We start from the raw sequence: 56,849 nt of genomic DNA on the forward strand, positions 1-56,849 counted from the left end.
GGTAGGGGGTGAGGGGGCGCGCCGCGGCGGGGCACCAGGTGCACAGCGGGGGCCAGGGGCCCGGCAGCGGGGTGACCCTGCACGCCTCAGGCCCGCGGAGGCCGCGCAACCCCACCGGACGGAACGCGGCCGTGGCGGACCGCGTGCTGGCGGCCGCCGACCGGCGAGCTCTTCGTCCCTAGGCGCTCACCGCCTCCTCACCGGCGCCGACGATGTGGTCCACGAATCCGTAGGCGAGCGCCTCGTCGGCGTCGAACCAGCGGTCGCGGTCCGCGTCGGCCGTGATGCGTTCCACCGGCTGCCCCGTCTGGCGCGCCGTGATCTCCGCGAGGCGGCGCTTCATCCGCCCGAACACCTCCGCCTGGATCGCGATGTCCGTGGCCGCGCCGCCGATCCCGGCCGACGGCTGGTGCATCACCACCCGCGTGTTCGGCAGCAGATAGCGCTTTCCGGGCGTCCCGGAGGACAGCAGGAACTGGCCCATCGACGCCACGAACCCCAGTCCCCACGTGGAAACGTCCGGTTTGATCAGTCGCATCGTGTCGTAGATCGCCATTCCGGCGGTGACCGAACCGCCCGGCGAGTTGATGTAGAACGTGATGTCCTTGTGCGGATCCTCGGCCGCCAGCAGCAACAGCTGCGCGGTGATCCGGTTGGCGACCGCGTCGGTCACCTCCGTGCCGAGGAACACGATCCGGTCACGCAACAGCTGCCCGTACACCGAATCGTCCAAAGAGGCCGACGCGTTCGCCGACGGGAGCACTCGTAGAGTCATGCCCCGAACCTAGGCGGGACAAGGCAAGCACAACACCCGTGTTCGCCGTGAGCATGACGGTTTCGCCACCAGCGATCAACCCGCGTCGATCAACCCTCGCGAACAACGCCGCCTGCGTCCGCGACGGCAGCTGGAGCTTCGTCAGCACGTGGCTCACGTGCGTGCGCGGCGTGCGCTCGCTGATCGACAGCTTCGTCGCGATCTGCCGGTTGGACAACCCGCGCCCGACCAGCGCCAGGATCGTGCGTTCCCGCGCGGTGAGCGCCGCCAGGCCCATCGGCGGCGACACCAGCTGCCGCGTCAACCCGGCCGCCCCCGCCTGCAGCGCCGCGTGCACCCGCTCGGTCTCCCCGAAGCTCGTCAGCACCACCACCCGCACGCCCGGGTACTTCGCCGTGATCGCCTTCAAGGCGGTGATGCCGTTCAGCTCGGGCATCAGCACATCCATCAGCACCACCGGCGGCAGCGACCCCAGCGCGGCCAGCCGCGCCAGCTCGGCCAGCGCCCGGTCCCCGTCGACGGCCTCGCCGACCACCTCTATGCCCTCGGTGCTTTCCAGGTAGGCCGCGATCCCCCGCCGCACCACGGCGTGGTCGTCGGCCACCAGCACCCCGATCACCGCGGGCACGGCATCCGCATGCGGACCCGGCACCCGGTGGCCGTGTCGCCGAACTCCATCGTCCCGCTCGTACCAGCCGGTGCCCAGGCCGAGTTCGACGCGGCCGCCGCTCATCTCGTCGACGCCGGCGACGATGGTGGCGAGGATGCCGGGCTGCCGGAACGTGGCGGCGCCGACCAGCGCGCCGAGCCGCACCCGGCGGGTGTCGCGGGCCAGGCCGCCGAGGGTGGTCCAGCAGTCGGTGGGCCGGTAGCCGGCGTCGGCGGGGTCGACGCCGAGGAGGTGGTCGGAGCGGCCGGTGACCCCGGCGCCGAGTGCGGCGTTGACCGCGACCTGCCCGGCCTGCAGTCCCTTCGACATCCGCACGGCGCGGCCGAGGTCCCGCGTCCAGACGGAGGCGACCAGGCCGTAGCCGGTGCCGTTGGCCACCTCCAGAGCGTCCTCTTCGGACTCGACGGGGATGACCGACAGCACCGGGCCGAAGATCTCCTCCTGCGCGATGCGCATGTCCGGGGCGACGTGGTCGAACAGCGTGGGCTCGACAAAGAACCCGCGGTCGAACCCGTCCGGGACGCCGCCGCCGAGGACCAGTTCGGCGCCCTCCTCCCGGCCCACGCGCACGTAGTCGAGAACGCGGGCGTGCTGCTTGGCGTTGATGAGCGTGATACCCATCGCGATCGCCGGGATGGCGGTGTCCAGGTCGGCGTCGGCGAAGACGATCTGCGGGGACTTGCCGCCGAGTTCCAGGTGCAGCGGCACGAGGTTGCGCACGCAGGCGGCCATGACGAGCGAGCCGGTTTCCGGGGAGCCGGTGAAGCTCGTCCGCCGGATGCCGGGGTGCACGGGCAGGGCCGCGCCGGCTTCGCCGCCGTACCCGGTGACGACGTTGATCACGCCCGGCGGGATGCCCGCCTCGAGCGCGAGCCGGGCCAGCGCGAGCGGGGTGAGCGGCGCGTCCTCGGCCGGTTTGACGACGATGGTGTTGCCCGCGGCGATGGCGGCGCCGGCGTCGTTGACGAACATCGGGCCGGGCGCGTTCCACGGGATGATGCTGCCGACCACGCCGTAGGGCTCGCGCAGGGTCAGGCCGAGCACACCGGGACCGGCGGGCAGCGACACACCCTGGACCTTGTCGGCCTGGCCGGCGATGAAGGTGAGGATGCGCGCCAGCGGCGGCGGTCCCCAGTGCGGGCGGCCCACCTCGCGTGATTCGAGCCGGTCGATCTCGGTTTCGTGCTGCTCGATCAGCCGCACCCAGCGCAGGATCAGCGCGGCGCGCTCGGTGGCCGGGGTGTCGCGCCAGGCCGGGAAGGCTTCCGCCGCAGCGGTCACGGCGGCGTCGACGTCGGCGGGTCCGCCGCGCGGGACCCGGGCGAGGACATCCCCGGTGGACGGGTCGAGCACGTCGATGCTGTCCCCGCCGGCCGCGGGAACCCAGTCGCCGCCGACGAGGTGGGTGTTCTCCGTGACCAGGGCCCCGGGGCCCGGCAGAACAGTCGTCATAACCGCTCCTCGCTGTTGGTCCACCCGAGGATGCCGGGCCGCGGAAGAGCGGAGCGAGGCGTCTTTCGTGACGCGGAAAGGGTTCCCGGGCCGCCCGCCGTGGGCGGCCCGGGCCGGGTCAGAGCTTGCCGCTGGTCCGGGCGAGGACGCCGGCGAGCAGGTCGTAGTCGACGTCCTGCCCCTCGGTGAAGTCGGCGGCCTTGCGGTCGCCGTTGCCCAGGGATCTCAGCACGCCCTTGACGGGTTCGACGTCGCCGGCCTCGAACACCATGAACGACACCTTGTTCCGCGCCACGTGGATCACCGCGGCGTGCTTGCCGTTCTTGAGGAAGTGCGGTTTGCCGTACTGCAGCTGTTCCCCGGCGTCCGGGATGGTGGCGTGCACCATCTCGCGCAGCTTGGTGCAGATCTCGGCCTGCCAGGGCAGCGTCTTCGCGATGTAGCCGGTGACTTCGTCGTTCACGATCTTCTCCTCCGGTGCGGTTCAGGACGTGGCCGTGGCGGGCCGGTAGGTGTGGACGACGGCGCCGGTGGTGAACGTCGTCGTGCCGAGCAGGTCGAGGCTCATGGCGCTGTCCTCGCGGAACAGCGGCTCGCCCTGGCCCTTGATGACCGGGCACACCCAGATCCGGTACTCGTCGAGAAGGCCGGCCGCCGCGAGCGTGTCGGTGAGCCGGCCGGCGCCCCAGATCAGGATGTCGGCGCCGTCCTGCTCCTTCAGCGCCGCGACGCGGGAGACGACGTCGTCACCGGGGATGACGACGGTCGGGTTCCAGGCCGACGTGTCGACCGGCTGCGACGCGACGACGTACTTGGTGATGCCGTTGACGTGATCGGCGTAGGGGTTTCCGCCCATCTGCGGCCACGCTTGCGCCATGCCTTCGTAGGTGACGCGGCCCAGCAGTAGCGCGTCGGCGGCGGTGGTCATCGTGAAGGCGTAGGCCTGCGCTTCCTCGTTGGAGTACTGCAGGGACCACTCGTGCGGGTTGTCGATGAAGCCGTCGAGGGTGGCGTAGGTGGAGTTGATGACCTTGCGCACGGGTTGTCTCCTCATCGGTCGGCCCGGCGGAAGTCCCGCCAGACGGTGCTGTCCACGAAGTGGTTGTCGTAGCGGTCCTGCGCATCGAGGACGTGCGCCGGTTCGGCGTCGCCCCGGCGGACCCGGTCGAGGAGCCGGAAGTACCCGAACCGCTCGACACCGGGGGTGAACACGATCAGCAGGTCGGCGCCGGATCCCGGGGCCGCGCCGAACGCGTGGACGGTGCCCGGCGGCACGAACAGCAGGTCGCCTTCCCGCGCCGTGACGATCTCCTCGCCGACCAGGACCTCCAGGACACCGCCGAGGACGAAGAACGTCTCCGCCGAGGTGCGGTGGTAGTGGGGCGCGGCCCCGTCCTGTCCCTCGTCCAGCGTCGTGCGCGTGGCGCTCAGGAACCCTGCGGTCGAGGGCACGTCGGCAAGCAGCGAGACCGTGGCCGGCCCCGCGCCCAGGACTTCCGCCTCGTCTCGCCGTACCAGGAGTGGCGGAGCCTCCTGGTCGGTCAGTGGTGGTGTGCTCATGGCCTTATAGTCACACGGCTGATAGTAAGCTGTCAAACTATCTCGCGCCGAATAAGACGGCGCCGAATAGCACGGCGTCGAATAGGACGGCGTCGGATAGTCTCGTCATCGAATAGACTGGGAGCCGTGAGTGAGACGAACGAACAGCCGGCCGACGCCGTCGACGCCGTGATCGAGGCGTGGCAGCGGGAACGACCGGACCTGGACCTCGACGCCATCGCCGTCGCCGGGCGGCTGGGCCGCGTGGGGCTCCTGCTGGGCCCGGCGCAGGAGACGGTCTTCACCTCGTTCGGGCTGCAGAGGGGCGAGTTCGACGTCCTCGCGGCGCTCCGGCGCTCCGGCGCTCCGTACACGCTGACGCCGTCGCAGTTGTCCGCGACCCTGATGCTGACCCGCGCGGGCATGACCAACCGGCTGGACCGGCTGGAGGCGGCCGGGCTCGTCGAGCGCACCCTCGACCCCGCGGACCGCCGCAGCTTCCGCGTCCGGCTCACCGACCAGGGCTACGCCACCGTGGACGACGCGATGACGGCACACACCGCCAACGTCACCCGGCTGCTGTCGGCGCTGGACCAGGAGCAGCTCGGCACCCTCGACGGGCTCCTGCGAATCCTGCTGCGCGCTCTCGAACTCTGAGGCCGGCACTCCCCGGGCGCGACCGGTCGATGCGACATCCGTCGCGGGCCGGGCGCGGCAACAGGCCGACGACGCGCGCGGGCGGTGCTCCTTTACTGGAGGCACCCGGTTCCGACGTCGAAGGTGGGTGCTCCCGTGGCAGGCACTCCACCCACCAGGGCCTCGATCCTGCTGGCCAGTTGCGTCGGGACGTCGATCAAGTGGTACGACTCCTACGTCTTCGGCAGCGCCTCGGCTCTGGTGTTCGGATCGCTGTTCTTCCCGTCGTTCTCCCCGCTGGCCGGGACGCTCGCCGCGTTCGGCACGTTCGCGGTGGGGTTCATCGCGCGGCCGCTCGGCGGTGCAGTGATCGGGCACTTCGGCGACCGGATCGGGCGCAAGTCGATGCTGGTGCTGACGCTCATGCTGGCCGGGCTCGCCACGTTCCTGATCGGCCTGCTGCCGACCTACGCCGCGATCGGGGTCGCGGCGCCGATCCTGCTGGTGTTCCTGCGGCTGGTGCAGGCGTTCGGCGTCGGCGGCGAGTGGGGTGGCGCGGTGCTGGTCGCCACCGAGCACGCCACGCCGCGGCAGCGCGCGGTGTACGGCAGCTTCGCGCAGTTCGGCGTGCCGATCGGGGTGCTGGCCTCGAACCTGGTGTTCCTGCTGGTGGTGGAGACCACCGGGGACGGGTTCGCCACCTGGGGCTGGCGGATCCCGTTCCTGGTCAGCGTCGCGCTGCTGGTAGTCGGGATGCTGGTGCGGCGCACGCTCACCGAGCCCCGAGTTCCAGAGGGTCCGCCAGCAGCGGCAGGTCAGCCGGGTGCCGGCGGCGACGCTGATCCGCGAGCGCCCGGGGACGCTGGTGCTGGCGAGCCTCGCCGCGATCGCGCCGCCCGCGGTGGGCTACACGGTGATGGTCCACATGCTCAGCTACGGCACCCAGGCCGCCGGGTTCGGGCGCAGCACGCTGCTGACGCTGATCCTCGCCTCCACGGTGCCGTGGATCGCCGGATCTACGTGGCGGCGCGGTGCGCGGACCGGTGGGGCAGCAAACGGGTGTACGCGCTGGGGCGCGGCCGCGGCGGTCGCGTGGGCGTTCCCGTTGTTCCTGCTCGTCGACACCGGCAGCGTGGGCGCGGCGCTGCTGTCGTTCCTGGTCGCCGGGATCGTGCAGGCGATCATGGCCGGGGCGCAGGGCGCGTTGTTCACCGAGATCTTCCCGGTGCGGATGCGGTTCAGCGGCGCGTCGATCGCCTACCAGATGGGCGGCCTGGTGGGCGGCGCGGTGACACCCGGCCGCGACGGGCCTCTACGGCGCCTACCACTCCCCGCCGCCGATCGCGCTCTACCTGGGACTGTTGTGCGCGGTGAGCCTGGTGGCGGTGCTGGTGCTGCCGGTGCCGGGCCGCGTCGCGGCGCCCGCGCCGGTCGGGAGCGCGAGATGACCACCGCGGCGGGCCGGGTGCTGGCCGTGCTGTCCGCGTTCGGGCCGCGGCACCGGTCGCTGTCGCTGGGCGACATCGCGCGCCGGGCCGGGCTGACCTTGCCGACGGCACACCGGCTGGCGGGCGAGCTGGTGTCGTGGGGCGGTCTGGAACGGGACCCGGCGGGCCGGTACTCGGTGGGACTGCGGTTGCTGGAACTGGCCGCGCTGGCCCCGCGCGAGCTGCAACTGCGGGAAGCGGCGTTCCCGTTCCTGGACGACCTGCACTCCCTGACTCGCGGGAACGTGCACCTGGCCGTGCGGGACGGGCGCGAGGTGGTCTACGTGGAGACCCTGCGGGCGCGGGCCGCCGCGACCAACAGCCGGGTGGGCGACCGGTGGCCGATGCACGCCACCGGCACCGGGCTGGTGCGGCTGGCCCACGCCGAGCCCGCGTTCCAGGCCGAAGGTGCTGCGGTCGCCGCTGGCGCGGTACACGCGGTACACGATCACCGATCCCGGGGAGCTGCGGCGGCAGCTGGCGTTCATCCGCCGGTCTGGGGTGGCCGTCGCGCGGGGCACGATCACGCCGGACGAGCTGGTGGTGGCCGCACCCGTGCGGGACCCGTCGGGCCGGGTCGCCGCGGCGATCAGCGCGGTGGTGCGGGTGGCCGGGGCGCGGCCGCGCGAGCTGGCGCGCCTGCTGTCGGCCACGTCGCGGTCGTTGTCGCAGCGGCTGGCGGGACCCGCGCGGGTGATGGCGGAATCCTCTGGCGCGCGACCGGCCCGCCGGGTTACACCGGCTGTGTGCACTTCCGGCCGCTGACGGAGCCCGCGCAGCACAGGCTGCGGGGGCACGGCCGAGCGCGGCCGCACGATCGTGGCGGTGGACGAGGGCGAGATCGTCGGCGGTGTGACAGTCGTGTCGCGGGAGCTGACGGTGCCCGGGGCGGTGGTGCCGGTCGCCGAGGTGGTGGCGGTCTCCCCCGCGCAGGACTGGCTGCTGGCGGAGTTGATGGGACGGCAGCTGACCGAGTTGTACGAGTCGGGCGAGACGATCGCGTCGGGCGCTGGGAGCTGCGCGCGGTTCGGGTTCGGGCCAGCGGCGCGAGCGGTGCGGCTGCACGCGCGCGGCGTGCTCCGGCCGGACGCGGACCTGGGGGCGGGCCGGATCCGGCTGCTGGACGGATCGTCGGCAGGGGCGTTGCTCGAACCGGTGTACGACGCGGTGCGGCCGAGGTCGGTGGGCTGGACTTCGCGGCCGCCGCGGTTCTGGGACACGCTGCTCACGTCGGCCGCGGTGCACGACTCGCCGGAGGGCGAGGTGACCGGCTACGCGCTCTACCGCAGGGGCGACGCGGGCGCGCTGCGGGTCGCCGAGGGTGGTCGCGACGACGGACCAGGCTCACGCGGCGCTGTGGCGGTTCCTGCTGGCGGGCCCTCGCCGGGTGTCGGCGCTGGTGCCGGTGGATTCACCGCTGCCGCGCGGGCAGCTCGCGCCGGTGGACAACCTGTGGGTGCGGCTGGTCGACGTGGAGCGCGCACTGGCCGTGCGCCGGTACGCCACGCCGCTGAACGTGGTGCTGTCCGTGTGCGACTCGTTCTGCCCGTGGAACTCCGGCCGGTACCGGCTGACCGCGGACGGCGCCCGGGTGACGTGCTCGCGGACCACGGCCCCGGCCGAGTTGTGCGTGCGCGCGACCGACCTCGGCGCGGCCTACCTGGGCGGCCCGTCTCTGGCGACGCTCGCCGAGACGAGCCGGGTGACCGAGCTACGGGCGGGCGCACTGGCCCGGACTTCGGCCGCGTTCCGCGGCGAGCACGAGCCGTTCCACCCCGCGGCCTCCTGAGCGGGCAGCACGTTCCGATGCGCAGGTGAGCGCGCTCCGTCCGGGGTGACCGGAACAGGTCACGGGCCACCGCGGCAGGACCACCACCCCCGAGACTGCTCACCACGGACGAGCGGCAGCGAGGGGGTCGGGAATGGCCGGGTCACCAGGAAGCGGCGGCGCTCCCCCGGCGGACTCCGGTGGAGCCGCGCCCGCGGCACCAGCGTCATCGGATCCGGCTCCGTCCGCGGACCAGCCCGCGAAGGGCTCACCGTCCGGGGAGCAGCCGTCCGGTGAGAACCGCGCGGGTGAAACGCAAGGGGAGGCCCCCGCCGACGAACGGTCCACATCGGACCGATCCCCCGATGGTGCGGGCCCGGAAGCGCGGCAGCAGGAGGACTCCGGACGGACAGCGGAGCGGGAGGCCACCGACGGCCGGCGCGATCCGAGCACGACGGAGCCGGCGCAGAGTGACTTCACGCGGGAAGTGGAGTCACTCGCACCGACCCCTGCCCGGCCGGACGGGATCCACGAGGCCGGCGAGGCGTGGAGCCGGGCCGGTGAGGACACCCAGCCCGCGCGGGACGAAGCGCACCGGTTCGCCGGCCACACCGGCCAGGAGTGGCGTGGCGAGCCGGCCGAGGCGGCGCGGGAACGCGCCCGGACGTCGGCCGCGGACGCGCAGGCGGCGGGCGACGACGCCCGGGCCCTCACCCGGTTCGCCACGGCGAGCGGCAACGAGATCTCCAGCGCCCGGCAGGACACGGCGGCCAACACCGCCCGCGCCGACGCCGACGACCAGCTCGGCAAAACCCTGCTGTCCCCGGAGGAAAGCGAAGTCGTCACCCGCAACCTCGTCGCCACGACCGCCGAGCAGAACCAGAACAGGTACGCCGTGGCGGCGGCGAACATCAAGACGATGGGCGACGACCTGAGGGGCGCCGAGGTCGCGAATCCGGGCAAGACGCCGAAGACGCCCGGCGCGCCGGGCTCGACCGGGAGCAAGGGTGACGTGCCGGAGGCGGAAAACCTTCGCGCGCTCGGCAACCTCGCGAGCTTGGCCGGACGGACACTGGACGATGTCGCCGAGACCGGTGTCGAGACCGCGGCCCGCGCCGTGGACGCCGCCTCGGAATGGCTCGCCAGCGTGACCGGCAACGACCAGCTGGAAGCAGTCGGCAAAGCGCTCACCCCGGACACCGTGGATTTCCTGGGCAACCACGCGGGCGACGCCGTGCTCAACGCGAGCTCGCAGGCGCGCAACGAGCTGCACCACACCGCCCAGGCCCTGGACGGCAAGAAATCGCCGGTCGAGGTGTACCTGGACCGGGACCGGCACAAGGACAGCCTGCAACACATCCGGGAGTCGCAGCGGGGCCAGATCTGGTCCGGCGACACCTACGTGATGGGCCGGTCCACCCCGGAGGTGCTCACGGTCGACAAGAACGCCGCCGAAAAGGAAGCCCGCCGGGACGAGGCGATGCAGGGTATCCCGTACGGCCGGGACGTCGGACTGCCGGGTCATGACCGGGACGAGTTCCCGCCCGCCATGAGCGTGGAGGGCGGCAGGCGTCACGACGACTGGGACCCGAGCGTCAAGCTCATCCCGTCCCGCGACAACCGCTCCGCCGGTGCCACCATGGGAGGCCAGACGAAGAACCTCGACCCCGGCGACACCTTCGTGATCAGGGAGACCGACTGACATGCGCACCCATCCCGCCTTCGACGAGCTGCTCCGGGCCGGCCGCCACCCCCTCGGCGCCGCGGTGCGCGCCGACCTCGGCGCCGCCCACGGGCCGGTGGGCGAACTCGCGGACCTGCTGAGCCGGGTCAACGGGTTCACGCTCGCCAACGCCGGTGCTCAGGTCTTCCGCGTCGGCCCGGAGGGGCTCGGCCCGGAGCTGATCCGGTGGAACGCACCGGAAACCTGGAAGGACACCTACTCCGGCCTCGCCGACGGCCTGCTGTGCTTCGGCCAGGACCTCTTCGGAGTGCAGTTCGCGATCGAGGACAACGCCCGGGTCGTCACCTTCGACCCGGAGACCGGGCACCGCGAGTTCCTCAGCGACACCCTGTCCGGCTGGACCGAATGGCTCGCCTCCGACGCCGACGCACACGCCGCGCGCGCCTTCGCCACCCGCTGGCAGCGCGTCCACGGCGCCCTCGACTACGACGAACGGCTGATCCCGCTGCGGTTCTTCGTACTCGGCGGCGAGTACGACGACGACAACCTCGTCGCCAAGGACGCGGTCACCTGCATGCGCATCCGCGGACCGATCGCGCGGCAGCTGCATGACGTGCCCGACGGGACCCCGGTCCGCCTGAGCTCCGGCTGACACCGTCCACCCGTGCCGTGCCGGTCAGCCGGCCGCCGGATCGTGCCAGAAGGCCTCGCTCAGCCGGTCGATCGTGTTCTGCATCTGGTTCAGCGCCTCGGGGATCTGCGCGCGGCCGAACCGGGTGCGCGGGCCGTTCAGCGTGAGGATCGCCACCAGGGTTCCGCTCGCGTCGCGGATGGGGCGGGACAACGACAGCAGCTCGGGTTCCAGCTCGTTGTCGATGATGGCGAAGCCCTGTTCGCGGACCTGTTCCAGCTCCCGCAACAGGACCGCCCGGTCGGTGATGGTGTGCGGCGTGTAGGCCTCGAGCTTCTCCGGCAGCAGCGCCGGCAAACGCTCGGGTGGCTGCTCGGCCAGCAGCACCTTGCCGGTCGAGCTGGCGTGCAGCGGATAACGCTGCCCGATCATGTTGCGGCCGAGGACACCCAGCACGTGCGAGCCGGCGGCCTCCGCCACCAGGTCCAGCCCGCCCTCGGCGTTCGGCACCGACAGGGTCACCGACTCGTTGAACTTGTCCGCCAGCTCCTGCAGCAACGGCTGGGCCCGCGCCACCAGGCCGGCGTGCGGGTCGGCGCGGCGGCCGAGCCGGGCCAGCTCCCAGCCGAGGATGTAGTTGTTGTCGATCCGGTCGACGAGCCCCTCCTGCTCCAGGCTGAGCAGCAGACGGAACGCGGTGGGCCTGCTCAGGCCGGCGGCTTTCGCGAGCACGGTGGCGGTGGCACCGGTGCGCGGTTGAGCCGCCAGTTCGCGCAGCAGGCGCACCGCCTTCGCGACCGACTTGTTGGTCAGCTCCGTCTGCTCGTCCCCCATCGCCCCTCCTCGTCACGCGTTCAGAGAACACCCAGGGTGTTCAGTATACGAACGCGCGCGGACGAGGTTACGGGCGGTGCGGCGCCGAGGTCTCGCTCAACGGCCTGCCCATCGTCTCCGGCGCGAGGACCTGGGAGACCACCGCGCCGACGACGCAGACCCCGGCCGCGATGAGCATGGTCGGCCCGGCCCCCAGGTTGTGCATCGACCACGGGAGCAGGAACGTGCCGACGCCGGCGCCGATCCGGCTGAACGCGGTCGCGAACCCGGTGCCGACACCGCGGATCTCGGTGGGGAAGATCTCGCCCGGGTAGACGCCGGTCAGCGCCGTGCACATGGCGTTGGCGAAGGCGAAGACCAGGAAGCAGACCAGCACCACACCGGCCGGCGCCCCGGGCCACGACCCGATGACCACCAGGACCACGGCGGCCACCCACTGCTGCGGGATCGTGAGCTTGCGCCGCCCGATCCGGTCGATCAGCAGCAGGGAGACCAAGACGCCGAGCAGGGCGAGCCCGTTGACGCCGAGTGCGCCGACCAGCCCGTCGCCGAGACCGTAGTCGGCCAGCACGCTGGCGGCGAAGGTCGCGATGGCGAAGTACGGCGCGACGGCGCAGAACCAGAACACCGAGATGAAGGTCGTCGCGCGCCAGTAGTCGCGGGAGAACAGCATCCCGAGCGCACCGCGGCGGGGCCGCCCGTCACCCGGGTCGAGCGCGTCCTCCGGCTCCTCCAGGTAGGTGTGCGCGATCCGGTGGGCCTCCTCCACACGGCCCTGGTTCATCAGCCAGCGGGGCGATTCGGGCAGCCCGAACCGGACCACGAACAGGATCACGGCGGGCACGGTGCTGGTGCCCAGCACGATCCGCCAGTCCACGGAGAACACCGCGACCAGGACGTAGGCCACGGCGGAGGCCAGCATGAACCCGACGTACCAGAACACCTCGGACAGCGACATCAGCCTGCCCCGCAAGCGGGCGGGCGCGAACTCCGCGAGCAGCGGCCAGCCCACCGAGTACTCGGCGCCGATCGCGACGCCCATCAGCAGCCGCACGAAGAACAGCTGCCAGGCCGAGTCGACGAAGAACTGCAGCACCGAGCCGATGATGAACAGGGCCAGGTCCAGGGTGAACATGGGCTTGCGCCCGAGCTTGTCGGCGAGCCACCCGCCGAGCGGCCCGCCGAAGAAGATGCCGATCAGGGCGGCCGCGCCGGTGAGGCCCTCCATGAACAGCGACATACCGAGCTCGTCGTTGACCGCGCCGATGGCGTTGCCGACGATGCCCAGGATGTAGCCGTCGATGAACATGCCGCCGACCGTGGCTGCGGTCAGCTTGGCGAGGAAGCGTCGTTTGGCGGTCCGGGTCTTCTCGGTTTCCCCGACGTCACCGGGGTTGTGGGTCGTGGTCATCGTTGATCACTTCCTTGCGGTGGGGGTTACGCGACGTCGAACTCGACGGTTCCGAGGCCGTCGAAGGTGCCCGACCAGTGGCCGGCCTCGCGCATCGGCACGGCTTCCAGACAGCTTCCGGGGAGGATCACCTCCCCCGGGGCGAACGCGACATCGTAGGCGGCGAGCCGGTTGCACAGCCAGGCGGTCGCGGCCAGCGGGTTGCCCAGGATGTTGCCCGTGTTCCCGGACATGACCGGGCGGCCGGCGAAGTGCAGCACGCCCGGTGTGTCGCGCAAGGTCAGGTCGGTCAGGCACCGCGGTGTGCCGCCGAGGACGACCGCGCCGGTGGATCCGTTGTCCGCCAGGGTGTCCGGCAGGTCGATGGCCCAGTTCTCGACGCGGGAGTCGATGATCTCGATCGCGGGCAGGACGTAATCGACCGCGGTGATGACCTCGGCGACGGTGGCGTTGGGCCCGCGCAGGTGGCCCTTGAGGACGAACGCCGGTTCCAGCTCCACGAACGGCGCGATGAACCGGCTCCGGTCGATCGTGGTGCCCTCGCAGGCGAAGGTGCTCGCCAGCAGGTGGCCGTAGTCGGGCTGATCGAGGCCGAACGCGTCCTGCATGGCCTTGGCGATGTTGCCCAGCTTGTAGCCCACCACGCGGTCCCCTTCGGCGACCGCGGCTTCGGCGCCCATGCGCTGGACGGCGAAGGCGCTGTCGGCGTCGAGGTCCGGCCAGGTCTTCGTCGGCGCCGGGATCGCTTCGCGGTTGTTCCGCGCGGTGCGCAGGGCGATGGCGACGTCGCGGAGTTCGGAGGTCTGCATCAGTGGCTCAGCTCCAGCGTGCGTGCCCGGTGGGCGAAGGCGTGCCCGGGGTGGTCGTCGCGGAGCCGGACGGTACCGGGCCCGTAGAGCTTCTCCCGCAGGGTGCTGCCTTCGTACTCGGTCCACATCGCACCGCGGCGCTGCAGTTCGGGGACGACGAGCTCGATGAAGTCGGCGATGTCGGCGTGTTTCACGGCGTGCCCGAGGTTGAACCCGTCGACGCCGGTTTCGTCCATCCAGCGGATCAGCTCGGCGGCCACGGTGGCCGGGGACCCGACGATGGTGGGGCCGGTGCCACCGATGCCGATGAACTCGGCGATGTCGCGCGGTGTCCACTCCTTGTCCGGGTCCATCTTGGAGAAGAGGTCGACCATGGTCTGCCCGGCGTTGGTCTTGACGTGCCGCAGCGGCACGTCGGGGTCGAACTGGGCCATGTCCAGGCCGGTCCAGCCGCTGTAGCGGGCCATCGCGCCGGAGTAGCTCACCAGGCGGCGGTAGGACTCGTACTTCTCCTGGGCGGCTTCGTCGGTGGGGGCGACCACGACGTTGAGCATCTGCAGCACCTTGACGCTGCCCGGATCCCGGCCGGTTTCGGCGGCTAGGCCCCGCACCGCGCCGACCTGCCGTGTGAGGGCGGGCATCGACACGGCGTTGACGAAGACCGCTTCCGCGTGCGCCGCGGCGAGCGCCCGTCCCTTGGACGAGCCGCCGGCCTGGAAGATGACCGGGGTGCGCTGGGGCGACGGTTCGCACAGCGCGATGCCGGGCACGGTGAAGTACTTGCCGTGGTGGCCGATCTCGTGCACGCGGGCGGGGTCGGCATAGACCCCGGTGGCCCGGTCGCGGACGACTGCGTCGTCCTGCCACGAGGCCTCCCACAGCTTGTAACAGACCTCCAGGTACTCGGCGGCCATGTCGTAGCGCTCGTCGTGCGGGACCTGCTGTCCGGTGCCCAGGTTGCGGGCGGCGCTGTCGGCGTAGGAGGTCACCAGGTTCCACCCGACGCGGCCGCGGGTGAGGTGGTCCAGCGTGGTGAACCGGCGCGCCAGCGCGTAGGGGTGCTCGTAGGAGGTCGAGCCGGTCAGGCCGAACCCGAGGTGCTCGGTCACGCTCGCCATCGCCGAGACCACGAGGAACGGGTCGTTGGCGGGGATCTGCGCGGCGTCGGCGAGAGCGGCGGCGACGCTGCCCTGGTACACGTCGTGGTATCCGACGTTGTCCGCGAAGAAGATCCCGTCGAACCGGCCCTCCTCCAGCAGCTTCGCGTAGTCCGTCCAGTAGCGCAGGTCCGTGTAGCCGGCGCTGCGATCCCGCTCGTGGCGCCACAGGCCCGCCGAGAGGTGCGCGGGGCCCTGGAAATCGAAGGCGAACAAGCGCATCCGCCGAGACGTCATCGTCGTGCTCCTTCTTCCGAGTGGTGAGATCAGGCGATCTGTTCGAGCCGGTGGCCCATGCGGTGCCGTTTGGCCGCGAGGTAAGCCGTGTTGTGCTCGTTCGCCGGGGCTTCGAGGGTGAGGCGCTCGTTGATGGTCACGCCGCAGCCGGTGAGCGCGCGGCACTTGTCCGGGTTGTTGGTCAACAGCCGGACCGAGGAGACGCCGAGGTCGGCGAGGATCCACGCGGCGGCGGTGTAGTCGCGGCTGTCGACCGGGAAGCCGAGCGCGACGTTCGCTTCCAGCGTGTCCAGTCCCTGGTACTGCTGCAGCTGGTAGGCGCGGAGCTTGTGCCCCAGCCCGATCCCCCGGCCTTCGTGCCCGCGCAGGTAGACGACGACGCCGCGCCCCTCGGTGGCGATCGCCTCCAGCGCCATGCGCAGCTGCGCCCCGCAGTCGCAGCGCAGCGAGCCGAGCAGGTCACCGGTGAGGCATTCGCTGTGCAGCCGGACGAGCACGTCCCCGCCGTCGAGGTCGCCCATCGTCAGCGCCACGTGCTCGACGTCGCCGGACCGGTAGGCGCGGACCTGGAAGGTGCCGAGGTCGGTGGGGATGGCGGCCTGCCCGGTGCGGCGCACCGCGGGATCGCCGCCGTCCAGCCAGCGGACCAGGTCCTCGATGGAGATCATCGGAATGCCGTGGCGCGCGGCGAACTCGGTCAGCTCCGGGCCGCGCATCATCCGCCGCCGGTCCGGGGTGACGATCTCGCACAGCAGGGCGGCTCCGCTCAGCCCGGCCCGCCGGCACAGCTCCACTCCCGCTTCGGTGTGCCCGCGCCGCTGCCGCACCCCACCGGGCTTGGCGAGCAACGGCATGACGTGACCAGGCCGGGCGTCGTCGACGGGCTGCAGGCCCGGATCGGCCAGGGCGCGGATCGTCTTCGCCCGGTCCTCCGCGCTGATCCCGGTGGTGGTTCCGTGCCGGTAGTCGACGCTGACCAGGAACGCGGTGCGCTGGCTCTCGGTGTTGTCCGCGACCATCAGGTCCAGCCCGAGGGCGTCCGCCCGGTCCTCGTCGATCGCGACGCACAGGAAACCCGAGGTGTGCTCCAGGAAGAACGCAACCTCGCCGGTGGTCGCGTGCTCGGCGGCCATGATCAGGTCGCCCTCGTTCTCCCGGTCCTCGTCATCGACCACGAGGACCTTCCCGCCTGCGGCGAGTGTGGCGAGGGCTTCGGCGACGTTCGACGAGGGCATGATCCACTCCTGCGTAGTGTTCACATATTGACCGTTATGTTCGAACAAGGTGACACGGGTCATCCTCGCCCGTCAACCCTCCGGCGGAAAAATTGCTTCTACGCTTGACGTTTCTCGGCTCTTGACGGTTCCCGGGACGAGAAGTCACAATGCTGCCGTGTTCATTTTATGAACATCTAGTTCAGGATTCCGACCACGACGGAGTGTCACAGTGCCTGAGGAAGTCGACGTCGCCGTGATCGGCGGCGGGATCGCCGGGTTGGTCGCCGCCCGTGAGCTGAGCGCCAAGGGCCTCCGGGTTCTCGTGCTGGAAGCCCGCGACCGGCTGGGCGGCCGCGTGTGGACCGACCACCGGCTGGGCCGCGACCTGGAGATGGGCGGCACCTGGCTGCACTGGGTGCAGCCGCACGTGTGGGCCGAGGTGACCCGCTACGGCCTCGCGGTGACCCGCGGTCCCCGCCCCGAGCAGGCGTACTGGCTGGCCGGCGACGAGGTCCGCACCGGCACGCTGGAGGAGTTCATGCAGCTCATCGACCCCGGCATGCGGCGCCTCCTGGCCGGCACCATGCGCTGGCTCCCCCGCCCCGCCGAGCCGCTCGCCGAGCCGGCACTGGCCGAGGTCGACGGGTTCAGCGTGCAGGACAAGCTCGACGAACTCGCCCTGCCGGCCGAGGAGTACCACGCCAACGAGGCGGCGTGGGTCGGGCACTTCAACGCTCCCCTCGCCGACGGCGCCTTCACCAGCGCGCTGCGCTGGACCGCCGCCACCGCAGGATCCTGGCACCTCATGCACGAGGCGTCGGCGGTCTTCCGGCTCGCCGGCGGCACCCGGTCCCTGGTCGACGCGATCGCCGCCGACGCCGGCGCCGAGATCCGCACCTCCACGGAAGTGCGCCGGATCGATCACGGGCCGGACCGCGCGGTGCTCACCACGGCCGCCGGTGAGCGGATTCGCGCGCGGCGGGTCGTGGTGACGCTGCCCCAGAACATCCTCGGCGACCTGGAGGTCTCCCCGCCGTTGTGCGCCGGGAAGCTCGCCGCGAGCAAGGAGAAGGCGGCATCGAAGGGCGTCAAGGTGTGGATCCGCGTGCGCGGGCCGATCGAGCCGTTCTTCGCCTATTCCCCGGCCGCCCATCCCCTGTCGGTCGTGCGCACCGAATACCTCGGGGACGACGACGCCGTCCTGGTCGCCTTCGGCGCGGACGCCGCCCGGATCTCGCCGGACGACTGCGACGCGGTGACCGCGGCGCTGCGGGTGTGGCGCGACGACCTCGACGTCCTGGACACGACCGGCCACGACTGGATGTCCGACCCCTATTCGCGGGAGACGTGGATGATGCACCGTCCGTACCAGGTCACCCGGTACCTGAACGCCCAGCAGCAACCGGAAGGCGTCCTGCACTTCGCCAGCAGCGACCACGCCGGCCTGTGGGCCGGCTTCATCGACGGCGCCATCGAAAGCGGGCTGCGGACCGCACGCGAACTCGCCACGCACCTCACCGGCGCACGCTGACCACCACCTGGTTGGAGGAACTCCCGTGATCACCTCACCTTCGACGATCGAACCCCGGCACTTCCGCGACGTGATGGGACACCTGCCCACCGGTGTCGTGGTCGTCGCCGGCCGCCGCCGGACCGGGGAGCCCGCGGGCCTCGTCGTCGGCACGTTCCAGTCCCTGTCCCTGGACCCGCCCCTGGTCAGCTTCAGCGTCGCGCTGACCTCCAGCAGCTGGCCGAAGATCCGCCCGGCAGGCCGGTTCAGCGCCAGCGTCCTCGCCGCCGGGCAGGAGGACGTGTGCCGGGCGCTGTCCAGCAAACGCGAGGACAAGTTCAGCGCGGTGGACTGGCACGAATCCCCGCACGGCACCCCGCGCATCTCCGGGGCGCACGCCTGGATCGACTGCGAAACCCGGCACGAGCTCGACGGCGGCGACCACGTCATCGTGATCGCCCGCGTCCGCCACCTGGAAGCGGGCGACGGCGACCCCCTCGTCTTCCACCGCGGGCGTCTCGGCGAAATCCGTTCCTGAAGCGATCGAAAGGAAGCTGGCATGACCACAGTGGACAGTGCGGAGCACGAGACACCGGCCGCGGAGGTCGACCGATGTCTGGACGCGGCGGCCACGGCGGCACCGGAGTGGGGGCAGTGGGCACCGCGCCCGCGCGCCGAGGCGCTCTCCGCGGTCGCCGACGCACTCGACGCCGCCACGGCAGACCTCGTCGCCGCCGCCGTGACGGAGACCGGCCTCCCCGAGGCCCGCCTCACCGGTGAGGTGAAGCGGACCACCGTGCAGCTGCGCATGTTCGCCGATCTGCTGCGCGACGGCTCCTGTCTCCGCATCGTCATCGACCGCAGCGACCCCGGATACGCCCTCGGCGCCCGGCCGGATCTGCGGCGCTGGCTGGTCCCGCTCGGCCCGGCGCTCGTCTTCGCCGCGAGTAACTTCCCGTTCGCCTTCTCGGTGGCCGGCGGAGACACCGCCTCCGCCCTCGCCGCAGGCTGCCCCGTACTCCTGAAGGCCCACCCCGGCCACCCCGCGACCTCGCGGCTCACCGCGGACCTCGTCCGCTCGGCACTGCTCGGTGCCGGGGCGCCGGAGGGCACCTTCGACCTGATCACCGGCCGGGACGCCGGCGTGCGGGCGCTGCGGGACCCGCGCGTCGCCGCGGCCGCGTTCACCGGATCGGTCGCGGGTGGCCGGGCCCTTTTCGACATCGCCGCCTCGCGGCCCTCGCCCATCCCGTTCTTCGGCGAGCTCGGGAGCATCAACCCCGCGATCGTCACCCCGGAAGCGGCACGCGAGCGCGGCGAGCAGATCGCCGAGGGCTTCGTCGGATCGTTCACCCTCGGCGCGGGTCAGTTCTGCACCAAGCCGGGCGTGCTCCTCCTCCCCCGGGGCACCGGCCTGCCGGAGCGCGTGGCCGAGCTCGCCGACGGCGTGCCGCCCGCCCGGATGCTCACGACCGGCATCGCGCGGCGGTACCACGAGCGGCTCGGCGAACTGGCGAACGTGGCCGGTGTCAAGGTTCTGACGAGCGGGCGGGAACACGCCGATCCGTCCGGCATTCCCGCGGTCAGCCCGGCCCTGTTCCACGCGGGGCCGGTGCAGAACCTGCACGAGCACCGCGACGTGCTCCTGGACGAGAACTTCGGCCCCTCCGCGGTGATCGCGGAGTACGAAGTGGACGATGCCCTGCCCGGACTCCTCGCCGCGGTGGCGGGAAGCCTGACGGTCACGGTGCAGACGTCGAACCGTCCGGACGGGGAGGAACGGGCACGCCTGGCCGCGCTGGTCGAGGTGGCGGCGCGATGCAGCGGTCGCGTGGTGTTCAACGAATGGCCGACCGGGGTGGCGGTCACCCCGGCCCAGCACCACGGCGGTCCCTACCCCGCCACCACCGCCGTGTCGCACACCTCGGTCGGCACGGCGGCCATCGAGCGTTTCCTGCGCCCGGTGACCTACCAGAACGCCCCGGACGCACTGCTTCCGCTCGCGCTGCGGGACGCGAACCCGCTGGGGCTGCCCCGCATCGTCAACGAGCCCGGCGACTCCGGCCGCTGGCGGTGAGCCCGGAGGGGGGGCACAGCGGCCGGCCAGTGACAGCTCGGCGTCGGCAGGTGGCGGGCCACCTGCCGACGCCGTACCCGACTCGTCACACGGACAGTTCGCGGCGCACGAAAGCCACCAGGACCTCCCGCATCACCGTCACCGTGATGCCCGGCGCTCCGGTCAGCACCTGGATCGCCAGGCCGTCGGTGAGGGCGCTCAGCCGCACGGCCACCTCGTCCGGGTCGACGTCGGCGGAGAAGGTGCCCTGCCGCTGGCCGCGGCGGACGATCCGGGCGATCGTGTCGTGCCAGCGCGCGTAGAAGGCGTTGTGCACCGGGCGCAGCTCCGGGTTGATCGTCGCCTCCGCCCAGAACTGCATCCACACCGACCACTCGTCGCGCACCACGCCGACCTTCGGCAGCTGCATCTCGATCAGCCGGAGCAGCCGCGCGTGCGCGTCGTCCAAGCGGCGCAGCTCCGCGCTCTGCCGTTCGAACGCGCGGTCCACCGCGCTACGCAGCGCCGCGGTGAGCACGTCGTTCTTGCCCGGGAAGTAGTAGTGCACCGCGCCGGTGCTGGTCCCCACCTCGCGCGCGATGTCGGCGACCCGCACGGCGTGGTAGCCGCGTTCGGCGATCAGCCGCGCGGCCGCGTCGAGGATCGCCGCGCGGCGGGCGTCCCGTTCCGGCTCGGCGGGCGGTGTGCTGGTGGCGCTCTCGGCCGCGGTGGGCACTCCTGGTCCTCCCTCTGCCGGTGTGCTGTCCCGGCCCCGATCTAACCACACCCCTCCAACTGACGCGTCAGTCAGACCACCGCGCGGAATCGGTCAAGGCCGGTCGACCCGGGCATATCCCCACTTTGACCAGCGTTCTTCTCACCCAGACCCCGACCGCACCTCTTGACAACCACCCACACCATGCCGCTAACTGACGCATCAGTCAGACCGGTTGGTGAAAGGTGGGGCTCGATGACACTCGACGGGCAGGGGCACGAGGGCGTGCTCCGGCCGGACGCGCTGGCGGGGCGGATCGCCCTGGTCACCGGCGGCGGCACCGGCATCGGCCGGGCGACCGCGCTGGCGCTGGCGCGGTGCGGCGCCGGGGTGGTGCTGGCCGGCCGCCGGGCCGAGCACCTGGAGAAGGTGCGCGGGGAGATCGCCGAACTCGGCGCCCGCGCGCTGGCCGTGCCCGCGGACATCCGCGACGAGGAGCAGGTGACACGGCTGGTGGACCGGGCGCTGGCGGAGTTCGGCCGGATCGACGTGCTGGTCAACAACGCCGGGGGCCAGTTCGCCGCGCCCGCCGAGGAGATCACCGCCAAGGGCTGGCGGGCCGTGCACCGGCTCGCGGTCGACGGCAGCTGGGCGGTCACCCGGGAGGTCGCGGTGCGCGCGATGATCCCCGCGCGCACCGGCGTGGTGTTCTTCCTCGCCTTCTCGCCGCGCCGCGGCATCCCCGGCATGGTGCACGCGACCGCCGCCCGCGCCGCGCTGGAGAACCTCGCCGCGGGGCTGGCGCTGGAGTGGAGCCGCTACGGCATCCGCTCGCTGTGCGTGGCGCCCGGCACGATCGAGACCGAGGGCCTGCGCGAGAACTACCCCGCCGCCGACCGGGCGCGCTGGGCGCAGGCGGTGCCGCTCGGGCGGCTGGGCACGCCCGAGGAGGTCGCCGACGTGGTGGCGTTCCTGGCCTCGCCGGGCGGCCGGTACGTCACCGGGACGACGATCACGGTCGACGGTGGCGCGGACGCGTGGGGCACCGGCCACCCGGCGCCGGAGCCGGTGCGATGACCGCCGTGCTCCCCCGCGCAGGGCGGGACGCAGACGTGTTGTTCGACCCGTCGTCGGTCGCGGTCGTGGGCGCCAGCGACGACGAGTCGAAGTACGGCAACTGGATCGCGGTGCAGGCGCTGCGCATGCTCGGCCGCCGCCCGGTGCACCTGGTCAACCGCCGCGGCGGGACCGTCCTCGGCCGCCCCGCGGCCCGCTCGCTGGCCGAGCTCGCCGAACCGGTCGAGCTGGTGGTGGTGGCGGTGCCGGCGGCCGGGTTCGAGGCGGCCGTGGACGACGCCCTGGCCGCGGGCGCCCGCGCCGTCGTGGGCATCACCGCGGGCTTCGCCGAGCTCGGCGCCGAGGGCCGCGCGCTGCAGCAGCGGGTCACCGAACGGGTGCGATCCGCCGGGGCCGTCCTGCTCGGGCCGAACTGCCTCGGCGTCGCGGACTCGACCACCGGGCTCACCCTGGCCTCCAACCCGCTGCCGTCCGGCACGGTCAGCCTGCTGTCGCAGAGCGGCAACATGGCGCTGGAGCTGAGCGGGTTCCTCACCGGCCACGGGCTCGGGTTCGCGCGCTTCGCCTCGCTCGGCAACCAGGCCGACGTGGGCGTGGCCGACCTGATCCGCTCGTGCACCCGGCACGCCGGCACCGAGCTGATCGCGGTGTACTGCGAGGACTTCGGCGACGGCCGCGAGTTCACCGACGCCGCCGCGCAGGCCCGGCGGGAGGGCAAACCCGTCGTGCTGCTCACCGTCGGCGGCAGCGCGGCGTCGGTGCGAGGCGCCGCGTCGCACACCGGTTCGCTCACCTCCGACAGCGACGTCATCGACGCCGCCTGCCGCGCGGCCGGGGTCTACCGCGTGGCCACGCCCCGGGAACTCGCCGACCTGGCCGCCACCCTGCGCCAGCAGGGACCGGTCGAGGTGCGCCGGGTGGCGGTCCTGGCCGACGGCGGCGGGCACGCCTCGGTCGCCGCGGACGTCACCGAAGCCGCCGGCCTGGCGGTGCCCGAGTTCTCCCCGCGGCTGTCGGACGCGTTGCGCCGCGAGCTGCCGCCGTCGGCGGGTGTGCGCAACCCGATCGACCTGGCCGGCGCGGGTGAGCAGGACATCACCTCGTTCACCCGGGTGCTCGAGGTCACCCTGGCCGAACCGGACACCGACGCGGTCCTGATGACCGGCTACTTCGGCGGCTACCGGGAGTACGGGGAGCGGCTGGGCGCCGGGGAGCTGGCCACCGCGCACCGCATCGCGGACCTGGTGCGCGGGCAGGGCAAGCCGGTGGTGGTGCACACCATGCGCGCGGACAGCCCGGCGGCGCGGGCGCTCGCCGAGCGCGGGGTGCCCGTGTTCGGTGCCGTCGAGCAGGCCGCCCGCGCCCTGGCGCTGCTCGGGTCCGCCCCCGCCCCGGAAGCCCCGGCCGCGGTGCCCGCACCGGCCGAACCGGTCACCGACGACGGCTACTGGTCGTCGCGGGCGCTGTTCGCCGCCGCCGGGGTGCCGTTCCCGGACGGCGCCCGCGTCACCACCGCCGCGGAGGCGGTGGCCGCGGCCGAGCGGATCGGCTACCCGGTCGTGCTCAAGGCCGAAGGGCTGCTGCACAAGTCCGACGCCGGCGGTGTCGCACTGGGACTGTCCACAGCGGACGAGCTGCGGGCGGCGCTGGCGGACATGCACGCCCGGCTGCGGGCGCCCGGCTACACCGTCGAGGCGATGGCCGACCTGCGCGACACCGTCGAGCTGATCGCCGGCGTCCGCCGGGACCCGCGGTTCGGGCCGGTCGTCATGGTCGGCCTCGGCGGGGTGTTCACCGAGGTGCTCGCCGACGTCGCCTTCGCACTCGCCCCGGTGGACCAGGCCGGTGCCGAGCAGCTGCTGCGCAGCCTGCGCGCCGCCGCGTTGCTGACCGGCGCCCGCGGCCGCCCGCCGGTCGACGTGCCCGCCGCCGCGCGGGTCGTCGCCACGATCAGCGCGCTCGCCGCCGCCCACCCCGAGATCGCCGAGCTGGAGATCAACCCCCTGCTGGCCGCGCCCGGCCGGGTCACCGCGCTCGACGCCCGCATCGTCCTCGCCGACGACTGACACCACGTTTCCCGACACCGGAAGGATCACGATGGATTTCGCCTACTCCCCCCGCCTGGCCGAGCTCAAGCAGCGGGCCGCCGACCTCACCGCCAAGATCATGCCGTACGAGGACCAGTGCGAGCGGGAGAACGGCCTGCCGCCCGAGGCGCACGCCGCGATCCGGCAGGAGGTCCTGGCCAGCGGCCTGCAGGCGATCAACACCCCGGTCGAGTGGGGCGGGGCCGGCCTGTCCGTGCTGGAGCAGGTCGTGGTGCAGGACGAGCTGGGCAAGCTGACCAACGCGCTGTGGGACACGGTGTGGCGGCCGGCGAACCCGCTGGTGCACGCCACCCCCGAGCAGCGCGAGCGCTACCTGGTGCCGGACGCGCGCGGCGACCGCCGGGACGCGGTGGCGATCACCGAGGCCGACGCCGGGTCCGACCCGTCCGGGATCGCCACCACGGCGGTCCGCGACGGCGACGGGTACCTGCTCAACGGCGAGAAGTGGTTCGTCACGGTCGGCGACGCGGCCGACTTCCTGCTGGTGCTGGCGAACGTGCCGGACGGCGGGCCGACGATGTTCCTGGTGGACACCGACACGCCGGGGGTGCGGATCAAGCGGGTGCCGCGCTACACGCACACCTTCGTCTACGAGCACCCCGAGTTCACCTTCACCGACGTGCGGCTGGGCGCGGACGCGGTGCTCGGCGGCGTCGGCCGGGGCTACGAGCTGACCCGGGACTGGTTCACCGAGGAACGGCTGATGATCGGCGCCCGCACGATCGGGGCGGCCGAGCGCGCGCTCACCCTCGCCACCGACTGGGCGCGGGAACGGGTGCAGGGCGGGGTGCCGCTGATCGAGCGGCAGCTGATCCAGGGCATGATCGCCGATTCGGTGGTGGACATCGCCACCAACCGGGCGCTGACCCACCAGGTGGCGTGGGAGTTCGACCAGGCCGACCTCGACGACCCGACGGTGCGCAAGACGTTGCACGCCAAGGCGGCCACGGTCAAGCTGGCCGCGTCCGAGGCGGCCAACCGCGTGGCCGACCGCTGCCAGCAGATCTTCGGCGGCCGCGGCTACATGCGCGAGTACCCGGTCGAGCGGCTGTGGCGGGAGCTGCGGGTGGACCGGATCTGGGAGGGCACCTCGGAGATCCAGCGCCTGGTGATCGCCAACCACGTCGCCAAGCGCGGCCTGGGCTCGCTGGTCACCTTCCCGGAGGCGGAGTGACCGGGCCGGACGCCGGCGCGGTCGGGGTGACGACGGCCGACGGCATCGCCGTCGTCACCCTGGACCGGGCCGCCAAGCGCAACGCCCTGTCCACCCACCTGGAGTCGCGGCTCGCCGAGGCGCTGCGGTCACCGTCCGTCGTGGACTCCCGCGCGGTGGTGATCACCGGCGGGGCGGAGGTGTTCTCCGCCGGCGCGGACGTCACCGAGCTGCGGGAGATGACGCCGGCCGCGATCGCCGCCTACTACCGCGCGTCCGGCGCGGTGTACGAGGCGGTCGCGAACCTGCCGCAGCCGACGGTCGCCGCGATCACCGGCTACTGCCTCGGCGGCGGGCTGGAACTCGCGCTGGCCTGTGACCTGCGGGTGGCCGACGAGCGGGCCGAGTTCGGCTTCCCCGAGATCGGGCTCGGCATCCTGCCCGGCTCCGGCGGCATCGCCCGGGTGGTGCGCGAGCTGGGCCCGGCCCGCACCCGCGACCTGGTGCTGCGCGGCCGCCGGTTCGGGCCCGCGGAGGCGGCGAGCTGGGGTCTGCTCACCGAGGTCGTGCCGGCCGGGGCGCATGTCGACCGCGCCCGCGCGCTCGCCGCCGAGCTCGCGGCCGCGCCACCCCAGGCACTGGCCTGGACCAAGCAGGTCATCGACGCCGCCGCCGAGTCCTCGCACCGCACCGCGCTGCTGCTGGAGCAGCTGGCCTACGCCGCGCTCAACCGCACCTGACCTTCACCCCACCGGAGGAGTCATGGACACCGTCGTCAACTCCCGGAACACCCCGCCACGCCCCGGCGGCCTGCGGGGCATCGAATCCCGCTCCATCGACTACGTGCCCCTGCGCGAACGGCACGGCAAGGCCTGGCACCTGTGGCCGGTGTGGTTCACCGGCGACGCGCACCTCGCCACCGTCGCCACCGGCGTGCTGGGGATTTCGATGGGGTCGAATCTGCTGTGGACCGGGATCGCCATCGTCGCCGGCTGCGCGTTCGGCACGTTCTTCATGGCGTTCCACTCCTCGCAGGGCCCGCAGCTCGGGCTGCCGCAGATGATCCAGTCCCGCCCGCAGTTCGGCTACCTCGGGGCGCTGCTGGTGTGGGTGGTCGCGCTGGTCACCTATCTCGGCTACAACGCGTTCAACCAGCTGCTCGCCGGGGAGGCGGCGCACCTGTTGTTCGGGGTCGACCCGACCGTGGCCTACCTGGTGTTCACGGTGCTCGCCGTGCTGCTGGCGGTGTTCGGCTACGACTGGATCCACAAGGCGCAGCGGTGGCTGGCGTACGGGTTGCTGCTGGTGCTGGGTGTGTTCAGCGTGGGCATCGGGTTCACCGGCGAGATCCCGTCCGGGCAGTTCTCCGCGTCCGGCTTCCACGCCGAGGCGTTCGCCATCCAGTTCTTCGTCGCCGCCGCCTACCAGCTCAGCTGGGCGATCTACGTGTCGGACTACTCGCGCTACCTGCCGCGCACGGTCGGGGTGCGGGCCACGTTCTGGTGGACCTACCTCGGCGCGCTGATCGGCGGCGCGTGGATGATGCTGGTCGGCGCGGTGGCGGCCTCGCTCAACGCCGGGCTGAACACCTCGGAGGCGATCCACCAGGCCGGGAACGCGATCTTCCCCGGGTTCGGGACGGTGCTGGTGGTGCTCGCGCTGCTCGGGCTGATCACCATCACCGGGCTGAACTTCTACGGCGCGTCGCTGACCCTGCTGTCCATTGCGGACTCGGTACGGCCGGTGCGGTCCAGCCGTGCCAAGCGGATCGTCACGCTGGTGGTCTGCGCGGTGCTGTCCACTTCGGTGGCGCTGTCGGCGTCGGCGAACTTCCTGCACGAGTTCGAGCACTTCCTCGGCATCCTGCTGCTGTTGTTCACGCCGTGGACCGCGATCAACCTGGTGGACTTCTTCTGGGTGCGGCACACGCACTACTCGATCCGGGAGATCTTCAACCCGCGCGGCATGTACGGCCGCTGGGGCTGGCGCGGTCTGCTGGCCTACACGATCGGGTTCGTGGCGATGCTGCCGTTCGTCAACTCCGCGGTCTACACCGGACCGGTGGCGCGGCTGCTCGGCGGCACCGACATCGCGATGCTGCCCGGACTGGTCGTGTCCGGCGCGGTGTACCTGCTGGTGTGCCGCAGCCTGGACACCGCGGCCGAGCGAGCGCTGATCGCCCGCGCGGACGCCGATCTGGAGACGGCGGAGGTCCGCTGATCCCGTCCGGCGGCGAGTACTTCCCGGTGCTCGCCGCCGGGCCGGGGTTCGCTCCGCGTCCGGGCTGCTCCGGCTCCGGGTGGAGTAGCCTCGGTCGCGGCAGCGGCGAGAAGGGATCCGGATGGCGCTCGACGCGGTGGACGAGCCCGGCCGAAGATCCGGCGAGGCCCTCGTCCGCGAGGTCACCGCCGTGGCGGCTCAGGCCACCATCCTGCGCCGGGTCCTCCTCGGCTGGGTCCGCGGCCGCGGGCTGCCGCCCGAGCTGGCCGCCGACCTCGAACTCGCCGCCTACGAGGCCATGGCCAACGTCGTGGACCACGCCTATCCCGACGGCACGCACGGCACCATGACCGTCACCGCCCGCCACGATCCCGGCGCGATCGTGGTCTGCGTCGCCGACACCGGGCGGTGGCGCGACGGGCTCAGCGACCCCCTGCGCGGCCGCGGGCTCCCCCTCATCCGCGCCCTCGCCCCCGAAGTCACCGTCACCAGCACCTCGACCGGGACCACCGTCACCATGACCTGGCCCTGGAAGGCCGCCTGACCGCACATCCCGGCTCGTCCCGCCGTCCTTCGAGCGAGTGAAAGGTGCCTCGGCTCCAAACCGAAGCCCGTCCAGCTCCGAATCCGCGCTCGTGACGCCTGTCACACCTGCCGGCGCGGTGCTACGCGCCGGCAGGGTCTTCGAACGGAGCACGATGTTCGGCAAAGACTACGTCGCCAAGATCATCCACCGGAGCGCGGAGACGCCCGCGGACCGGCGGCGCTTCCTCCGCAGCGCCGGCCTGGCCGGCCTCGGTGTCGTCGGTGCCGGCGCGCTCGGCTCGCCGGACTTCGCCTCGGCCGCCACCGCGGCACGCACCCGGCAGGACGCGCAGCAGCTCAGCGATGCGTCGGTCCTGAATTTCGCGTTGAACCCGGAGTACCTGGAAGCCCAGTTCTACCTGCATGCGGTGCGCGGAGAGGGCCTGCCCGAGACGTTGCGGACGGGACGCGGGAACCAGGGGCCGGTGACCGGCGGGCGCCGGGTGCGGTTCCGGTCCAAGCGCATCCGGCAGTACGCCGAGGAGATCGCGGGCGACGAGCTGGCGCACGTCCGGTTCCTGCGCAGCGCACTGGGCTCGGCGGCGGTCGCCCAGCCGGCCATCGACATCCAGACCAGCTTCACCGCGGCAGCACAGGCGGCCGGCATCGTCCGGCAGGGCCGCACGTTCGACCCCTCCGCCTCGGAGGAGAACTTCCTGCTGGCCGCGTTCCTCTTCGAGGACGTCGGCGTCACCGCCTACAAGGGCGCCGCACCGCTCATCCAGAACAAGACCTACCTCGAAGCGGCCGCCGGCATCCTCGCCGCCGAGGCCTACCACGCCGCCAACATCCGGACCTCGATCCTGGAAACCGGGGCGAACGTGTTCGGCGCGGGCGTGCTCAGCCGCAATCTCGACGACGCGGCGAACAAGCTCTCCGACGCGCGCGACAGCCTCGACGGAACCACCGATCTGGACCAGGGCGTCCGCGACGCCCGAGGCAACGCCAACATCGTGCCCACGGACCAGTTCGGCGTCACCTACAGCCGTAGCGCCGCCCAGGTGCTCAACATCGTCTACCTCACCCCCGGGCAAACCACCCGCGGCGGGTTCTTCCCCAGCGGTGTCAACGGCGAAATCAACACCAGCGCCGGCAACGCCTGATCGCCTCCCGCCAGGCCCGGCCGCGCCTCCGGGTGCGGCCGGGCCCCGCGGCATGCGCACTCGCGGAGGTCAGGCCGATGCCGTGAACGACACCGCGCCCGCGGCGAGCGCGCCGGTCTCCGCGGCGCGGCGCACCTGCGTGGCGGCGTGCCCGCGACCACCGGATTCCCCTTCGCGCAGCCCGAAACCCGAACCCACGAACACCAGCACGACGCCGCGCCCGGCCGCGACCTCCACCCAGTTCCCGGGAACATCGAGCACCGCATCCGCGAGCAGCGGCTGGAAATGCGGCCACTCGAGCGTCAGCTCACCCCGCCTGGTCACGTGCATACGCCACCCCGGCGCCGCGTGGAGGGGCAGATGGTCCAGATCCGTCGTCAGCCGCACCCCGCGCGCCAGGACGACCCGGAACAACGCATCTCGCACCACCGTCGCGCCGGACCGGGCACCCGCCTCACCCTCCATGAACAGCGCCGCGAACACCACGCCGCAGCGTCCCACAACGACGCCTGCACGTGCAGCCGGCTGACACTCATGATCCGGAAATCCCTGCTCGGCGAGGCGCGAACCGCCCTGCCGGTCAACCCTCGTTCGTCACGAACGCCAGTCGGGTTTGGTGGCCCCCGCCGGTCCGGGTCACCCCGTGCGCAGCTCGCCAAACCGGAGACGGCGCCACCACGAATACCCGGGTGAGCCAGGTACTGGCCGCTCCGCAGGAACAGGACACCACGATGGACGTCTCCACGATGCGTCAGCCCGCCGTGTGGCTGGCGGGCCGCTGTCCCACCGCCCCGAGCCGGGCCACCACCGTCCGGGACGACCAGGGACGCAGGTGGCACCTCGGCGGCGACCAGTGCTGGCACACCGACGACGACCGGCACCACACGACGTGGCGGGACCTGTCCGGCCGTACCGATCTCGTCGAAGTGCCGATCACCCCCGCACCGTGATCCGCCACGCCGCCGGCCCGCCACCGATGCGGGGACCGACCGGCACGGGCGGGTCGGACTGCCGGGCGGGCGTCGCCACACCCTCGTCGGTGTGGTTCGCCCAGGGGCCCAGGTCCAGCAGCAGCCGGATGTCGCCCAGCGCCGGGCCGTCAACCCGGCTGGGCACCGTCGTGGTCGCCGGGTGTCAGCCGCAGCTGGTCGGCCAGCAGCGCGGCCTGAACGCGGTTGTCCAGCCGCAGCTTCGCCAGGATGCGGGAAACGTAGGTCTTGACCGTGGACAGGCTCATGTAGAGGCGTTCGGCGATCTGGGTGTTGTCCAGGCCGAGCCCGACGTGGCCGAGTACCTCGCGTTCACGCTCGCTGAGCAGGTCGAGCCGCTCGGCGGCGTCCGGGAAGGCGGTCGCCGCGGCGGTGGTCCTGGCGGAGAGGCGCCGGAGGATCCGCTTGCCGAGTTCGATGTTCAGCACCGCGGCGCCTCCGTGCACCGCCCGGACCGCGCTGATCAGGTCCTTGGGCGTGAGCTGTTTGAGCAGGAAACCGTCCGCGCCCGCCGTCAGCGCCTCGATCATGAGCTGGTCGTCGTTGAAGGTGGTCAGCGCCAGTACCAGCGGTGGCCGCGGGTCCTTCTTCAGCTGCGCGGTGGCGGTCACCCCGTCCACCCGGGGCATGCGCAGGTCCATCAGCACCACGTCCGGCCGGTGCTCGCGGCAGGCCACGACCGCCTCGGCACCGTCCGCCGCCTCGCCGATCACCTCGATGTCCTCCGCGGACTCCAGGATCGCCCTGGTCCCGGCGCGGATCAGAGCCTGGTCGTCGACGACGAGCACCCTGATCACGATGTCGATCGTCCCATCGGCTCCCCGGCCTCGCGACCGCCCCGCGACAGCGGCAGGTCGGCCTCCAGCACGAACCGGGCGCCGTCGGCCGAGGAACCGGCGGTGAGGCTGCCGCCGGCCAGCGCCGCCTCCTCGGCGAGCAGGCGCAGGCCCCGGCCCGTTCCCGGAAAGGAGGGCCGGTCCTCCGGCGCGACCGGGCTGGACACCGTCAACCGCAACCGGCCCGCCGCCTGGGTGAGCCGGATGTCGGCTCGCGGCGCACCGGCGTGCCGCAGCACGTTGGTCAGCGCTTCCCGCACGATGCGATAGCACAGGTCCTCGCCGGTCGAGTCGCACACGGGCCCGGCCGCCGGCGAGTAGGCCACCTCGACACCGAGCGACCGGTAGTCCCGCACCAGGTACTCGATGTCTGCGATGCGGAACCCGTCGGCCACCCCGTCGATCTCCCCGATCGGGGTGGACAGCACGTCGAGCACCTCGCCGAGCTGCCCGATGGCCTTCTGGCCGACGCTCACGATCAGCTCGCTGCGCCGCCGGATGGGCTCGGTGACCGCGGCGTCGACGCTGATCGCGCCCGCCATGCTCACCATCACCGTGACGTGGTGGCCGACGCCGTCGTGCATCATCGACGCCAGCCGCGCCCGTTCGGTCAGGCTCCGCTCCCTGAGCGTGCTCTCCCGGAGCCGTCGCTGCCGTTCCGCCGACTGCGCGGCGTGCCGCTCGCGCTCGGTCAACGCCTCCTCGAGACTGTTCTTCGCCGCGCCCATCGCCAGCGGCGCCACCGCGGCGAGGGACCAGTAGACCAGCCCGTCGAGCCCGCTCGACGGCAGGCTGGTCTCGAACTCGAACAGCCGGCCGGGGCCGGTGACCGGCTCGAAGAACAGCTGGTGCGCGGGCCAGACCAGGAGCAACCCCATGCAGGTGACGGCGAGCGCCCAGCGCCGTCGCCGGGCCAGCGAGTAGGTCATCACGTAGTTCGCGTAGGGCAGGTTCGTCATCAGGAACGTGGCGCAGGCCACCACCGTGGCCGCCCAGTCGTACTCCCGCCGCCACCGCCCGACCACCACCGCGCACAACGCCGCGACCGCGGCGTAGACCGACAGCGACACGGGAGCGGTGCGGTGCAAGCCGGTCAGCAGCCCCACCGCCGCGGGACCGGCGATCACCAGCGCAGCCATCGCGTCACGCGGTCGCCGGGACCGGAACAGCTGCTGCCAACGCTCCATCACCTCCCCCATCGAAACAGCTCACCGCCGCCGGGGCGACTTCCACGGCCTCGATCGAGTGGCGCGTCGACCACTTCGTCAACCAGGGGCTACAAGACGGCGTGAGCCGTCACCCCAGGACGACGCGAACCTCCCCCCGGCTGAGCTGTGCTGGAGGAGACCAACCGCCCCTGACCTGGAGGAACCGATGACCGCGATCCTGCCGCAGACCGACCGACCGGCCACCCGGCGGCCTCCGCTCATCGCCGGCGCGGCACCGCGCTCCGGCGGCGTCGCACTGATCCTCGCGACGCGGCCGGAAATCTTCAAACTCGCCCCGGTCCTGTGCCGGCTCGGCCGGCGGGCCAGGGTGGTGCGGCCCGGGAACCACTCCCCCAGCGCACTGCCCAACCCGGAGTTCGGCGGCGGCACCGGGACCGGATCCCGGAGCTTCCGGGTCGCGGGGGCGCTGGAACAGCTGACCCGGCTCTTCGCCGCCGACCGCCCCGAGGTCGTGCTCGTGCACGGCGCGACCGACACCGCGCTCGCCGGCGCGCTCGCCGCTCATTCGCACGGCATCCCCCTGGTGCACGTCGAGGCCGGGTTGCGCAGCCACGATCTCGCGCTTCCCGAGGAGCGCAACCGGGTGCTCGCCGACCGGGTCTCCGACGTGCTCTGCGCGCCGACCCCGGTCGAGGTCGGCAACCTCGAAGCCGAGGGACTCGGGGGCCGGGACGTGCGGCTGACCGGCACCACCACCGCCGAGGCCGTGCACCACCGGCTCATGCCCGGGCCGGACCGGATCAACGTGCTGCGGAAGTGGGGACTCCAGCCGGACGGATACGTGCTGGCCACCCTCGACCGGCCGGAGAACACCGACGACGAGGAAGCGCTGTTCGCGATCGCGAACCAGCTCTCCGGAATCGCCGACGCCGGATACCCGGTCGTGCTGCCCGTCGACCCGCGAACCAGGGCCGCGGTGATCCGCGCCGGTGTCCTGGCGTCCGCGATGAACCTGCGCGTGGTGAACCGGCTCTGGCACTCCGAGTTCCTCGCGCTGGCCAAGCACGCCGCGCTGCTGGTCTCAGACTCGGGATCGGTGCAGGAGGAAGCCACCGTGCTGAAGCGGCCGATCCTGGTCGTCCGGCGATCCACCGAACGCCCGGAGGTGCTGCGGGACTTCGGCAAGCTCGTGCGGCCGCACGACGACATCGCCGGGATCGCGCTGAACTGGCTCACCGACGGCGTCGAGTGCCGCGCCAGGCTCGCGGACACGCCCTCCCCGTTCGGGGACGGGCGCAGCAGCGAGCGCATCGCCGACGCCGTCCACCACTTGTCCCTGCTGAACCGCTGAAGTAGCGCGGTCTCGATGCCCCGGGCGCCTCCCGGCAGCGTGAACCGGGAGGCGCCGCCGGCTGCCAAGGTGTGCGTCGTTGCCTAGGGTGGAAGCGCGAGCCGCCGATCACGGACCCGAAACGGTCGCGGCAGCGCACAAGGGAGGAACCGGATGCCGCAACAGCACGCGTCGACGCTGGACGGACACGACCCGCGCCGGCCGGTGCCCGCGCCGTTACCCGAGGACGAGGACGCGAGGCTGGCCGCGGTGCGCCGCTACGACGTCCTCGACACCCCACCGGACGGGGCGTTCGACCGGGTCGCGGCGATGGCGGCGCACCTGTTGCAGGTGCCCGTGGCGACCGTGTCGATCGTGGACGAGAACCGGATCTGGTTCAAGGCCGCCCACGGCCTGGAGGGAGTGCCCGAGATCGGCCGTGACCCCGGGTTGTGCGCCTCGGCGATCTGCCAGGACCAGGCGCTGGTCATCCCCGACACGCTGCGCGATCCCGTGGCCGCGGGCAATCCGCTGGTGACCGGTGACCTCGGGGTGCGGTTCTACGCCACCGCGGCGGTCACCACCGCCGACGGCCACCGCCTGGGCACCGTCAACGTGCTGGACACCCGGCCCCGCGTGATCACCCCCGAGGACACCGCGATCCTGACCGATCTGGCCGCGATCGTCATGGACGAGCTGGAGCTGCGGCTGTCGGCGCTGCGCGCGGTGCGGGCCGAACGGTTGCTCCGCCAGGCCGAGACCACTCGCGCCGAGACCGAACAGGCCGCGCGGGAACGGGCCGAACGCGATGCTGCCGCCATCGCCGCGTACGCCGCGACACTGCAGCAGACCCTGCTGCCACCCGCGCTGCCGTCGATCCCGGGCGTGGAGCTGGCTTGCCACTACCACCCCGCCTCCCGGTACGAGGTCGGCGGGGACTTCTACGACGTGTTTCCGCTCGACGACGGCCGATGGGGGTTCTTCCTGGGCGACGTGTGCGGCAAGGGCGCCGAGGCCGCCGCGCTGACCTCGCTGAGCCGCTACACCCTCCGCGCCGCCGCCCACCAGCACGTCGACGACCCCCTCGCCGTGCTGGCCACGCTGAACGCCGCGCTGCTCGCCGACCCGGCCGTGGGGAGCCGCTTCTGCACGGTCCTCTACGGCACCATCACCCCCGCCGACGACGAGAGCGGGGGTACCGTGGTCCGCCTGGCCGGTGGTGGACATCCACCGGCGTTCCACCTGATCCCCGCCCCCACCGGGCACGGCGGTGCGCGGGTGCACCCGGTGGAACTGCACGGCAGCACGCTCGTCGGCGCCCTGCCCGACGCCCGGTTCGTCGCCACCACCGTGCTCCTGCGCCCCGGCCAGGCGCTCCTGCTCTACACCGACGGCCTGTCCGAATCCCGCGACGCCGACGGACGGCTGCTCGACATCGACGGCGTAGCCGCCTTCCTGGCCGCCCGCACCGGCCCCACCACCGCGGCCGCCCTGGTCGCCGACACCGTCGCCCTGCTCACCGGCCTGCCCCACGGCCTGGACGACGACGTCGCCCTGCTCGCCCTGGCCGCCACCACGACCGAGAGCGGGCTGGCGGTCACGAACACCGGCGCACCGGGCCGGGCCGCCCAGGAGCGCTGACCGTCACGACCGGACCACCGCACGGTCAGCCCAGGCGGTGCATCACGTGCTTGACGCGCGTGTAGTCGTCGAAGCCGTAGTGCGACAGGTCCTTGCCGTAGCCGGAGTGCTTGAAGCCGCCGTGCGGCATCTCCGCCACCAGCACCATGTGGGTGTTCACCCAGACCGCGCCGAAGTCGAGCCCGGCCGTCAGGCGCATCGCGCGGCCGTGGTCGCGGGTCCACACGCTGGCGGCCAGCGCGTAGTCCACGCCGTTGGCCAGCTCCACCGCCTCCTCCTCGCTCGCGAAGGTCTGCACCGTCAGCACCGGGCCGAAGATCTCCTCCTGCACCGCCGCGTCGTCCTGGCGCAGCCCCGTCACGACGGTCGGCGCGAAGAAGAAGCCCTCGCCGCCGACGCGGAACCCGCCGGCGAGCACCCGCGCGTGGGCGGGCAGGTCCGCCACGACACCGCAGACCCGCTCCAGCTGGGCGGCGTTGTTCAGCGGCCCGAACTCGGCGTCCTCGTCCGAGGGCGGCCCGCACCGGGTCGCCGACGCCTCCACGACCAGGGCCTCGACGAACTCGTCCGCCACGGCCTCGTGCACCAGGACGCGGGTCGCGGCCGTGCAGTCCTGGCCGGCGTTGAAGAACCCGCTCGCCGCGATCCCGGCGGCGGCCTCCGCCACGTCCGCGTCCGGGAACACCAGGGCCGGCGCCTTGCCGCCCAGCTCCAGGTGCACCCGCTTGACGTCCCGGGCCGCCGCGGCCGCGACCTCCTGCCCGGCGCGGGTGGAGCCGGTGATCGACACCATCGCGGCGTCCGGGTGCGCGACCACCGCCCGGCCGGTGTCCCGGTCGCCGCACACGACGTTGAACACGCCGGGCGGGAGGATCCCGGCGGCCAGCTCGCCGAGCAGCGACGCGGTCACCGGTGTGGTGTCCGCGGGTTTGAGCACCACGGTGTTGCCCGCCGCGAGCGCGGGCGCGATCTTCCACACCGCCATCAGCAGCGGGTAGTTCCACGGCGCGACCTGGCCGATCACCCCGACCGGTTCCCGCCGCACGTAGGAGGTGTGGCCCGGCGTGTACTCACCGGCGGCGGTGCCCTCCAGCAACCGCGCCGCGCCCGCGAAGAAGCGCAGGTGGTCCACGGCGGCACCCACCTCCTCGACGCGGGTGAGCGCCACGGGCTTGCCGGTGTTCTCCACCTCGGCCGCGACGAACTCCTCCGCCCGGCGCTCCAGCTCGGCGGCCAGGCGCAGCAGGAACCCTTGCCGCTGCGCCGGAGTGGTGCGGCGCCAGTCGCGGAAGGCGCGGACCGCCGACCGGTACGCGGCGTCCACATCGGACACCGCGGACAGGGCCGCGACCGCGAAGACCTTGCCGGTGCACGGATCGACGAGGTCGGTGCGGCGACCGTCGGCCGCCTCCACCACCGTGCCGTCGACGACGTTGTTCACCACGCGCATCAGCGGCCTCCCACCGGCAGGACGCTGAGCAGCTCGTAGACCACGTGCGCGGCGGCGATCCCGGTGATCTCGGCGTGGTCGTAGGCCGGGGAGACCTCGACGACGTCGGCGCCCACGACGTTCAGCCCGTCCAGCCCGCGCAGCACCTCCAGCAGCTGCATGCTGGACAGGCCGCCCGCCTCCGGCGTCCCGGTTCCGGGCGCGAACGCCGGGTCGAGCACGTCGATGTCCAGCGACACGTACACCGGGCGGTTCCCGAGCCGCGTCCGCACGCGCTCGATGATGTCGTCCAGCGGCTGCCGGGCGAAGTCCCGGCAGTGCACGGCCGCGAACCCGAGCTTCTCGCTCTCGTCCAGGTCGAGCCGGGCGTAGAGCGGGCCGCGGATCCCGACGTGCGCCGAGTGCGCGAAGTCGATCAGGCCCTCCTCCGCGGCGCGGCGGAACGGGGTCCCGTGGGTGTGCGGGGCGCCGAAGTAGGTGTCCCAGGTGTCCAGGTGCGCGTCGAAGTGCAGCACCGCGACCGGGCCGTGCCGCTCGTGCTGCACGCGCAGCAGCGGCAGCGCGATCGTGTGGTCACCGCCGACGGTGAGCAGGCGCCGCCGCGTGCCGGACAGCTCCCGCGCGCCGGACTCCACGGTGGCGATCGCCTCGTCCAGGTCGAACGGGTTGACCCCGAGGTCGCCGCCGTCGGCGACCTGCACGCGGCCGAACGGTTCGACGTCGAGGGCCGGGTTGTAGGGCCGCAGCAGGCGGGAGCTCTGCCGCACGTGGTTGGGACCGAACCGGGCCCCCGGGCGGTAGCTGACCCCGCTGTCGAACGGCACCCCCCACACCACGACGTCCGCGTCCGGGACGTCGGTGAGCCGGGGCAGCCGGGCGAACGTGGTGTCGCCGCCGTAGCGGGGGACCCGGGTGGCGTCCACCGGGCCGATCGGGTTGGTCACGTCGTCTCCTTCGGGCATCACTGGTCGGCGGCGAGGATCTCGGCGGCGCCGCGGCGGCCGGACTCGATCGCCCCGTCGATGAAGGCGCGCCAGCGCCGGGCGGTGTGCGATCCGGCGAAGTGCACCCGGCCCTCGGGGCGGCCCAGCGCCAGCTCGTAGCGGGCGAACTGCCCGGCGCGGAAGGTGGCCCAGGTGCCCTTCGAGTACGGGTCGTGCACCCACTCGTGCGTGCACGCGTCGAGCACCTCGGCCCGCGGGGCGAACTCACGCACCGCGCGCTGCACGTCGGCGAGGTCGGCGGCGTCCACGCGGTCGTGTTCCGGGGCGAAGCACACCAGCACCACGCCGCGTTCCGTGGTGTGCATGGCGCCGACGTAGTCGAAGCTGGTGCCCCAGCCGAACCCGCTCAGGTCCTCGGGCACGTTCCGCGCCAGCGCCCAGATCTTCTGGCCCTGCCCGGCGTGGTTCTCCGCGGACGCGGCCCGCTTGTCGGCGGGCAGCCCGGGGCTGAACTCGATGTCGCCGAGCACCCCGATCGGGACGGTCACCAGCACCCGGTCGCCGCGCACCGCTCCCCCGGCGTGCTCCACGACGACACCGGTGTCGTCGGCGCGCAGGGCCGAGACCGGGCTGGACAGCTCCAGGCGCGCACCGCTGTCGTCGAGGATCGCGCGGGCCAGCGACACGGTGCCGTCGGTGAACGTGTAGCCCAGCACGCTGGCCTGCACCATCCCCCACAGGGAATTGTCCATCGAGGACAGCCAGCGGAGGATGTCCAGCGCGGAACCGGTGTCCTCGCTGGCGTTCGCGCAGCCGCAGAACCAGGAGATCAGCAGCTCCCGCGCGTTGCCGGTGAGGCCGGCGTCGTCGGCCCACCGCCGGATCGGCACGTCCAGGTCGGCGAGGTCCTGTTCGGACAGCGGCCGCTCCGGGTCGAGCCGGGCGCCCGCGGCGAGCAGCTGCCGCAGCGCGTGTTCGAGCGCCCCGTACTCCTCCGGCGGCACCGGCAGCAGCGTGTCCAGCACCTTGCCGCCCGCGGACCAGGTCATCCGCTGCGGCAGCTCGCTGTCCCGCACGGCGATGCCGTAGCGTTCCACCTCGGCGAAGACGTGCGGCTGCTGCGGCACGATCCAGGTTCCGCCCATCTCCAGGCCCGCGCCGTCCATGGCGTCCGGGCGGTACCAGGTGGACCCGCCGATCCGGTCCCGCGCCTCCAGGACGAGGACGCGCCTGCCGGCCGCGCCGAGGTCACGGGCGGCGGTCAGCCCGGCGAAACCGGCGCCGATCACGACCACGTCGTAGCGTTCCATGATTACCTTTCCGTTTCTGGATCCAGGTCAGGACGGGGTGGCCACGGAGGACCGGCCGGGGGCGGCGAGCCGCGGGTCGTCTCCGGGCACGGGTTGCGGGCTGCGCCGGGTCAGCAGGAAGTAGGCCAGGCCGCTGCCCGCCGCGGCGAGCAGGAAGCTGACGTCGATGCCGCCGGTGAACGCGAGCAGCGGTCCGTGGTAGACGGTGGTGTCGACGGACAGCAGGCCCAGGACCGCGCCGAAGGTCCACGCGACGACGGCCGGGACGCTCCACCCGCCGGTGTACCAGTAGATCCCGCCGCGCGAGCGCCGGTTGTAGACCTGCAGCGCGTCGGCGTCGTAGCGGCCCCGGCAGCGGGCGAACCCGATCAGCGTGATCACCGCCCACGGCGTGCCCAGCGCGGTGATGAGCAGCACGAACGCGGTGACCGCGTCCTGCGCGTCCCACACGAAGTAGCCGCAGAACACCAAGACCGTGGCGATCACCGACACCAGCACGGTCGCCCGCACCCGGGACAGCCGCGGCACGATCGCGTCCAGGTCCAGGCCCATGCTGTAGAGCAGGATGCCGGCGTTGCCGACCGTGCCGAACAGGCCGTTGAGCAGCAGCGGCACCAGGAACCACACCGGGGCGGCCTGCACCAGCGAGCCCACGTAGTCCTCACCGGCGCGGGTGGCGAACGCGGTGAACGTGCCGAACAGCTGCGGGATCAGCAGACCGCCGATCATGCCGCCCGCGGTGGCGGCGACCACGCGGCGGGCCGGATACCGGCGTGGCGAGACGTAGCGGGTGTAGTCGCCGAGCAGGGTGATGAACGCGATCGGCCCGGAGAGTCCCGCGGCCACCGTGGACAGCAGCCAGGTCGGCCAGAACGCGCCGAGCAGGTAGCCGCCGTCGACGACCGGGGCGGTCGTGAAGTCCCCGGCGTAGGCGGCGAACCCGGCGAGCATCAGCACGGTCATGCCGATCGCGAGCCAGCGGCCCATGCGGTTGAGCAGCCGGTAGCCGAACACCGCCACGAGCACGGCGAGCACCGCGAGCAGCGCGTACACGACGACGTAGCTGGCGGCGCCGTCCGGGAGGCCGAGCAGCCGGGCCAGCGGGCCGACCACCGCGGCGCCGCCGGTCCACAGGGTGAGCGCGGCGTAGCCCAGGGACAGCAGCAGCCCGATCACGGAGCCGATCAGCCGTCCCCGCACCCCGAAGTGGCCGCCGCTGCTGGTGGACAGGTTCGTCCCGGTGCGCAGCGACACCAGCGCGAGCGGCGCGACGAGCGCGGTGCCGAGCAGGGTGCCGGTGATCATCGAGGTGACACCCGCCCAGAAACCCAGGCCGAACGACGCGGGCAGCCACCCGAAGATCACGACGCCGAGGCACAGGTTGGAGCCGACCAGGATGCCCGCGACGTCGCGCGGACGGCCGGTGCGGTCGGCGTCCGGGATGGTGTCCACCCCGTGCACCTCGATGGCGCGCGTGGTCGGCGGAGGTTCAACAGCCATTGGCGAACTCCTTGGTGGCGCTGGTGGTGGTCAACCGGCCGGTTCTCCCGGCGGCGACCAGGGTGCGCCGAGGTGGCGGGGTGCCGTAAGTCACCGATCGTCCCAAGTCCGGCAGGGGCGTTGTCGGATCGCACAACGGGGCTGACGGCGGCCGACCCCTTGGGCAGGCGCCAGCCTGCCCGTATGCCCTGCCGAAGGGAGCGAGCGGTTCCCCCCGGTCGGAGCGAACCGGCACCGCACCTACGGCAGGTTCAGTGCCCGCAGGGCCAGGAAGAGGTCCACCCGGTCCTGGGTGCTGGCCAGGCTGCGGCCGGTGAGTTCCTCCACCCGGCGCATGCGGTGCCGGAGCGTGTTGATGTGCACGTGCAGCGCCTGGGCGGACTCCTGCCAGCGGCCGCCCGAATCCAGGAACACCGCCAGTGACGGCAGCAGGTCTCCGCCGCGGCGTTCGTCGTGTTCCAGGATCGGGCCCAGCACCGCCTTGGCGGTCGCCGCCAGGAGGTCGGGGTCCTGGGCCGCCAGCAGGAGCGTGGGGCTGTGCAGCTGCTCGTAGGTCAGCCAGCCGCTGGACTCCCGCGCCGCGGCGGCCTCGGCGGCGTGGCGGGCCTGCAGCAGGCTCAGCCGCAGCTCGGCGGCCCCGCCCGGGCTGCCCGCGCCCAGGTGCCCGTGCACGCCCGCCCGCCGCAGTCCGGCGTGCAGGCTTCCGGCGAGTTCGGCCATCGAGCGGGGCGCCGGAGTCAGGGCGAGCACCTCGGGCCCGCGCTCGACGACGACCGAGCCGGGGTCCAGCAGCCGTCGCAGCCGGTCCGCGGCGCCCGAATCCGGGTCGGTCCGCAGGACCAGCGCCGCGATCGGGCGATCGGTGCCCACCCCCAGGGAGCGCAACCGCGTCGCCAGCGTCGCGGCGCTCGTCGTGCCGCCCTGGATCCATTCGAACAGCTCCCACGCGTACCGCAGCTCCGTCGCGCGCACGGCGCGTTCCCGCTCCAGCTCCAGCGCCAGGAACGGCATCGCCCGCACGACCGCCGCCTGGGCGTCGACGTCCAGGTCCGGCAGCGGGCGGGGCAGGAGGATCTCCGCGTCGGCGAGGCCCTCGCCGATCAGCGGCAGCGGGTGGGGCGGCTCGGGCACCTCGCCGGTGACGGTGCCGCCGGAGCGCAGCGCGACCGGCAGGCCGAGCTGGCTCACCAGGATCCGCAGTACCGTGGCCACCCCGCGGCGGTGGCGCAGGGCGGCCACGATCGCGTCGTGCTGGTCGAGGTGCCGTCGCAGCGGGCGTTCCCATTCCGCGCGTTTGACGCTGACGAACGTCTCGACGATCTGCACGAACGGCACCGCCACCGGCACCACGAAGCAGGTCAGCCCGTGCTCGGCGGCCGCCGCGACGAACTCCGGCGGCACCTCGTCCCCGGCGGTGACCAGACCGAACCCGACCGCGGCGACGTCGGCGGCGGCGAGGTCGGCGACGAACCGTTCGGCCGGGACCCCGCTCGCGCGCCACACCCCGGCGGTGAGGACGACCTCGCCGCCCCGCAGGAACCGGCCGGGGTCGGCGACCTCGATGGTGTGCACCCACCGGATCGGCCGCCGCACCCGGCCGGACACCCGCACGTCCAGCGCGAGCGCGGAATCGGACAGCAGGTCTTCGACGAGCAACCGGCACCTCCCTCGCGGAGGGTCCAGACTACGGCGCGCCGGCGGCGAAGCCGTCGAGCGGCGGCCGGCACCCTGATCAGCCGGACAGCCGCGCCCGGAACTCCTCGCTCGTCAGGACGTCCGCTGTGGACTGGGCCAGCACGACGAGGGTGGCGGCGTGGACCTCGGCGGCCTTCATCGCGCCGTGGCCGAGGTCCGGGTGGTCGTAGGTCGCGCACAGGTCGGACAGCACGGCGGGCCGGAAGTCGCGGAACATCGCGTCGCGGATGGTGGCGTGGACGCAGTCCTCGGTGGTGACGCCGGTGGCCACCACGGTGTCGATCCCGCGCCCGCGCAGGATCATCTCCAGATCGGTGCCGAAGAACGCGCTGTAGCGGTGCTTGCGGATCACCGGCTCGTCCGGCCGACGCTCGACCTCCGCGTACAGCTCGGCGCCGGGCGTGCCGTCGATCAGCGCCGCCCGCTCGGCGATGGGCGGGTAGAGGTCGGCGAAGCGGCCCATGTCCGAACCGTCGGCGCGGTGCACGTGCGCGGTGAACACCACGAACACCCCCGCCCGCCGGCACAGCTCCAGCGTCTCGTTGAGCCGCGGCACCATGGCCCGGCCGTCCGGCGACTCCAGCGGCGCGCCGGGCGCGAGGAAATCGTGCTGCATGTCGACCACGATCAGCGCGGTGCGCCCGGGCTCGATCGGGTCCAGCCGGTAACCCATCCCGGATGAGTAGCACGCGAACGCTACGACCGTCAACGATCCGTCATGCGCCACCAGACCCGCACCAGCCGGGGCCACACCCCGCGGTTCCGCGGCCGGACCGGGCGCCACGCGATCCGGACCGCCATCTCACCCCTTCCCCAGCAGCACGCCCAGCGGCACGTGCTCGCGGTCGGCGACCAGGCGTCCGGCCTCCGCGCCACCCACCCCGGCCCCGGCGAGCACGGCCAGCGCCTGCGATTCCGGCAGCAGCGTGAACCACCGCCGCGCCAGGGCCTCCCGTGCCGCCTCGGTCGGCTGCCCGTAGAGGCGGAACCGGCCGACGCCACCGTCCGGGTGGATGGCGATCCGCACCCGCGTCACCGGGCGCGGCGCGCCGAGCCGGAACCGGTGGGTGGTGTCGGCCTGCAGCTTCGTCTCCGGCAGCAGCGGGAACCACTCGCCGCCGGCGGACCCGGACAGCGAGACGCGGTCCGGGCTGTTGCCCCGGTAGTGGGTGGTGGCGATCTCCGCGACCAGCGGGGTGGCCTCGCACGCCAGCTCGACCACGGCCCAGTCGTGCCCGTCGTCGCGGCGGCGCCCGGTCTCCCAGCCGTCGGCCATGAACCGCGACTCGCCGGGCTGGAGCATGTTGGCCGGCGGGGAGAAGAAACTGTCGCTGCACTCCACGACCCTCCCGCCGTGCAGCGTGCTCACCAGGTCGAACGGGACCGCGTCGAGGTCGCGGGGGTCCGGCACGACCTCACCATGCACCCGCAGCCGGGCGATGCCACCGTCGGGCAGCGCGTGCAGCCGCACGTGGGTGACGCGCCGCTCGGCGTGCACGGCGAACACGTTGTGCTCGCCGCCCTTGAGCGGCGAGGCGGGCACCAGCTCGAACCAGTCCGCCCGCTCCAGCTCCTCCGGGCCCGGGTAGCCCTCCACGCCGGTGCCCTCGATGCGGCACTGCTCGGGGTAGTTGCCGAGGAAGAACGCGGTGTCCACGTCGATCGCGCGCACCACGCCCGGGGCGCCGAGCCGGACGAGGACCCAGTCGTGCCCGCCGCGCCGCCCGAACCGGCGGCGGGTCTCCCACCCGTCGTACTGCTGCCCCTTCGGGGTGAACGTGTGCGGCTGGTAGGTCGGCGCCTCCGGCTTGATCAGGTTCTCCTTGTCCGCGAAGAACTCGTCGCTGGCGGCCATCACCGTGCCGCCGTGCGGGCGCGCGGCCAGATCGGGCAGGGTCGTCGGGTCGTGCGGTGCGGTCATGCTTGCTCCCTCGTCAACAACGTTCCGGCCGGTTCGCCGTCCACCTCGCGGCCGCGGAGCCAGACCCGGTGGACCGCCCCGGTCAGGCGCAGGCCGGCGTAGGGGGTCAGCGGGTGGCGGTGGCGCAGCGCGTCCGGGGTCACGATGACCTCCTCGCCGGGGGCGAAGGCCACCAGGTCGGCGTCGGCGCCCTCGGCGATGCGGCCCTTGCGGTGCAGCCCGACGAGCGCGGCGGGCGCGGACGCCATCCACCGCACCACGTCGGCCAGGGTGTGCCCGCGCCGCCGCGCCTCGGTCCACACCACGGGCAGGCCCAGCTGGAGCGAGGCGATCCCGCCCCACGCCGTGTCGAAGCCGCCGCGTTTGAGGTCCGGTGTGGACGGTGAGTGGTCGGACACCACACAGTCGATCACGCCCTCGGCCAGCCCCCGCCAGAGCCGGTCCTGGTTCGCCGCGTCCCGGATCGGCGGGCAGCACTTGAACTCGGTCGCCCCGGCCGGGATCGCCTCGGCCGCCAGCGTCAGGTAGTGCGGGCAGGTCTCGGCGGTGATCGGCGTACCGGCGCGACGGGCGGCGGCCAGCCGGTCCAGGGCCGCCGCCGAGGACAGGTGCAGCACGTGCACCCGGGCGCCGGTGCGCGTGGCCCGCTCGATCAGCCCGTGCACCGCGCCGGTCTCCACCTCGTCCGGACGCGAGGCCAGGAATTCCGGATAGGACGGTCCGGCCTCCGGCGCGGCCGCGAGCCGCGCCCCGTCCTCGGCGTGGACGATCATCAGCGCGCCCAGCCGTGCCAGCTCGGCCAGGGCGGCGTCGAACTCGGGCCAGCTCAGCGGCGGGAACTCCGGGACCCCCGACGGCGAGAGGAAGCACTTGAAGCCGAACACCCCGGCCTCGTGCAGCGCCGCCAGATCGGCCACGTTGCCCGGGATCGCGCCGCCCCAGAAGCCCACGTCGACCTGGCACTGCCCGTCGGCTGCCCGCCGCTTCACCGCCAGCGCGTCCGCCGTCACCGTGGCGGGCAGGCTGTTCAGCGGCATGTCCACGATCGTGGTCACGCCGCCCGCGGCCGCGGCGGCGGTGGCCGTGGCGAACCCCTCCCATTCGGTGCGGCCGGGCTCGTTGACGTGGACGTGGGTGTCCACCAGCCCGGGCAGCAGGGCGAGGTCACCCAGGTCCAGGTCGAGGTGGGTGTCCAGCCGCGCGGTGCGGCCGGTGACGGCGGCGATCCGCCCGTTCCGGACGGCCACCGCGGCGGGCCGTTCGCCGCCGGGGGTCAGCACCCGGTCGGCGCGGACCACGAAGTCGTAGCCGGTCATGCGCAACTCCTTCCCAGCCAGTCCGCGGCGAGCCGTCCGGCCAGCCGGCGCAGCAGCGGCCCGGCGTCGGTCATGCACCGGGCGGGGTCGGGTTCGAGGTCGGTGAGGGCGTAGGCGGCGCGGATACCGGCCGCGGCGAGCTGCTCGCCGTCCAGCAGGCACCGCCCGGCCTCGGCCACGACGGGGATCCCGGCCGCGCGGCCGGCCCCGGCCACCCCCGCCGGTGTCTTGCCGTGCAGGGTCTGCTCGTCCAGCGACCCCTCGCCGGTGACGACCAGCCGGGCGCCGCGCAGGGCGTCGTCGAAGCCGACCAGGTCCATCAGCGCCCGCACCCCCGGGCGGCGGTGCACGCGCAGCAGGGCCAGCGCCGCGTACCCCACTCCCCCGGCCGCGCCCGCGCCGGGAGCGCCGGCGCACCGCGGTCCGACGACCTCGGCCCACCGCCGCAGCCCGGCTTCCAGGACGGCCACGTCGGCGGGGCTCGCGCCCTTCTGCGGCCCGTACACCGCGGCCGCGCCGGTGGGCCCGAGCAGCGGGTTGTCCACGTCACCGGCCAGCTCGAACTCGACGCCGGCCAGTGCCGGGTGGAGTCCGGTCAGCTCGACCCGGTCCAGGTCCCGCAACGCGGCACCGCCCGGAGCCAGTTCGCCGCCGTCCCGGTCCAGCAGCTTCGCCCCGAGCGCGGACAGCAGGCCCGCGCCGCCGTCGGTGCACGCGCTGCCGCCGACCCCCAGCACGATCCGGCGGCAACCGGCCGACACCGCCGCGGCGATCAGTTCACCGGTGCCGAAGCTGGACGCGGTCAGCGGCGCGGGCGGTCCGGGCAGCCGCTGCAGCCCGGACGCCTCGGCCAGCTCCACCACGGCGGTGCCGTCGCGCACCGCGAACGCGGCGGTGACCGGCTGCCCCAGCGGGCCGTGCACCGTCACGGGCACGCGGCGGAACCCGGCCGACACCGCGGCCTCGACCGTGCCCTCGCCGCCGTCGGCCAGCGGCACCGTGCGGGCTCCGCCGCCGAGGCCGTCGGCGACCGCCGCGGCGACCTCGGCCGCGGTCAGCGAGCCCTTGAACTTGTCCGGGGCGACGAGGACGTGACCGGTCACGGGGCGGGCTCGAACTCGCGCACGGCATCGATGGCGGGCCCGTGCGGGGTGTTAGCCTCGCGCTCGATCATGATCTCCACGAGCACCGGGCGGGAGGTCGCCACCGCCTCCTTGCGGGCCCAGTCGATCGCGTCCCGGATCTCCGCCGGGTCGAACACCCGCCGCCCGGCGCAGCCGTAGGCCTCCATGATCTTGACGTTGTCCGAGCCGTACTCGTCGTAGTGGATGTCGACCTGGTAGTTCATGTCGTAGGGGATCGACGCCTGCCGGATCAGGCCCAGGTACTCGTTGTTGAGCATGATGAGCACGAACGGCACGTCGTACTGCGCCGCCACGGCCAGTTCCTCGACCAGGTACTGGAAGCCGTAGTCGCCGACGATGCCGACGACCTCGGCCCCCGGCTCGACCTGCTGCAGCGCCTTCTTCACGCCGATCGCGGCCGGGATCTCCCAGCCCAGCGGCCCGGCCTGCCCGCACACCTGGTAGCGCCGGGGCCGGTAGGCCTTCTGGTGCTGGCCGCCCCAGATCTGGTAGAGCCCGATCGCGGTGACGAACCAGGTGTCCGGGCCGAACGCCTCGTTGATCTCCTTGTAGACCCGGGGCGCCTTGATCGGGGTGGTGTCGAAGTCCTCCCGGCGGCGCAGCGTCGCCTTCAGCTCGCCGATCCGCTCGACCCAGGCGGCCGGGCCGCGGCCACCGCGGCCCCGCGCCCGCGCCGCGTCCAGCAGCGCCCGCAGGAACAGCTTCGCGTCGGAGACGATGCCCAGATCGGGCGGGAACACCTTGCCGATCTGGGTCGGCTCGATGTCGACGTGGATGAACGTGCGGTCGCCCCGGTAGACGTCCAGCCTGCCGGTGTGCCGGTCGCCGAACCGGGCGCCGACGGCCAGCACGGTGTCGCACTCCAGCATCGAGGCGTTGCCGTAGCGCTGCGAGGTCTGCACCCCGGTCATCCCGGCGTAGAGGTCGTGGTCCTCGTCGATCGCGCCCTTGCCCATGAGGGTGACCTGCACCGGGACGTTGAGGTACTCGGCCAGCTCGCGCAGCTCCGGCGCCGCGTCGGCGATGACGACGCCACCGCCGGCCAGGATGAGCGGTTTCTCCGCGGCCAGCAGCAGGTCCAGTGCCCGCTCGACACGCGGCAGGTGCGGCCGCACCACCTCGACCGGGAACGGCGCGTCGATGTCCGGGTCGTAGGTGATGATCTCCTGCGCGACGTCGACGGGGATGTCGACGAGCACCGGGCCGGGACGGCCGGACCGCGCGATCCGGAACGCCTCGCGGAAGATCCACGGCGCCGTGGCCGCCTCCTTGACCTGCACCGCCCACTTGGTGACCGGTTCGGCGATCCGCACGATGTCGACCGCCTGGAAGGCCTCCTTGTGCAGGTTGGCCGACACCGCCTGGCCGGTGATGGCGAGGATCGGGATCGAGTCGGCCATCGCGGTGTAGAGACCGGTGATCATGTTGGTCCCGGCCGGGCCGGAGGTGCCGATCGCGACGCCGACCTTGCCGCTGGTGCGCGACCAGCCGTCGGCCATGTGCGTGGCGCCCTCCTCGTGCCGGACCGTGAGGTGCTCGATGCCGCCCCGGCGTTCCATCGCCTGGTACAGCGGCAGGATCGCCGCGCCGGGGCATCCGAACGCGACGTCCACGCCCTCGGACTTGAGGACTTCGACGACCGCTTCCATCGCGGGCATTCTGGGCATGGCAAAGACTCCTCGGACTGTCGACGGGTGTGGTGGCTGGTGGAGCGTGCCGTCAGCGGCCGGACAGCCGCTCGGTGACGGCGAGCAGCGCCGAGTGGTCGGCGTCGCCGAGGCCCTGGGCGCGGGCGGACTGGACGAAGGCGGCGACCTGGCCGGCGAAGGGCAGGGCCACCTCGGCCTGCCGGGCGGCGTCCAGCACGATGCCCATGTCCTTGTGGTGCAGGTCGATGCGGAAGCCGGGCGTGAAGTCGCGGGCCAGCATGGACTTGCGCTTGAGCTCCAGGATCCGGCTGCCGGCCAGACCGCCGGCCAGCACCTCGAGCCCGGCCTCGGCGTCCACACCGGACGCTTCCATCAGCACGATCGCCTCGGCCACCAGCGCGTAGGTGCCGCCGACGACCAGCTGGTTGGCCGCCTTGACGAACTGGCCCGCGCCGGACGGTCCCACGAGCGCGGCGACCTTGCCGACGGCGTCGAACACCGGCTTGGCGGCGTCGAAGTCCGCCTGCGCCCCGCCGACCATGATGGACAGCACGCCGTCGACGGCACCGGCCTCACCGCCGGACACCGGGGCGTCGAGCACGCGCACGCCCTGCTCGCCGAGCCGCCGCGCGACTCGTTGCGAAGTCTCCGCTTTGATGGTGCTGAAGTCGATGAACAGCGCCCCGGGTTCGATGTGCCCGGCGATCCCGCCGGATCCGAACACCACGTCTTCGACGTGCGGGTCGGCGGGCAGCATCGTGATGACGATCTCGGCGTCCCGCACGGCCTCGGCGATCGACCGGGCCGCGGTGCCACCGTTCGCGGCGAGCCTGGCGACCGCGTCGGTGTTGCGGTCGTAGCCGGCAACGGCGAAGCCGGCCTTGACGAGGTTGCGGGCCATGGGGGCACCCATGATGCCCAGGCCGACGAATCCCACACGGGTCATGATCAGGTTTTCCGTTCCGGTGTCGGGGATGGTTCAGGTCGCCGCACGGCGGTCCCGGGGCAGCCAGGCCAGGCTGCCCGCGGTGGTGCCGGACGGCTGGTACTCCAGGCCGACGTGGCCGGTGTAGCCGCCGGCGGCGAGCTTGCCGAGCGCGGCGTCCAGGTCGATGGCGCCGGTCCCGGGCTGGTGGCGTCCGGGGTGGTCGGCGATCTGCACGTGGCCGATCCGGCCGGTGTGCTCGGCGATGACGGCGCCGAGGTCGTCGCCGTTCGCCGTCAGGTGGTAGAGGTCGGCCAGCAGCGCGAGGTTGCCGGCGCCGGATTCGCGCGTGACGCGGTCGATCACGGCGAGCGCGTCCGCGGCCCGCCGCAGCGGGTAGTGCGGCGCGCCGCTGACCGGTTCGACCAGCACGGTCGCGCCGATCCGCGCCGCCGCGTGCGCGGCCACGGCGAGGTTCTCCGCGGCGATCGCGTCCTGTTCCGCCGGGTCGGCGCCCGGCACGCGGTTGCCGTACAGGGCGTTGAGGGCGCGGCAGCCGAGCTGCTCGGCGTGGCCGACGGCGATCGGCACGTTCTCGCGGAACTCGGCCGACCGCGCGGGCCAGGACACCAGGCCCCGGTCGCCGCCCGGCAGGTCGCCCGCCGCGAAGTTGAGGCCCACCAGCCGCACGCCCGCGTCCCGCACGGCCGCCACGAACCGGTCCACCTCGGCGTCACCGGGTGCCGCGGTGCCGAAGGGCCACCAGAACTCGACCGCGTCGAAGCCGGCGGCCTTGGCCGCGGCCGGACGCTGCAGCAGGGGCAGCTCGGTGAACAGCATGGACAGGTTGACGTCGTAGGGCAGGGTGTGGTTCACGCGGCTTTCTCCTGGTAGGCACGCCAGTCGCCGAACTCGGTGATGTCGCGCAGCTGCACGTGCGAGGTGTAGGGGCGGCGCAACAGCATCGCCAGCGACGAGCTGCCGTCGGCCAGCTCGATCACCCCGAGCTCCAGCTCGTGCGGTTCGGACGGCAGCACCCGGTCGCGCAGCACGTCCATCGGCACGTCGTAGACCTCCCCCGCGATGGCCGCCCCGCCGTGCGAAACCGGGAACAACGCCGGGCACTGACCGCCGACGGAGTAGAAGCGGTACTTGGGCGCGGTGGTGGTCGCGGCGACCAGCGGGGCGCCGCCGAGCAGGTGGTGCAACGGCTCGCCACGCATGGCCCCGCCGTTGAGGAACATCAACGCCATGTCTGTCTCCTTCAGCCGAAGAGCTTCTCGACACCGGTGATTCCGAAGTAGACGGCGAACACCAGGGCCAGCCCGGTGAGCAGCCAGCCGGGCCAGCGGCCCTTGCCGATGCGGATGACGACGTAGGACACCAGCCCGGCGCCCACGCCGTTGGTGATCGAGTACGTGAACGGGATGACCGCGGCGGTGAGGAACACCGGGATGGTGAAATCCGTGTCGTGCCAGGGCACCCGCCGGATCTGCGACACCATCATCCCGCCGATCACGACCAGCGCCGGTGCCGCGGCCTGCGCCGGGACCACCCCGGCCAGCGGGGTGAACAGCAGCGTCGCCCCGAACAACAGCCCGGTCACCACACTGGCCAGCCCGGTGCGGGCCCCCTCGCCGACACCGGCCGCGGACTCCAGGAACACCGTGTTCGGCGACGACCCGGTGACTCCGCCCGCGATCGCGCCCGCCCCGTCCACCAGCAGGATCCGGCCCATGCCGGGCACCTTGCCGTCGCGGGACAGCCCGGCCTCGTCGGAGACGCTGGTGATGGTGCCCATCGCGTCGAAGAACCCGGACAGCACGAGCGTGAACAGGAACACCGTCGCGGTGACCGGCCCGGCGGAGACGAACCCGCCGAACAGGTCGACGTCCCCGAACAGCCCGAAGTCCGGCGCGGCGAGGACCTGACTGGGCAGCGTCGGCTCGGTGCGGCCCCAATCGCCCACGCCGAACCCGTCGTGCAGCACGATCGCGAACACCGTGGTGACCGCGATGCCGATCAGCACCGCGCCCGGGACCTTGCGCGACACCAGGACCACCATCAGCAGCAGGCCCAGGCAGAACACCGCGATGGGCCAGCCGGCGAGGTGCCCGCTCAGGCCCAGCTGGACCGGGACGGACGAGCCCGCGACGTCGGGGACGCGCGTGACGAACCCGGCGCTGACGAACCCGACGAGCGCGATGTAGAGGCCGATGCCGACCGTGATGGCCGTCTTCAACGCCGGCGGGATGCCGTTCATGATGCGTTCCCGCACCCCGCTGACGGCCATCAGGACGATGCACACGCCCTCCAGCACGACCAGGCCGAACGCCTGCGCCCAGGTCATCGCCGGGGCCATCTGGAAGGCCACGATGCCGTTGATGCCCAGCCCGGCGGCCAGCGCCAGCGGGGCGTTGCCGACCAGTCCCATGAGGATGGTCGTCACCGCGGCGGCCAGCGCGGTCGCCGTGGTGACCTGGGCCGCGCTCAGCTTCGCGCCGGTGATGTCCGCCGACGCGCCGAGGATGAGCGGGTTGAGCAGCACGATGTAGGCCATCGCGACGAACGTGGTGATCCCGCCGCGGACCTCGCGGCCGACGGTGGTCCGCCTGCCGGTGAGGTCGAAGAAGCGGTCGAGCGCGGTCCTGCGGGGTACGGTGGGTGGTGGTGCGACGCGGTCGTCGCTGGGGGCCTGGGTCATGGCGTCCTCCCCTTGCCGGTGGGTGTGCTCGGCCGGGCCGCCGCGGCTGGGCGCCGCGGGGCCTGGTGAGCGGGACGATTGGGGTTTTTCTGGTGCTCCGGTCAGCACCGCCGAGGGGCCCGGTGAGGGGCGCTCGTCGCCGGTGACAAGCCGTACTCGGTTCCCGGTCCCGGGTTCCCGGGCCGGGGGGATCAGTACTCGATGCGGTCGGGCCGGTCCAGCCAGGCCGCGAACGGCACGAATCCGTCCACTTCGGACAGCCGGGAGACGGGGACGGTCCACGACTCCCGCGGCCGGTCGAACAACTCGTAGAACGCGCGGTCGTCGAAGCCGGCGCGCGCGGCGTCGTGCCGGTCGGCGGCGTAGACCACCCGGTCCAGGCGGGCCCACAGGGCCGAGGCCAGGCACATCGGGCACGGTTCGCAGGACGACACCAGCACGCAGCCGGTGAGCTTGAAGTCGCCCAGCGCCTGGCAGGCCGCCCGGATCGCGACGACCTCGGCGTGCGCGGTCGGGTCCAGCGCCGGGGTGACCTGGTTGGTCCCGGTGGCGACGATCTCGCCGTCGCGGACGACCACGGCGCCGAACGGCCCGCCGCCGGCGGCGTCGTTGTCGGTGGCCAGCTCGACGGCCCTGGCCAGCCATTCCTTCTCCACACTGACGATCGCGGTCACGCGTGCACTCCCTCCCCCGTGCCGGGCACGGGGTTGTCGTGGTGGTGGTGTTCCTCAGGTGCCGGTGAGGTGTTCCGGCCGGATCGGGACCCGGGGCAGTTCCAGTCCCGTGGCGTTGCGGATCGCGTTGGCGATCGCCGGGGTCGCGGAGATCGTAGCAGGTTCCCCGACCCCGCGCACGCCGTAGGGGGCGTGCGGGTCGGCCCGCTCGACGATCTCGATGCGCATCGGGGGCATGTCGAGGGTGGTCGGGATGAGGTAGTCGGTGAACGACGGGTTGCGCACCTTGCCGCCGGAGACCTGGATCTCCTCCATCACGGCGAGCCCGAGGCCCTGTGCCGAGCCGCCCTGGATCTGGCCGATCACCGCGTCCGGGTTGATCGCCTTGCCGACGTCCTGGGCGCAGTCCAGCTGCACGACCTTGACCAGGCCCAGCTCGGTGTCCACGTCCACGACGGCCCGGTGCGCGGAGAACGCCCACTGCACGTGCGCGTCGCCCTGGCCGGTCTCCGGGTCGAGCGGGACGGTGGGCCGGTGGTGGAACTCCCGGGTCTCCTCGACGGCGTCGGTGCCCAGGACGTCCACCAGGTCGGCGATCACCTCGCCCCGGCCGTCGACGATCTTGCCGCCGGACAGCGTCAGCCCCTCGGCGGGACGGCCGGACTTGCTCGCCGCGAGCGCGCACACGGACTCCGCCACGGCGCGGCAGGCGTTGCGGACCGCGCCGCCGGTGACGTAGGTCTGCCGGGACGCCGAGCTGGACCCGGCGTCGCCGACGGAGGTGTCGTTCGGGTGGATCGTCACCCGCTGCACGCCCAGCTCGGTTCTGGCGATCTGCTGCTGCACGGTGACCAGGCCCTGGCCGACCTCGGCGGCCTCGGTGTGCACCAGCGCCACCGGTTCCCCGCCGGCCACCTCCAGCCGCACGCGGGCGGTGGAGTAGTCGTCGAGACCCTCGGCGTAGGAGACGTTCTTGATGGTCACGCCGTAGCCGATGCCGCGGACCACCCCTTCGCCGTGGGTGGTGTTGGACGCGCCACCGGGCAGCTCCCGGATGTCCGCGGGACCGGTGCGCTCCGGCGGCAGCGGCATGTCGCGCACCCGGCGGACCAGCTCGGCCACCGCCACCGGGAAGTCCGCGACCTGCCCGGTGACCCCGGTGTCGCCCTCTTTCATCGCGTTGCGGATGCGCAGCTCCGCCGGGTCCATGCCCAGCGCGGTGGCGAGCTTGTCCATTTGCGACTCGTAGGCGAACGTCGGCTGCACCGCGCCGAGCCCGCGCATCGCCCCGCAGGTGGGGTTGTTGGTGCGCACGCCCCAGCCCTCGATGCGGGCGTTGGGCACCACGTACGGCCCGGCGCCCAGCGTGGTGCCGTTGCCGACGACCACCGGCGTCTTCGAGGCGTACGGTCCGCCGTCGAAGTACAGCCGCGCCCGCACGTAGACCAGCTTCCCGTCGCGGGTCGCGCCGTGCTCGTAGTACATCTTCGCCGGGTGCCGGTGCACGTGGCCGAAGAACGACTCCTCGCGGTGGTAGGACATCTTCACCGGGCGGCCGGTGCGAAGCGCGAGCATGCAGGCGTGGATCTGCATCGACAGGTCCTCGCGGCCGCCGAACGCGCCGCCGACGCCGGACAGGGTCAGGCGCACCTTCTCCAGCGGCAGGCCCAGCGCGTGCGCGGTCTGCCGCTGGTCGACGTGCAGCCACTGGGTCGCCAGGTACAGGTCGACCCCGCCGTCGCCGTCGGGCACCGCGAGCCCGGACTCCGGGCCGAGGAACGCCTGGTCCTGCATGCCGATCTCGTACACGCCGGACACCACCACGTCGGCGGTCGCGTCCGGGTCGCCCTTGACGATCCGCTGGTAGCGCACCAGGTTGCCGTCGGGGTGCAGCGCCGGCAGGTCCTCGTCGTGCGCGGCCCGCTCCGGATCGGTGATCGGCTCCAGGACTTCGTAGTCCACCTTGATCTTCCGCAGCGCCCGGCGCGCGATCTCCGGGTGCTCGGCCGCCACCAGCGCGACCGGTTCCCCCTGGCAGCGCACCCGGTCGGCGGCCAGCACCGGGGTGTCGGCGTACTTGAGGCCGTAGACGTTTTCGCCCGGCACGTCCTCGTGGGTCAGCACGGCGTGCACGCCCGGGTGGGCCAGCGCCGCGCTGTAGTCGAGCGAGCGGATGCGGGCGTGCGGGTGCGGGCTGCGCAGCGTCGCGCCCCACAGCATGTCCTCGTGCCACAGGTCGGACGAGTACGCGTACTGGCCGGTGACCTTCAGCCTGCCGTCCGGGCGCAGCGGGCTGTCCCCGACGCCGCCCGTGACGGCGTCGCTGAGGTCCTGCGGGAAGCGGGCCGGTGCCGGCTTGGTCACCGCGCGACCTCCTTCGCGGCAGCCGTGCGCTCGGCGGCGAGGCGGACGGCGTCCAGGATCTTCTCGTAACCGGTGCAGCGGCACAGGTTCCCGGCCAGCGCCTCGCGGATCTCGGCGTCACCGGGCGAGCCGGTGCGCTCGATCAGGTCGTGCGCGGCGACGATCAGGCCCGGCGTGCAGAACCCGCACTGCACCGCGCCACGCTCCACGAAGGACCGTTGTACCTCGTCGAGCGCGTCGCCCTCGGCGAGCCCTTCGACGGTGCGCACCGCGCGGCCCTCCGCCTGCCCGGCGGCGACCAGGCAGGCGCACGCCGGCACCCCGTCCAGGTACACCGTGCAGGAGCCGCATTCGCCCTGTTCGCAGGCGTTCTTCGAGCCGGGCAGGCCCAGCCGCTCACGCAGCACGTACAGCAGGCTCTCCCCCTCCCAGACGTCGTCGGCCTGGCGGTGCTCGCCGTTGACGGTGACGTTCAGGCGCATGCGGTCCAGCTCCCTCGCGTGTAGTCGGTCCAGGCCCAGCCGAGCGTGCGGCGGGCCAGCACCGCCAGCGCGTGCCGGCGGTAGTTCGCGGTGCCCCGGACGTCGTCGATGGGGGCGGCCGCCGCGGCGACCAGCTCCCCGAAACGGCGCAGCACCGCGTCGGACAGTGGTTTCGGCTTCTCCCAGTCCAGTTCGCCGGCGAGGAACTCCTCCGCGTCCGGGGCCCGGCGGGGGGTCGGGGCGGCCGAGCCGAGCCCGGTGCCAGCCCGCCGCTGCTCCGGGTGCAGCGCGAGGCCGAACGCGCACACCGCGATCACCATCGCGTTGCGGGTGCCGACCTTGCTGAACTGCTGGGGACCGGTCGCCGGGGCCAGGTGCACGGCGGTGATCAGCTCGTCGGGCTCCAGGACGTTGCGCTTGACCCCGGTGTAGAAGTCGGCCGCCGCCACGGTCCGGGTGCCGCGCACCGAGGCGATCTCCACCTCGCCGCCCGCGGCGAGCAGCGCCGGGTGCGCGTCGCCGGCCGGGGAGGCCGAGCCCAGGTTGCCGCCGACGCCGCCGCGGTTGCGGATCTGCGGTGAGCCCACCGTGCGCGAGGCCATCGCCAGCCCCGGCAGCACGTGACCGAGCTCGGTGATGATGCGGGTGTACGAGACGCTCGCCCCCAGCCGGATCCGGCCGTCGGCGGTGCCGTGCTCGGCCAGCTCCGGAACGCGGCCGAGGTCGAGCAGCGCGTCCGGGCGCCGGTGGTCGAAGTTGATCTCGACCATGACGTCGGTGCCGCCGGCGATCGGTACCGCCCCGGGGTGTTCGGCCTTCGCGGCCAGCGCCTCGGCGAGCGAGGACGGTCGCAGGAAGTCCATCGCGGTGCTCCTTCAGCTCCAGGCCAGTCCGGGTTCGGGGGCGTCGTCGCGCAGGACGGTCCCCTCGATCAGCCCGTAGGGGCGGTCGGCGGCGTAGTAGACCTCGTCCGGGTTGTCCAGGCCGAAGGCGGACAGGTCGCTGAGGAAGTGGTGCTTGTTCGGCAGCGACAGCCGCACCTCGACGATCTCCGGCACGTGCTCCAGGACCCGCGCGCCCATCGCGTAGAGGGTCTGCTGCAGGGAGTAGCTGTAGGTGTCGGCGAAGGCGGTCAGCAGAGCGGCCCGCGCGCTCGTGTAGGCGCCCGCCCAGTCGACGTCCTCGGTCCGGCCGAACCGCCAGCTCGCGGCCACCGCGGTGGCGAGGATGCGGTCCTTGGTCTCGGCCAGCGTGGTGTAGCGGTCGCGGGGGAAACCCCAGAACTCCGAGTCGGTGGAGTTGAGCACGGTCAGGTCGCGGATGCCGCCGGTGACCCAGGACCGCTCACCGTCGTGGTGCACCACCGCCAGCCGGGTGCCCTCGGCGGACCGGGCGAACGAGTGCGCGGCCGGGACACCGCCGACGTCGAGGCGGGCCCACGGGAACCGCTCGATCGCCACCCGGGCGCGGTGGATGCTCGGCTGCGTGGCGACGAAGTGCCGCGCCAGCCGCAGGCCGAAGTCCTCGATCTCGCCGATCCCGTCCCTGGCGAAGGCGAACACCGTGTTCTTCTGCGTGTCGGTGGCCAGCACCTTGTCGTTGGCCCCGGTGAGGTGGGTGTCGGCCAGGTCGCCGGAGAGGGTGGTGCTGACGTTGAGGTCGGTGACGGCGTGCCGCTCGCCGTCGCGGTCGAGCCGCACGACCCGGACCTCCGCCTTGCCGTACTGGTTGTCGCCGAGAACGATGCCCATGGTTGTCCTGACACTCCTTTGTGGTCTAACTGCCGCGGTAGGTGGAGAAGGCGAAGGGGCTCAGCAGGAGCGGGACGTGGTAGTGCTCGTCCGGGTCGCCGACCCGGAACGTCACCGCCGCCTCCGGGTAGAAGGCGTCCGGGCCGAGGTAGCCGCCGGTGTCGAACACCAGCCGGTGCGTGCCGGGGCCGGTGCGCCAGCCGCGGATGCGGCCGTCGTC

54 protein-coding genes and 2 pseudogenes (1 of these 56 running past the window's edge) are annotated in these 56,849 nt (G+C 72.9%); 21 read left to right on the forward strand and 35 right to left on the reverse strand.

All coding sequences use genetic code 11. The features are described from left to right. Window positions 1-178: 178 nt before the first annotated feature. From D0D15_RS17325 to D0D15_RS17345, 5 genes are all read right to left on the reverse strand, one after another. Entirely contained in the window at window positions 179-775 is a 597-nt protein-coding gene (locus D0D15_RS17325) for a ClpP family protease (RefSeq protein ID WP_094002620.1), read from the reverse strand. Then, entirely contained in the window at window positions 699-2,897 is a 2,199-nt protein-coding gene (locus D0D15_RS37045; protein WP_094002619.1) for an aldehyde dehydrogenase family protein, read from the reverse strand. The genes D0D15_RS17325 and D0D15_RS37045 overlap by 77 nt, the downstream gene beginning before the upstream one ends. A 118-nt stretch (window positions 2,898-3,015) precedes the next feature. After that, window positions 3,016-3,360: a DUF1801 domain-containing protein gene (locus D0D15_RS17335; protein WP_094002618.1), complete on the reverse strand. Its 345-nt coding sequence runs from the start codon at window positions 3,358-3,360 to the stop codon at window positions 3,016-3,018. A gap of 21 nt (window positions 3,361-3,381) precedes the next feature. Further along, on the reverse strand, window positions 3,382-3,936 hold the full coding sequence (locus D0D15_RS17340) for a dihydrofolate reductase family protein (protein WP_094002617.1): 555 nt from the start codon (window positions 3,934-3,936) through the stop codon (window positions 3,382-3,384). An 11-nt stretch (window positions 3,937-3,947) separates the two neighbouring features. After that, complete coding sequence (locus D0D15_RS17345) at window positions 3,948-4,457, reverse strand: cupin domain-containing protein (RefSeq protein ID WP_094002616.1); 510 nt, start codon at window positions 4,455-4,457, stop codon at window positions 3,948-3,950. A 126-nt stretch (window positions 4,458-4,583) separates the two neighbouring features. On the opposite strand from D0D15_RS17345, the gene D0D15_RS17350 reads away from it, so the two are divergent. From D0D15_RS17350 to D0D15_RS17380, 8 genes and pseudogenes are all read left to right on the forward strand, one after another. Continuing rightward, window positions 4,584-5,093 carry a MarR family winged helix-turn-helix transcriptional regulator gene (locus D0D15_RS17350; RefSeq protein ID WP_094002615.1) on the forward strand — a complete coding sequence of 170 codons (510 nt, stop codon included), beginning with the start codon at window positions 4,584-4,586 and terminating at the stop codon, window positions 5,091-5,093. A 135-nt stretch (window positions 5,094-5,228) separates the two neighbouring features. Continuing rightward, a complete protein-coding gene (locus D0D15_RS17355) occupies window positions 5,229-6,446 on the forward strand; it encodes an MFS transporter (RefSeq protein WP_233156972.1) in 1,218 nt (405 codons plus the stop codon). Between the two features lie 70 nt (window positions 6,447-6,516). Next, window positions 6,517-6,894, forward strand: a pseudogene (locus tag D0D15_RS37825) (helix-turn-helix domain-containing protein); the annotation flags it as partial. Window positions 6,895-6,967: 73 nt separating this feature from the next. After that, a complete protein-coding gene (locus D0D15_RS37700; RefSeq protein WP_341867308.1) occupies window positions 6,968-7,324 on the forward strand; it encodes an IclR family transcriptional regulator domain-containing protein in 357 nt (118 codons plus the stop codon). Window positions 7,325-7,369: 45 nt separating this feature from the next. Then, a pseudogene (locus tag D0D15_RS37830) lies at window positions 7,370-7,585 on the forward strand (GNAT family N-acetyltransferase); the annotation flags it as partial. A gap of 295 nt (window positions 7,586-7,880) precedes the next feature. Beyond that, entirely contained in the window at window positions 7,881-8,348 is a 468-nt protein-coding gene (locus D0D15_RS17370; RefSeq protein WP_094002614.1) for a sterol carrier protein domain-containing protein, read from the forward strand. Between the two features lie 466 nt (window positions 8,349-8,814). Then, complete coding sequence (locus D0D15_RS17375; protein ID WP_115944568.1) at window positions 8,815-10,029, forward strand: NucA/NucB deoxyribonuclease domain-containing protein; 1,215 nt, start codon at window positions 8,815-8,817, stop codon at window positions 10,027-10,029. A gap of 1 nt (window position 10,030) precedes the next feature. Then, on the forward strand, window positions 10,031-10,663 hold the full coding sequence (locus D0D15_RS17380) for an SMI1/KNR4 family protein (protein ID WP_094002612.1): 633 nt from the start codon (window positions 10,031-10,033) through the stop codon (window positions 10,661-10,663). A gap of 24 nt (window positions 10,664-10,687) precedes the next feature. On the opposite strand, the gene D0D15_RS17385 is transcribed toward D0D15_RS17380, so the two are convergent. From D0D15_RS17385 to ribA, 5 genes are all read right to left on the reverse strand, one after another. Continuing rightward, window positions 10,688-11,476, reverse strand: a complete 789-nt coding sequence (locus D0D15_RS17385) for an IclR family transcriptional regulator (protein WP_094002611.1) — start codon at window positions 11,474-11,476, stop codon at window positions 10,688-10,690. Between the two features lie 67 nt (window positions 11,477-11,543). Then, window positions 11,544-12,887 (reverse strand): MFS transporter, encoded by a 1,344-nt coding sequence (locus tag D0D15_RS17390; protein ID WP_094002610.1) that lies wholly within the window; start codon window positions 12,885-12,887, stop codon window positions 11,544-11,546. A gap of 26 nt (window positions 12,888-12,913) precedes the next feature. After that, on the reverse strand, window positions 12,914-13,696 hold the full coding sequence (locus D0D15_RS17395) for a 2-keto-4-pentenoate hydratase (RefSeq protein ID WP_094002609.1): 783 nt from the start codon (window positions 13,694-13,696) through the stop codon (window positions 12,914-12,916). Continuing rightward, window positions 13,696-15,090 carry an LLM class flavin-dependent oxidoreductase gene (locus D0D15_RS17400; RefSeq protein ID WP_094002608.1) on the reverse strand — a complete coding sequence of 465 codons (1,395 nt, stop codon included), beginning with the start codon at window positions 15,088-15,090 and terminating at the stop codon, window positions 13,696-13,698. The genes D0D15_RS17395 and D0D15_RS17400 overlap by 1 nt, the downstream gene beginning before the upstream one ends. Before the next feature lie 29 nt (window positions 15,091-15,119). Continuing rightward, a complete protein-coding gene (gene ribA / locus D0D15_RS17405) occupies window positions 15,120-16,325 on the reverse strand; it encodes a GTP cyclohydrolase II (RefSeq protein ID WP_115944569.1) in 1,206 nt (401 codons plus the stop codon). A gap of 211 nt (window positions 16,326-16,536) precedes the next feature. Between ribA and D0D15_RS17410 the strand changes: the two genes are divergently transcribed. The 3 genes from D0D15_RS17410 to D0D15_RS17420 are packed head-to-tail and all read left to right on the forward strand — an operon-like array spanning window position 16,537 to window position 19,894. Further along, window positions 16,537-17,838, forward strand: coding sequence for a flavin monoamine oxidase family protein (locus D0D15_RS17410; RefSeq protein WP_094002606.1), 1,302 nt, complete (start codon window positions 16,537-16,539; stop codon window positions 17,836-17,838). A gap of 25 nt (window positions 17,839-17,863) precedes the next feature. Further along, window positions 17,864-18,355, forward strand: a complete 492-nt coding sequence (locus D0D15_RS17415; protein ID WP_233156970.1) for a flavin reductase family protein — start codon at window positions 17,864-17,866, stop codon at window positions 18,353-18,355. 21 nt (window positions 18,356-18,376) lie between these two features. Beyond that, entirely contained in the window at window positions 18,377-19,894 is a 1,518-nt protein-coding gene (locus tag D0D15_RS17420) for an aldehyde dehydrogenase (NADP(+)) (RefSeq protein WP_094002605.1), read from the forward strand. A gap of 85 nt (window positions 19,895-19,979) precedes the next feature. Here D0D15_RS17420 and D0D15_RS17425 read toward each other — a convergent pair whose 3' ends face one another. Then, on the reverse strand, window positions 19,980-20,609 hold the full coding sequence (locus D0D15_RS17425; RefSeq protein WP_094002604.1) for a TetR/AcrR family transcriptional regulator: 630 nt from the start codon (window positions 20,607-20,609) through the stop codon (window positions 19,980-19,982). Window positions 20,610-20,843: 234 nt separating this feature from the next. Between D0D15_RS17425 and D0D15_RS17430 the strand changes: the two genes are divergently transcribed. The 7 genes from D0D15_RS17430 to D0D15_RS17460 all read left to right on the forward strand — a co-directional run bounded on the left by D0D15_RS17430 (window position 20,844) and on the right by D0D15_RS17460 (window position 28,834). After that, window positions 20,844-21,665 (forward strand): SDR family NAD(P)-dependent oxidoreductase, encoded by an 822-nt coding sequence (locus tag D0D15_RS17430; RefSeq protein ID WP_094002603.1) that lies wholly within the window; start codon window positions 20,844-20,846, stop codon window positions 21,663-21,665. Then, complete coding sequence (locus D0D15_RS17435; RefSeq protein WP_115944579.1) at window positions 21,662-23,731, forward strand: acetate--CoA ligase family protein; 2,070 nt, start codon at window positions 21,662-21,664, stop codon at window positions 23,729-23,731. Before D0D15_RS17430 ends, D0D15_RS17435 begins: the two co-directional genes overlap by 4 nt. A 31-nt stretch (window positions 23,732-23,762) precedes the next feature. Continuing rightward, window positions 23,763-24,947 (forward strand): acyl-CoA dehydrogenase family protein, encoded by a 1,185-nt coding sequence (locus D0D15_RS17440; RefSeq protein WP_094002602.1) that lies wholly within the window; start codon window positions 23,763-23,765, stop codon window positions 24,945-24,947. Beyond that, window positions 24,944-25,666: an enoyl-CoA hydratase/isomerase family protein gene (locus D0D15_RS17445; RefSeq protein WP_094002601.1), complete on the forward strand. Its 723-nt coding sequence runs from the start codon at window positions 24,944-24,946 to the stop codon at window positions 25,664-25,666. The genes D0D15_RS17440 and D0D15_RS17445 overlap by 4 nt, the downstream gene beginning before the upstream one ends. Before the next feature lie 22 nt (window positions 25,667-25,688). Then, window positions 25,689-27,146 carry a purine-cytosine permease family protein gene (locus tag D0D15_RS17450; protein WP_094002600.1) on the forward strand — a complete coding sequence of 486 codons (1,458 nt, stop codon included), beginning with the start codon at window positions 25,689-25,691 and terminating at the stop codon, window positions 27,144-27,146. A 121-nt stretch (window positions 27,147-27,267) separates the two neighbouring features. Next, a complete protein-coding gene (locus D0D15_RS17455; protein WP_094002599.1) occupies window positions 27,268-27,690 on the forward strand; it encodes an ATP-binding protein in 423 nt (140 codons plus the stop codon). A gap of 154 nt (window positions 27,691-27,844) precedes the next feature. Continuing rightward, a complete protein-coding gene (locus D0D15_RS17460) occupies window positions 27,845-28,834 on the forward strand; it encodes a ferritin-like domain-containing protein (RefSeq protein ID WP_094002598.1) in 990 nt (329 codons plus the stop codon). A gap of 69 nt (window positions 28,835-28,903) precedes the next feature. Here D0D15_RS17460 and D0D15_RS17465 read toward each other — a convergent pair whose 3' ends face one another. Continuing rightward, window positions 28,904-29,335 carry a hypothetical protein gene (locus tag D0D15_RS17465; protein WP_158224371.1) on the reverse strand — a complete coding sequence of 144 codons (432 nt, stop codon included), beginning with the start codon at window positions 29,333-29,335 and terminating at the stop codon, window positions 28,904-28,906. A gap of 188 nt (window positions 29,336-29,523) precedes the next feature. Between D0D15_RS17465 and D0D15_RS17470 the strand changes: the two genes are divergently transcribed. Next, a complete protein-coding gene (locus tag D0D15_RS17470; RefSeq protein ID WP_094002596.1) occupies window positions 29,524-29,784 on the forward strand; it encodes a hypothetical protein in 261 nt (86 codons plus the stop codon). Here D0D15_RS17470 and D0D15_RS17475 read toward each other — a convergent pair. Genes D0D15_RS17475 through D0D15_RS17485 form a run of 3 tightly spaced genes read right to left on the reverse strand, consistent with a single transcriptional unit; the run spans window position 29,768 to window position 31,798 of the window. Beyond that, window positions 29,768-29,950, reverse strand: a complete 183-nt coding sequence (locus tag D0D15_RS17475; protein ID WP_094002595.1) for a hypothetical protein — start codon at window positions 29,948-29,950, stop codon at window positions 29,768-29,770. The two genes, D0D15_RS17470 and D0D15_RS17475, sit on opposite strands and share 17 nt — an antisense overlap. Then, on the reverse strand, window positions 29,934-30,620 hold the full coding sequence (locus tag D0D15_RS17480) for a response regulator transcription factor (RefSeq protein WP_094002594.1): 687 nt from the start codon (window positions 30,618-30,620) through the stop codon (window positions 29,934-29,936). Before D0D15_RS17480 ends, D0D15_RS17475 begins: the two co-directional genes overlap by 17 nt. After that, window positions 30,617-31,798 (reverse strand): sensor histidine kinase, encoded by a 1,182-nt coding sequence (locus D0D15_RS17485; protein ID WP_162830598.1) that lies wholly within the window; start codon window positions 31,796-31,798, stop codon window positions 30,617-30,619. Before D0D15_RS17485 ends, D0D15_RS17480 begins: the two co-directional genes overlap by 4 nt. Window positions 31,799-32,033: 235 nt before the next feature. Here D0D15_RS17485 and D0D15_RS17490 point away from each other — a divergent pair, with 235 nt between their 5' ends. Together D0D15_RS17490 and D0D15_RS17495 are read left to right on the forward strand one after the other, a co-directional pair. Beyond that, window positions 32,034-33,179: a UDP-N-acetyl glucosamine 2-epimerase gene (locus D0D15_RS17490; protein ID WP_094002592.1), complete on the forward strand. Its 1,146-nt coding sequence runs from the start codon at window positions 32,034-32,036 to the stop codon at window positions 33,177-33,179. Between the two features lie 153 nt (window positions 33,180-33,332). Beyond that, window positions 33,333-34,799, forward strand: coding sequence for a PP2C family protein-serine/threonine phosphatase (locus D0D15_RS17495; protein ID WP_115944570.1), 1,467 nt, complete (start codon window positions 33,333-33,335; stop codon window positions 34,797-34,799). 25 nt (window positions 34,800-34,824) lie between these two features. Here D0D15_RS17495 and D0D15_RS17500 read toward each other — a convergent pair whose 3' ends face one another. The 20 genes from D0D15_RS17500 to uraH form a co-directional block, all read right to left on the reverse strand. Beyond that, on the reverse strand, window positions 34,825-36,249 hold the full coding sequence (locus D0D15_RS17500; protein WP_094002590.1) for a gamma-aminobutyraldehyde dehydrogenase: 1,425 nt from the start codon (window positions 36,247-36,249) through the stop codon (window positions 34,825-34,827). Continuing rightward, complete coding sequence (speB, locus tag D0D15_RS17505) at window positions 36,249-37,211, reverse strand: agmatinase (protein WP_198958071.1); 963 nt, start codon at window positions 37,209-37,211, stop codon at window positions 36,249-36,251. Before speB ends, D0D15_RS17500 begins: the two co-directional genes overlap by 1 nt. Next, entirely contained in the window at window positions 37,211-38,503 is a 1,293-nt protein-coding gene (locus D0D15_RS17510) for a flavin monoamine oxidase family protein (protein ID WP_094002588.1), read from the reverse strand. The genes speB and D0D15_RS17510 overlap by 1 nt, the downstream gene beginning before the upstream one ends. 27 nt (window positions 38,504-38,530) lie before the next feature. Next, window positions 38,531-40,003, reverse strand: a complete 1,473-nt coding sequence (locus tag D0D15_RS17515) for a purine-cytosine permease family protein (protein ID WP_094002587.1) — start codon at window positions 40,001-40,003, stop codon at window positions 38,531-38,533. Window positions 40,004-40,243: 240 nt separating this feature from the next. After that, on the reverse strand, window positions 40,244-41,659 hold the full coding sequence (locus D0D15_RS17520; protein ID WP_094002586.1) for a helix-turn-helix domain-containing protein: 1,416 nt from the start codon (window positions 41,657-41,659) through the stop codon (window positions 40,244-40,246). Between the two features lie 76 nt (window positions 41,660-41,735). Further along, window positions 41,736-42,371, reverse strand: a complete 636-nt coding sequence (locus D0D15_RS17525) for a cysteine hydrolase family protein (protein ID WP_094002585.1) — start codon at window positions 42,369-42,371, stop codon at window positions 41,736-41,738. A gap of 129 nt (window positions 42,372-42,500) precedes the next feature. Further along, the gene (alc, locus tag D0D15_RS17530; protein ID WP_094002584.1) at window positions 42,501-43,619 is read right to left on the reverse strand and encodes an allantoicase; all 1,119 of its coding nucleotides are present in this window, start codon (window positions 43,617-43,619) and stop codon (window positions 42,501-42,503) included. Next, window positions 43,616-44,935 (reverse strand): allantoinase AllB, encoded by a 1,320-nt coding sequence (allB, locus tag D0D15_RS17535; protein ID WP_094002583.1) that lies wholly within the window; start codon window positions 44,933-44,935, stop codon window positions 43,616-43,618. Before allB ends, alc begins: the two co-directional genes overlap by 4 nt. After that, the gene (locus D0D15_RS17540; protein WP_115944571.1) at window positions 44,932-46,038 is read right to left on the reverse strand and encodes a glycerate kinase; all 1,107 of its coding nucleotides are present in this window, start codon (window positions 46,036-46,038) and stop codon (window positions 44,932-44,934) included. Before D0D15_RS17540 ends, allB begins: the two co-directional genes overlap by 4 nt. Next, window positions 46,035-47,747: a glyoxylate carboligase gene (gcl, locus tag D0D15_RS17545; RefSeq protein WP_115944572.1), complete on the reverse strand. Its 1,713-nt coding sequence runs from the start codon at window positions 47,745-47,747 to the stop codon at window positions 46,035-46,037. Before gcl ends, D0D15_RS17540 begins: the two co-directional genes overlap by 4 nt. Before the next feature lie 52 nt (window positions 47,748-47,799). Continuing rightward, on the reverse strand, window positions 47,800-48,675 hold the full coding sequence (locus tag D0D15_RS17550; protein ID WP_094002580.1) for a 2-hydroxy-3-oxopropionate reductase: 876 nt from the start codon (window positions 48,673-48,675) through the stop codon (window positions 47,800-47,802). A gap of 33 nt (window positions 48,676-48,708) precedes the next feature. After that, on the reverse strand, window positions 48,709-49,530 hold the full coding sequence (locus tag D0D15_RS17555) for a hydroxypyruvate isomerase family protein (RefSeq protein ID WP_115944573.1): 822 nt from the start codon (window positions 49,528-49,530) through the stop codon (window positions 48,709-48,711). Continuing rightward, window positions 49,527-49,907, reverse strand: coding sequence for an allophanate hydrolase-related protein (locus tag D0D15_RS17560; protein WP_094002578.1), 381 nt, complete (start codon window positions 49,905-49,907; stop codon window positions 49,527-49,529). Before D0D15_RS17560 ends, D0D15_RS17555 begins: the two co-directional genes overlap by 4 nt. 11 nt (window positions 49,908-49,918) lie before the next feature. Then, entirely contained in the window at window positions 49,919-51,358 is a 1,440-nt protein-coding gene (locus tag D0D15_RS17565; protein WP_094002577.1) for an NCS2 family permease, read from the reverse strand. A gap of 191 nt (window positions 51,359-51,549) precedes the next feature. Beyond that, window positions 51,550-52,032, reverse strand: a complete 483-nt coding sequence (locus D0D15_RS17570) for a nucleoside deaminase (RefSeq protein ID WP_115944574.1) — start codon at window positions 52,030-52,032, stop codon at window positions 51,550-51,552. A 54-nt stretch (window positions 52,033-52,086) separates the two neighbouring features. Further along, entirely contained in the window at window positions 52,087-54,396 is a 2,310-nt protein-coding gene (gene pucD / locus D0D15_RS17575) for a xanthine dehydrogenase subunit D (RefSeq protein ID WP_115944575.1), read from the reverse strand. Continuing rightward, complete coding sequence (locus D0D15_RS17580; protein WP_094002574.1) at window positions 54,393-54,878, reverse strand: (2Fe-2S)-binding protein; 486 nt, start codon at window positions 54,876-54,878, stop codon at window positions 54,393-54,395. The genes pucD and D0D15_RS17580 overlap by 4 nt, the downstream gene beginning before the upstream one ends. Further along, window positions 54,869-55,741 (reverse strand): FAD binding domain-containing protein, encoded by an 873-nt coding sequence (locus D0D15_RS17585; RefSeq protein ID WP_115944576.1) that lies wholly within the window; start codon window positions 55,739-55,741, stop codon window positions 54,869-54,871. The genes D0D15_RS17580 and D0D15_RS17585 overlap by 10 nt, the downstream gene beginning before the upstream one ends. A gap of 12 nt (window positions 55,742-55,753) precedes the next feature. Then, a complete protein-coding gene (pucL, locus tag D0D15_RS17590) occupies window positions 55,754-56,629 on the reverse strand; it encodes a factor-independent urate hydroxylase (RefSeq protein WP_094002572.1) in 876 nt (291 codons plus the stop codon). Between the two features lie 25 nt (window positions 56,630-56,654). Further along, window positions 56,655-56,849, reverse strand: the 3' portion of a protein-coding gene (gene uraH / locus D0D15_RS17595) for a hydroxyisourate hydrolase (protein WP_115944577.1). Its footprint extends 120 nt past the window's final position; the window shows 195 of its 315 coding nt (coding positions 121-315); its start codon lies off the right edge, out of view; its stop codon occupies window positions 56,655-56,657.

Origin of the sequence: Amycolatopsis thermalba (assembly GCF_003385215.1) — a bacterium.
Taxonomy (GTDB): domain Bacteria; phylum Actinomycetota; class Actinomycetes; order Mycobacteriales; family Pseudonocardiaceae; genus Amycolatopsis_E; species Amycolatopsis_E thermalba.

Coding starts and splice junctions, on each gene's coding strand:
- D0D15_RS17450 (WP_094002600.1), top strand. CDS start 25,689: ATGGACACCGTCGTCAACTCCCGGAACACCCCGCCACGCCCCGGCGGC.
- D0D15_RS17455 (WP_094002599.1), top strand. CDS start 27,268: ATGGCGCTCGACGCGGTGGACGAGCCCGGCCGAAGATCCGGCGAGGCC.
- pucL (WP_094002572.1), bottom strand. CDS start 56,629: ATGGGCATCGTTCTCGGCGACAACCAGTACGGCAAGGCGGAGGTCCGG.
- D0D15_RS17485 (WP_162830598.1), bottom strand. CDS start 31,798: ATGGCTGCGCTGGTGATCGCCGGTCCCGCGGCGGTGGGGCTGCTGACC.
- D0D15_RS17525 (WP_094002585.1), bottom strand. CDS start 42,371: ATGGGTTACCGGCTGGACCCGATCGAGCCCGGGCGCACCGCGCTGATC.
- allB (WP_094002583.1), bottom strand. CDS start 44,935: ATGACCGGCTACGACTTCGTGGTCCGCGCCGACCGGGTGCTGACCCCC.
- speB (WP_198958071.1), bottom strand. CDS start 37,211: ATGCCCGAAGGAGACGACGTGACCAACCCGATCGGCCCGGTGGACGCC.
- D0D15_RS17490 (WP_094002592.1), top strand. CDS start 32,034: ATGACCGCGATCCTGCCGCAGACCGACCGACCGGCCACCCGGCGGCCT.
- D0D15_RS17440 (WP_094002602.1), top strand. CDS start 23,763: ATGGATTTCGCCTACTCCCCCCGCCTGGCCGAGCTCAAGCAGCGGGCC.
- D0D15_RS17325 (WP_094002620.1), bottom strand. CDS start 775: ATGACTCTACGAGTGCTCCCGTCGGCGAACGCGTCGGCCTCTTTGGAC.
- D0D15_RS17560 (WP_094002578.1), bottom strand. CDS start 49,907: ATGGCGTTGATGTTCCTCAACGGCGGGGCCATGCGTGGCGAGCCGTTG.
- D0D15_RS17345 (WP_094002616.1), bottom strand. CDS start 4,457: ATGAGCACACCACCACTGACCGACCAGGAGGCTCCGCCACTCCTGGTA.
- D0D15_RS17515 (WP_094002587.1), bottom strand. CDS start 40,003: ATGGCTGTTGAACCTCCGCCGACCACGCGCGCCATCGAGGTGCACGGG.
- D0D15_RS17580 (WP_094002574.1), bottom strand. CDS start 54,878: ATGCGCCTGAACGTCACCGTCAACGGCGAGCACCGCCAGGCCGACGAC.
- D0D15_RS17420 (WP_094002605.1), top strand. CDS start 18,377: ATGACCACAGTGGACAGTGCGGAGCACGAGACACCGGCCGCGGAGGTC.
- gcl (WP_115944572.1), bottom strand. CDS start 47,747: ATGCCCAGAATGCCCGCGATGGAAGCGGTCGTCGAAGTCCTCAAGTCC.
- D0D15_RS17565 (WP_094002577.1), bottom strand. CDS start 51,358: ATGACCCAGGCCCCCAGCGACGACCGCGTCGCACCACCACCCACCGTA.
- D0D15_RS17385 (WP_094002611.1), bottom strand. CDS start 11,476: ATGGGGGACGAGCAGACGGAGCTGACCAACAAGTCGGTCGCGAAGGCG.
- D0D15_RS17435 (WP_115944579.1), top strand. CDS start 21,662: ATGACCGCCGTGCTCCCCCGCGCAGGGCGGGACGCAGACGTGTTGTTC.
- alc (WP_094002584.1), bottom strand. CDS start 43,619: ATGACCGCACCGCACGACCCGACGACCCTGCCCGATCTGGCCGCGCGC.
- D0D15_RS17395 (WP_094002609.1), bottom strand. CDS start 13,696: ATGCAGACCTCCGAACTCCGCGACGTCGCCATCGCCCTGCGCACCGCG.
- D0D15_RS17500 (WP_094002590.1), bottom strand. CDS start 36,249: ATGCGCGTGGTGAACAACGTCGTCGACGGCACGGTGGTGGAGGCGGCC.
- D0D15_RS17510 (WP_094002588.1), bottom strand. CDS start 38,503: ATGGAACGCTACGACGTGGTCGTGATCGGCGCCGGTTTCGCCGGGCTG.
- ribA (WP_115944569.1), bottom strand. CDS start 16,325: ATGCCCTCGTCGAACGTCGCCGAAGCCCTCGCCACACTCGCCGCAGGC.
- D0D15_RS17495 (WP_115944570.1), top strand. CDS start 33,333: ATGCCGCAACAGCACGCGTCGACGCTGGACGGACACGACCCGCGCCGG.
- D0D15_RS17400 (WP_094002608.1), bottom strand. CDS start 15,090: ATGACGTCTCGGCGGATGCGCTTGTTCGCCTTCGATTTCCAGGGCCCC.
- D0D15_RS17430 (WP_094002603.1), top strand. CDS start 20,844: ATGACACTCGACGGGCAGGGGCACGAGGGCGTGCTCCGGCCGGACGCG.
- D0D15_RS17380 (WP_094002612.1), top strand. CDS start 10,031: ATGCGCACCCATCCCGCCTTCGACGAGCTGCTCCGGGCCGGCCGCCAC.
- D0D15_RS17550 (WP_094002580.1), bottom strand. CDS start 48,675: ATGACCCGTGTGGGATTCGTCGGCCTGGGCATCATGGGTGCCCCCATG.
- D0D15_RS17390 (WP_094002610.1), bottom strand. CDS start 12,887: ATGACCACGACCCACAACCCCGGTGACGTCGGGGAAACCGAGAAGACC.
- D0D15_RS17585 (WP_115944576.1), bottom strand. CDS start 55,741: ATGGACTTCCTGCGACCGTCCTCGCTCGCCGAGGCGCTGGCCGCGAAG.
- D0D15_RS17460 (WP_094002598.1), top strand. CDS start 27,845: ATGTTCGGCAAAGACTACGTCGCCAAGATCATCCACCGGAGCGCGGAG.
- D0D15_RS37045 (WP_094002619.1), bottom strand. CDS start 2,897: ATGACGACTGTTCTGCCGGGCCCCGGGGCCCTGGTCACGGAGAACACC.